Annotated in this window: 56 protein-coding genes and 2 pseudogenes (1 of these 58 running past the window's edge); 37 read left to right on the forward strand and 21 right to left on the reverse strand. The window is 41.7% G+C overall.

The genetic code is table 11. The annotated features are described in order from the left end of the window. Positions 1 to 205 precede the first annotated feature (205 nt). Positions 206 to 346 (reverse strand): microviridin/marinostatin family tricyclic proteinase inhibitor, encoded by a 141-nt coding sequence (locus RMY00_RS31625; RefSeq protein ID WP_322651320.1) that lies wholly within the window; start codon positions 344 to 346, stop codon positions 206 to 208. 265 nt (positions 347 to 611) lie between these two features. Here RMY00_RS31625 and RMY00_RS31630 point away from each other — a divergent pair, with 265 nt between their 5' ends. Together RMY00_RS31630 and RMY00_RS31635 are read left to right on the forward strand one after the other, a co-directional pair. Next, positions 612 to 752, forward strand: a complete 141-nt coding sequence (locus tag RMY00_RS31630) for a hypothetical protein (RefSeq protein WP_322651321.1) — start codon at positions 612 to 614, stop codon at positions 750 to 752. A gap of 108 nt (positions 753 to 860) precedes the next feature. Beyond that, positions 861 to 1176 (forward strand): annotated as a pseudogene (locus tag RMY00_RS31635) (transposase); the annotation flags it as partial. 260 nt (positions 1177 to 1436) lie between these two features. Here RMY00_RS31635 and RMY00_RS31640 read toward each other — a convergent pair. Then, the gene (locus RMY00_RS31640) at positions 1437 to 4679 is read right to left on the reverse strand and encodes a WD40 repeat domain-containing protein (RefSeq protein WP_322651322.1); all 3243 of its coding nucleotides are present in this window, start codon (positions 4677 to 4679) and stop codon (positions 1437 to 1439) included. A 322-nt stretch (positions 4680 to 5001) separates the two neighbouring features. Between RMY00_RS31640 and RMY00_RS31645 the strand changes: the two genes are divergently transcribed. Further along, positions 5002 to 6885, forward strand: coding sequence for an ArsA family ATPase (locus RMY00_RS31645; protein ID WP_322651323.1), 1884 nt, complete (start codon positions 5002 to 5004; stop codon positions 6883 to 6885). 45 nt (positions 6886 to 6930) lie between these two features. Further along, positions 6931 to 7215 (forward strand): hypothetical protein, encoded by a 285-nt coding sequence (locus RMY00_RS31650; RefSeq protein ID WP_322651324.1) that lies wholly within the window; start codon positions 6931 to 6933, stop codon positions 7213 to 7215. Positions 7216 to 7238: 23 nt separating this feature from the next. On the opposite strand, the gene RMY00_RS31655 is transcribed toward RMY00_RS31650, so the two are convergent. Continuing rightward, a complete protein-coding gene (locus RMY00_RS31655) occupies positions 7239 to 7391 on the reverse strand; it encodes a hypothetical protein (protein WP_322651325.1) in 153 nt (50 codons plus the stop codon). 473 nt (positions 7392 to 7864) lie between these two features. Here RMY00_RS31655 and RMY00_RS31660 point away from each other — a divergent pair, with 473 nt between their 5' ends. Continuing rightward, positions 7865 to 8098 carry a hypothetical protein gene (locus tag RMY00_RS31660; RefSeq protein ID WP_322651326.1) on the forward strand — a complete coding sequence of 78 codons (234 nt, stop codon included), beginning with the start codon at positions 7865 to 7867 and terminating at the stop codon, positions 8096 to 8098. A gap of 412 nt (positions 8099 to 8510) precedes the next feature. On the opposite strand, the gene RMY00_RS31665 is transcribed toward RMY00_RS31660, so the two are convergent. Further along, positions 8511 to 8762: a gas vesicle protein GvpG gene (locus RMY00_RS31665; protein ID WP_322651327.1), complete on the reverse strand. Its 252-nt coding sequence runs from the start codon at positions 8760 to 8762 to the stop codon at positions 8511 to 8513. Positions 8763 to 8973: 211 nt separating this feature from the next. Here RMY00_RS31665 and gvpN point away from each other — a divergent pair, with 211 nt between their 5' ends. The 17 genes from gvpN to RMY00_RS31750 all read left to right on the forward strand — a co-directional run bounded on the left by gvpN (position 8974) and on the right by RMY00_RS31750 (position 32624). Further along, the gene (gvpN, locus tag RMY00_RS31670) at positions 8974 to 10146 is read left to right on the forward strand and encodes a gas vesicle protein GvpN (protein ID WP_322651328.1); all 1173 of its coding nucleotides are present in this window, start codon (positions 8974 to 8976) and stop codon (positions 10144 to 10146) included. Then, entirely contained in the window at positions 10143 to 10493 is a 351-nt protein-coding gene (locus RMY00_RS31675; protein ID WP_322651329.1) for a gas vesicle protein, read from the forward strand. The genes gvpN and RMY00_RS31675 overlap by 4 nt, the downstream gene beginning before the upstream one ends. Further along, positions 10480 to 10914, forward strand: a complete 435-nt coding sequence (locus RMY00_RS31680; RefSeq protein WP_322651330.1) for a gas vesicle protein K — start codon at positions 10480 to 10482, stop codon at positions 10912 to 10914. Before RMY00_RS31675 ends, RMY00_RS31680 begins: the two co-directional genes overlap by 14 nt. A 36-nt stretch (positions 10915 to 10950) precedes the next feature. Beyond that, on the forward strand, positions 10951 to 11700 hold the full coding sequence (locus RMY00_RS31685) for a GvpL/GvpF family gas vesicle protein (RefSeq protein WP_322651331.1): 750 nt from the start codon (positions 10951 to 10953) through the stop codon (positions 11698 to 11700). 352 nt (positions 11701 to 12052) lie between these two features. Beyond that, positions 12053 to 13876 (forward strand): AAA family ATPase, encoded by a 1824-nt coding sequence (locus RMY00_RS31690; RefSeq protein ID WP_322651332.1) that lies wholly within the window; start codon positions 12053 to 12055, stop codon positions 13874 to 13876. A 117-nt stretch (positions 13877 to 13993) separates the two neighbouring features. Next, a complete protein-coding gene (locus tag RMY00_RS31695) occupies positions 13994 to 14683 on the forward strand; it encodes a GvpL/GvpF family gas vesicle protein (RefSeq protein WP_322651333.1) in 690 nt (229 codons plus the stop codon). Positions 14684 to 14884: 201 nt separating this feature from the next. Continuing rightward, positions 14885 to 15106, forward strand: a complete 222-nt coding sequence (gene gvpA, locus RMY00_RS31700; RefSeq protein WP_163931998.1) for a gas vesicle structural protein GvpA — start codon at positions 14885 to 14887, stop codon at positions 15104 to 15106. A 75-nt stretch (positions 15107 to 15181) separates the two neighbouring features. Beyond that, positions 15182 to 15889: a gas vesicle protein GvpC gene (locus RMY00_RS31705; RefSeq protein ID WP_322651334.1), complete on the forward strand. Its 708-nt coding sequence runs from the start codon at positions 15182 to 15184 to the stop codon at positions 15887 to 15889. A gap of 224 nt (positions 15890 to 16113) precedes the next feature. Next, a complete protein-coding gene (locus tag RMY00_RS31710) occupies positions 16114 to 17445 on the forward strand; it encodes a response regulator (protein ID WP_322651335.1) in 1332 nt (443 codons plus the stop codon). A gap of 145 nt (positions 17446 to 17590) precedes the next feature. Then, positions 17591 to 17953, forward strand: a complete 363-nt coding sequence (locus RMY00_RS31715) for a response regulator transcription factor (protein WP_322651336.1) — start codon at positions 17591 to 17593, stop codon at positions 17951 to 17953. Between the two features lie 14 nt (positions 17954 to 17967). Continuing rightward, entirely contained in the window at positions 17968 to 18501 is a 534-nt protein-coding gene (locus tag RMY00_RS31720; protein ID WP_322651337.1) for a chemotaxis protein CheW, read from the forward strand. 176 nt (positions 18502 to 18677) lie between these two features. Next, the gene (locus RMY00_RS31725; RefSeq protein ID WP_322651338.1) at positions 18678 to 23924 is read left to right on the forward strand and encodes a GAF domain-containing protein; all 5247 of its coding nucleotides are present in this window, start codon (positions 18678 to 18680) and stop codon (positions 23922 to 23924) included. Positions 23925 to 24117: 193 nt separating this feature from the next. Continuing rightward, a complete protein-coding gene (locus RMY00_RS31730; protein WP_322651339.1) occupies positions 24118 to 27252 on the forward strand; it encodes a hybrid sensor histidine kinase/response regulator in 3135 nt (1044 codons plus the stop codon). Between the two features lie 71 nt (positions 27253 to 27323). After that, complete coding sequence (locus RMY00_RS31735) at positions 27324 to 27761, forward strand: four helix bundle protein (protein ID WP_322651340.1); 438 nt, start codon at positions 27324 to 27326, stop codon at positions 27759 to 27761. Positions 27762 to 27854: 93 nt separating this feature from the next. After that, positions 27855 to 28880: a chemotaxis protein CheW gene (locus RMY00_RS31740; RefSeq protein ID WP_322651341.1), complete on the forward strand. Its 1026-nt coding sequence runs from the start codon at positions 27855 to 27857 to the stop codon at positions 28878 to 28880. A 29-nt stretch (positions 28881 to 28909) separates the two neighbouring features. Further along, a complete protein-coding gene (locus RMY00_RS31745) occupies positions 28910 to 30181 on the forward strand; it encodes a GAF domain-containing protein (protein WP_322651342.1) in 1272 nt (423 codons plus the stop codon). A gap of 157 nt (positions 30182 to 30338) precedes the next feature. Further along, positions 30339 to 32624, forward strand: coding sequence for a chemotaxis protein CheW (locus tag RMY00_RS31750; RefSeq protein WP_322651343.1), 2286 nt, complete (start codon positions 30339 to 30341; stop codon positions 32622 to 32624). A gap of 431 nt (positions 32625 to 33055) precedes the next feature. Here the strand turns inward: RMY00_RS31750 and RMY00_RS31755 are convergent, their stop codons facing one another. The 10 genes from RMY00_RS31755 to RMY00_RS31795 form a co-directional block, all read right to left on the reverse strand. After that, positions 33056 to 33187: a hypothetical protein gene (locus RMY00_RS31755; RefSeq protein ID WP_322651344.1), complete on the reverse strand. Its 132-nt coding sequence runs from the start codon at positions 33185 to 33187 to the stop codon at positions 33056 to 33058. Between the two features lie 414 nt (positions 33188 to 33601). Beyond that, positions 33602 to 33859 (reverse strand): helix-turn-helix domain-containing protein, encoded by a 258-nt coding sequence (locus tag RMY00_RS36290; RefSeq protein WP_416212119.1) that lies wholly within the window; start codon positions 33857 to 33859, stop codon positions 33602 to 33604. Next, complete coding sequence (locus RMY00_RS31760; RefSeq protein WP_322651345.1) at positions 33760 to 33978, reverse strand: hypothetical protein; 219 nt, start codon at positions 33976 to 33978, stop codon at positions 33760 to 33762. Before RMY00_RS31760 ends, RMY00_RS36290 begins: the two co-directional genes overlap by 100 nt. 103 nt (positions 33979 to 34081) lie before the next feature. Next, positions 34082 to 34885, reverse strand: coding sequence for a DUF928 domain-containing protein (locus tag RMY00_RS31765; RefSeq protein WP_322651346.1), 804 nt, complete (start codon positions 34883 to 34885; stop codon positions 34082 to 34084). A 324-nt stretch (positions 34886 to 35209) separates the two neighbouring features. Continuing rightward, positions 35210 to 36739, reverse strand: coding sequence for a CHASE2 domain-containing protein (locus RMY00_RS31770; protein ID WP_322651347.1), 1530 nt, complete (start codon positions 36737 to 36739; stop codon positions 35210 to 35212). Positions 36740 to 36811: 72 nt separating this feature from the next. After that, positions 36812 to 37657 carry a PP2C family protein-serine/threonine phosphatase gene (locus RMY00_RS31775; protein ID WP_322651348.1) on the reverse strand — a complete coding sequence of 282 codons (846 nt, stop codon included), beginning with the start codon at positions 37655 to 37657 and terminating at the stop codon, positions 36812 to 36814. 38 nt (positions 37658 to 37695) lie between these two features. Beyond that, positions 37696 to 38130, reverse strand: coding sequence for an ATP-binding protein (locus tag RMY00_RS31780; protein ID WP_322651349.1), 435 nt, complete (start codon positions 38128 to 38130; stop codon positions 37696 to 37698). Positions 38131 to 38169: 39 nt separating this feature from the next. Continuing rightward, positions 38170 to 38511 (reverse strand): anti-sigma factor antagonist, encoded by a 342-nt coding sequence (locus tag RMY00_RS31785; RefSeq protein ID WP_322651350.1) that lies wholly within the window; start codon positions 38509 to 38511, stop codon positions 38170 to 38172. Positions 38512 to 38950: 439 nt separating this feature from the next. Next, positions 38951 to 40528, reverse strand: coding sequence for an AAA-like domain-containing protein (locus tag RMY00_RS31790; protein ID WP_322651351.1), 1578 nt, complete (start codon positions 40526 to 40528; stop codon positions 38951 to 38953). A gap of 114 nt (positions 40529 to 40642) precedes the next feature. Then, positions 40643 to 42115, reverse strand: coding sequence for an AAA-like domain-containing protein (locus RMY00_RS31795; RefSeq protein ID WP_322651352.1), 1473 nt, complete (start codon positions 42113 to 42115; stop codon positions 40643 to 40645). A 223-nt stretch (positions 42116 to 42338) separates the two neighbouring features. Here RMY00_RS31795 and RMY00_RS31800 point away from each other — a divergent pair. From RMY00_RS31800 to RMY00_RS31860, 13 genes and pseudogenes are all read left to right on the forward strand, one after another. Continuing rightward, positions 42339 to 42569 (forward strand): annotated as a pseudogene (locus tag RMY00_RS31800) (IS4 family transposase); the annotation flags it as partial. A 651-nt stretch (positions 42570 to 43220) separates the two neighbouring features. Then, entirely contained in the window at positions 43221 to 43556 is a 336-nt protein-coding gene (locus tag RMY00_RS31805) for a hypothetical protein (protein ID WP_322651353.1), read from the forward strand. Next, the gene (locus RMY00_RS31810; RefSeq protein ID WP_322651354.1) at positions 43557 to 43928 is read left to right on the forward strand and encodes a hypothetical protein; all 372 of its coding nucleotides are present in this window, start codon (positions 43557 to 43559) and stop codon (positions 43926 to 43928) included. Then, positions 43909 to 44709 carry a hypothetical protein gene (locus tag RMY00_RS31815; RefSeq protein ID WP_322651355.1) on the forward strand — a complete coding sequence of 267 codons (801 nt, stop codon included), beginning with the start codon at positions 43909 to 43911 and terminating at the stop codon, positions 44707 to 44709. The genes RMY00_RS31810 and RMY00_RS31815 overlap by 20 nt, the downstream gene beginning before the upstream one ends. A gap of 4 nt (positions 44710 to 44713) precedes the next feature. Continuing rightward, positions 44714 to 45286, forward strand: a complete 573-nt coding sequence (locus tag RMY00_RS31820; RefSeq protein ID WP_322651356.1) for a hypothetical protein — start codon at positions 44714 to 44716, stop codon at positions 45284 to 45286. Continuing rightward, positions 45287 to 47977, forward strand: a complete 2691-nt coding sequence (locus RMY00_RS31825; protein ID WP_322651357.1) for a hypothetical protein — start codon at positions 45287 to 45289, stop codon at positions 47975 to 47977. After that, positions 47977 to 48825: a hypothetical protein gene (locus RMY00_RS31830; protein WP_322651358.1), complete on the forward strand. Its 849-nt coding sequence runs from the start codon at positions 47977 to 47979 to the stop codon at positions 48823 to 48825. Before RMY00_RS31825 ends, RMY00_RS31830 begins: the two co-directional genes overlap by 1 nt. Before the next feature lie 140 nt (positions 48826 to 48965). Next, entirely contained in the window at positions 48966 to 49547 is a 582-nt protein-coding gene (locus RMY00_RS31835; protein ID WP_322651359.1) for a hypothetical protein, read from the forward strand. Further along, the gene (locus RMY00_RS31840) at positions 49547 to 49804 is read left to right on the forward strand and encodes a hypothetical protein (protein ID WP_322651360.1); all 258 of its coding nucleotides are present in this window, start codon (positions 49547 to 49549) and stop codon (positions 49802 to 49804) included. The genes RMY00_RS31835 and RMY00_RS31840 overlap by 1 nt, the downstream gene beginning before the upstream one ends. Before the next feature lie 16 nt (positions 49805 to 49820). Further along, positions 49821 to 50270 carry a hypothetical protein gene (locus tag RMY00_RS31845; protein WP_322651361.1) on the forward strand — a complete coding sequence of 150 codons (450 nt, stop codon included), beginning with the start codon at positions 49821 to 49823 and terminating at the stop codon, positions 50268 to 50270. After that, a complete protein-coding gene (locus RMY00_RS31850) occupies positions 50271 to 50930 on the forward strand; it encodes a hypothetical protein (RefSeq protein WP_322651362.1) in 660 nt (219 codons plus the stop codon). Then, complete coding sequence (locus RMY00_RS31855; RefSeq protein WP_322651363.1) at positions 50927 to 51208, forward strand: hypothetical protein; 282 nt, start codon at positions 50927 to 50929, stop codon at positions 51206 to 51208. Before RMY00_RS31850 ends, RMY00_RS31855 begins: the two co-directional genes overlap by 4 nt. A gap of 87 nt (positions 51209 to 51295) precedes the next feature. Further along, a complete protein-coding gene (locus RMY00_RS31860) occupies positions 51296 to 51646 on the forward strand; it encodes a hypothetical protein (protein WP_322651364.1) in 351 nt (116 codons plus the stop codon). 40 nt (positions 51647 to 51686) lie between these two features. Here the strand turns inward: RMY00_RS31860 and RMY00_RS31865 are convergent, their stop codons facing one another. From RMY00_RS31865 to RMY00_RS31890, 6 genes are all read right to left on the reverse strand, one after another. Beyond that, positions 51687 to 54815 (reverse strand): VapE domain-containing protein, encoded by a 3129-nt coding sequence (locus tag RMY00_RS31865; RefSeq protein WP_322651365.1) that lies wholly within the window; start codon positions 54813 to 54815, stop codon positions 51687 to 51689. 166 nt (positions 54816 to 54981) lie between these two features. After that, a complete protein-coding gene (locus RMY00_RS31870; RefSeq protein WP_322651366.1) occupies positions 54982 to 55254 on the reverse strand; it encodes a hypothetical protein in 273 nt (90 codons plus the stop codon). 21 nt (positions 55255 to 55275) lie between these two features. Then, on the reverse strand, positions 55276 to 55644 hold the full coding sequence (locus RMY00_RS31875) for a hypothetical protein (RefSeq protein WP_322651367.1): 369 nt from the start codon (positions 55642 to 55644) through the stop codon (positions 55276 to 55278). Between the two features lie 10 nt (positions 55645 to 55654). After that, positions 55655 to 55903 (reverse strand): hypothetical protein, encoded by a 249-nt coding sequence (locus RMY00_RS31880; protein WP_322651368.1) that lies wholly within the window; start codon positions 55901 to 55903, stop codon positions 55655 to 55657. Then, on the reverse strand, positions 55890 to 56213 hold the full coding sequence (locus tag RMY00_RS31885; RefSeq protein ID WP_322651369.1) for a hypothetical protein: 324 nt from the start codon (positions 56211 to 56213) through the stop codon (positions 55890 to 55892). Before RMY00_RS31885 ends, RMY00_RS31880 begins: the two co-directional genes overlap by 14 nt. Beyond that, positions 56210 to 56374 (reverse strand): hypothetical protein, encoded by a 165-nt coding sequence (locus RMY00_RS31890; protein ID WP_322651370.1) that lies wholly within the window; start codon positions 56372 to 56374, stop codon positions 56210 to 56212. Before RMY00_RS31890 ends, RMY00_RS31885 begins: the two co-directional genes overlap by 4 nt. An 85-nt stretch (positions 56375 to 56459) precedes the next feature. On the opposite strand from RMY00_RS31890, the gene RMY00_RS31895 reads away from it, so the two are divergent. Continuing rightward, complete coding sequence (locus tag RMY00_RS31895; RefSeq protein ID WP_322651371.1) at positions 56460 to 56756, forward strand: KGK domain-containing protein; 297 nt, start codon at positions 56460 to 56462, stop codon at positions 56754 to 56756. A gap of 116 nt (positions 56757 to 56872) precedes the next feature. Here RMY00_RS31895 and RMY00_RS31900 read toward each other — a convergent pair whose 3' ends face one another. Continuing rightward, the gene (locus RMY00_RS31900; protein WP_322651372.1) at positions 56873 to 57265 is read right to left on the reverse strand and encodes a hypothetical protein; all 393 of its coding nucleotides are present in this window, start codon (positions 57263 to 57265) and stop codon (positions 56873 to 56875) included. Between the two features lie 328 nt (positions 57266 to 57593). On the opposite strand from RMY00_RS31900, the gene RMY00_RS31905 reads away from it, so the two are divergent. Then, positions 57594 to 57671: the beginning of a hypothetical protein gene (locus RMY00_RS31905; RefSeq protein WP_322651373.1), read on the forward strand. 153 nt of this gene lie beyond the right edge of the window; only the first 78 of its 231 coding nucleotides appear in the window; it begins with the start codon at positions 57594 to 57596; its stop codon lies off the right edge, out of view.

The following is a 57671-nucleotide window of genomic DNA, read 5'->3' on the forward strand; positions in this document are numbered from 1 at the left end:
TTTTTCTCCTCTAGCCTCAATTTCTTTGATGACTAGAGGAATACTTTCGTTGTCTATCGCCTACGGCGGGTGCTCTGCGCCATCGCGTTTGTATGAGTATTTTTCAGTTATTTGATAACTGCTACTCTGTTAAATGTATGATGGTGGATCCAATTACAAGATATTTTCCCGATTAGAAAAATACTTTCAGATGTATAAGACTAAGTTATTTATCTTCTAAATCTGAAGGAAACTTGTAAGTCCAAGGAACATCTGTTCCTTCACCTTCAGTAGCTTGCTCTGACAAGAAACGCGCAAAAAATGGTAACGCTCCAACATCCACTGTTTTGACTGTGTTCTTATGCATAAGAGTTTTCCTTAAAGGAAATTATTTTTCCAACTACAGATATATCAGTAATTAAATATATTTTCAAGATTAGTTAAGACAGTTAAGAAGTAATCATTCTAAGAATTTAGGAAAGTTAAGAAATTTAGGTAAATTAAGCAAATATATAAGATAAGTTTATTAATTCTTTATCAAGATTAAGTAATCAATATCAAAATGTCGCAATTTTATTTGATTAAATTATCCTGTTAGTTCCTATATTTTCCAGTCTTTTCAACTTGCCCCGTTGGCACATGATACGATCATCGCCATTGTTGAGTCGGCTGGTGAATTAGCTGGTTTGCCTTACCCTATTAATGCTCAGATGCTGCGGCATAGAACAGATTATCCGAAGGCGAATCAAGGCGATGAAGTTTGTAGATGCTGAGTTATCATTGTCTACTCTTAGAGCTGATTCGTAAACAAAAGCTTAAGATACCATTCGCTTGACCATCAAACGAATCAATGAGCCATAAATCATTGCTTCACTTAACTATTCAAATATTTACACTTGGGAATGCTCTCAGAAATACGGAATAAATCGCTACCAGAGATAGCGAAAATATCAGGATTAAAAGACGGTCAATCACTACATCATTTTTACCAGAGATGCACTGTGGGATGTCAAAAAGTTAAAAGAAATCAGGCTGTAGCTAACAAAAATATTGATTGGAGAAAGAGAAATAATTTTATGTATTGACGAAACAGGAGACAAGAAAAAGGGAAAAACAACAGATTATGTAACTCGTCAATATATTGGAAATTTAGGCAAGACAGAGAATGGAATAGTATCAGTAAATGCTTATGGGATAGCAAACATCCTTACTGGGAATCCGGCACTACATGGAAGAGTGCCTTAAATAACCTAAGATTGATTATTCAACCATATATTTTTTACTGTTTGATTCAACCTTGGCTCACAGTCTTTAACATTCCTGGCATGAAACGTTGCTTTTTGAAATTAATTGGTTTCATGAATGAATTTCGTGCTTCTCCAATCAGTTTCCCCATCGCCACCTGAATTTCTGACTATTTTTTCTCTCCCTGAAGTAACAAAAGAGGGATTAACCTCTCACTGATGTTGGTTCTCTGTAGGTACTAATTGCCAAGCAAGGTGATGTTTCCAGTGCGATGTGAAATTAAGTTTAACTGCTTGCTTAAAGTCCTCTAAAGCTACTGAAAAAGCTTTCTCTTTTAGCTCTACTTGGTTGTTCAACTGTTTAGGGCATTGTGGATTCCATACATATTTTTGACAAGTTTGGTGGGCAATTTCTATATCAATGCCATTTTCAGGATTTTGAAAGACGGGATGATAATGTAACCTGTTGCAACAAACTTGCAACCATTCTTGCCATCTACACTGCCACAAGCGAACTGTTCCATCAAGACTAGCGCTGGCAATCAGTTTACCATCAGTGCTAAAAGCTGCAGAATTTACCCAATACTCATGCCCCCGCCAAGGTTTACCAATGGGGTTGCCGTTGCTATCCCACAAGCGGATTGTAGAATCATTGCTGGCACTGACAATCCACTTACCATCAGGGCTAAAGGCGACAGAATTAACTTCTTTTTCATGTCCGCGCCAAGGTTTACCAATGGGGTTGCCGTTGCTATCCCACAAGCGGATTGTAGAATCATTGCTGGCACTGACAATCCACTTACCATCAGGGCTAAAGGCGACAGAATTAACTTCTTTTTCATGTCCGCGCCAAGGTTTACCAATGGGGTTGCCGTTGCTATCCCACAAGCGGATTGTAGAATCATTGCTGGCACTGACGACCCATTTACCATCAGGGCTAAAGGCAACAGAATTAACTTCTTTTTCATGTCCGCGCCAAGGTTGACCAATGGGGTTGCCGTTGTTATCCCACAAGCGGATTGTAAAATCATTGCTGGCACTGACAACCCACTTACCATCAAGGCTAAAGGCAACAGAATTAACTTCTTTTTCATGTCCGCGCCAAGGTTGACCAGTGGGATTGCCGTTGTTATCCCACAAGCGGATTGTAGAATCATTACTGGCACTGACAATCCACTTACCATCAGGGCTAAAGGCAACAGAATTAACTTCTTTTTCATGTCCGCGCCAAGGTTGACCAATAGGGTTGCCGTTGCTATCCCACAAGCGGATTGTAGAATCATTGCTGGCACTGACAACCCACTTACCATCAGGGCTAAAGGCAACAGAATTGACCCAATTTTCATATTTGCGCTGCGATCGCCCGATGACCCGATCTTGTAGTATTTGATGTAGCTCCCACAAACGCACAGTTTTATCGCCACCACTAATAATAAACTTGCCATCGGGGCTAAAGGCTAGGGAATTAACCTGTCCCTCATGTCCCCGCCAAGGTTGAGTGATGGGGTTGCCATTGATATTCCACAAGCGTATTGTCCGATCGCAGCTACCACTAATAATAAACTTACCATCAGGGCTAAACGCTACAGAATTTACATGTCCTTCATGCCCGTGCCAAGGTTGACCGATGGGATTACCTTGGATGTCCCACAACCGCACTGTAGAATCACTGCTACCACTGACAATAAACTTGCGATCGGGGCTAAAGGCGGCACAAATAATTTTTGCCTCATTTTTGTGCCAGGGTTGAGTGATGGTGTTACCTTGTAAATCCCACAAACACACCGTTCCGTCAAAACCAACAATGATAATAGAATCGTCTTTTGGGCTAAAAGCGACGGAAATAACTCCTTCCTTGTGTCCGCGCCAAGGTTGAGCGATGGTGTTACCTTGTAAATCCCACAAACATACCGTTCCGTCAAAACCAACACTGACAATAGAATCGCTATTTGGGCTAAAAGCGACGGAAATAACTCCTTCCTCATGTCCCAGCCACGGTTGAGTAATGAGATTACCTTGTAGATCCCATAAACACAAAATTCCGTCAATACTGCCACTAACAATAAACTTGCCATCAGGGTTAAAAGCTATACAATTAACCTCTTGCTCGTGTCCACACAAAAATTGAGCAGTAGGATTGCCAATGATATTCCACAAGCATACGGTAGAATCGCTACTGCCACTGGCAATAAACTTGCCATCAGGACTAAAGGCTACACAATTAACCTCTTGCTCGTGTCCGCGCAAGCTATTCGTCTCTGTTGGTGTGTTCATTGCTTCCTTTAAGCTTCCCAAAACAGAAGCTAGAAGCTGGTTTGGGTATTTCTCTAGATTCTCACCCATTGTTTGAATTGCCAGCACTAAACCCTCTAGCGGTTGGACAGGAAGTAAATTCAAGACCCTGGCAGATTGCTCGCGCAGTTTTAATTCAGTCAGTGCAAGGTTTAACTTTTGAATCTCTTGTTCCTTTTCTCTCAAATGGCAATCGTGCCGTCCAACACTAGCATTAATAAATCGATTAGCTTGTTCGCTTAAAGAACCAAAAGTTTGCTCTTTTAGTTCTTTATAAGTGTTTGTCTTCAGAACCCTGTTTGCAATATTTTCTCTTTTCCACAGCATATCTAAGGTGTATGCCAGAAGTGGTAAATAATCATTTTGTTGGTGAAAATCATGAATAATTTGCTCAACTAATCCTTGTTCAAAGATAACGCCATGTCTAGCAGCAGGTTCAGCGATCGCTAACTTTAATTCTGCATCGCTCATTCTAGTGAGTATACGACTATAACGATCATGGATATTTGCAAGTTGGGGATACTCACTAAATTTATCCAAAAAATCAGACCGCATTGTTAAAATAATTTTGACAGAGTTATCTTGCTGCTCGAACAGTTGAAAGAGACTAGCAACAAATTTATCGCGTTCTGGTTTTTGAGCTTTTGTAAACAGTTCTTCGAATTGGTCAATAAAAATCAGAACGCACTGATAATCTTGTTTTAATAAAGTAACAATTTTAATTAAGGTATTTTCTCTTATTTCTCGAACAATATTTGTTATTGATGATTTTTTCCCATAAGTAGCAGCAAGACATTGATAAAGAGATTTAAAAGGATTTTCATCTGGGTGAAAACTTATATTAATTAACGAATTTTTATGAGATCCTAAATAAGGAATTAAACCTGCTCGAGTTAATGATGATTTGCCACTGTGTGATGCTCCTAAAAGTAGCAGAACATTATCTTTTTTTAAGCGAGCGCCCAGATTAGCAATCCACTTATCCCGACCAAAAAATTTGTCTTTATCTTTAATTTCAAAAGTTTTTAATCCTAAGTAGGGAGAGTCTGTTTTGAGTGGACGGCAATGAATGTCCTCAAAATTACTATCAGAAAAAAAGTCGTATTCAGAAATACATTGGACATTACACCCAATATTTATATCGCATTCAGAACTGTTAACCATCTTATCTCCTTACCTTTGGACATCTCTGGCTAAATCTTTACTCAGTTATAGTTCCTTGGCTAATCTTTGTAAGTAACTCAACAAAATTCATTACCGAAGAAAGGCAGTGGTTCGACTTCTCTGCGAGACGCTACGCGTAGCTTGCTTCCCCGTAGGGGTACGCTCACCAACCAGGTAGGAGGCAGGAGGAAGAAAATACAATTCTTGCTCTCTGCCAAAAGGGTCTAAAGTCCCTAAATTCGGTTTTAAATAGGTTTATTCAGCAAAATTACTTAAGTAATTTTTACAAATATGTAGTAACTTTATCCTAAAACGCCGGATAATGACAAACGGGATGGAACTTTTTGATAACCTACACCTTGCTATGTTTAGCGGCAAAGGTGGAGTCGGAAAAACGACAATCTCCTGCACCTTTGCATGTCGTTGGGCGCAGAAATTTGCCAATGAGCAAATTCTTTTAATCTCAACCGATCCAGCTCACTCTCTTGGAGATGTCTTACAAGTTAGCGTTGATAATATTCCTCGTCCCATAGCAGAACTACCCAATCTACTAGTAAGGGCGTTGGATGCAAAGCGTCTGCTACAAGAGTTTAAAGAACGTTATGGTCAGGTGTTAGAACTGTTAGTGGAGCGGGGTAGTTTTGTTGAAGGAGAAGATTTGCTTCCAGTTTGGGATTTAAATTGGCCTGGACTGGACGAGTTGATGGGCTTGTTAGAAATCCAACGCCTTTTTCAGGAGCAGCAGGTAAATCGAGTAGTAGTAGATATGGCTCCTAGCGGTCATACTCTCAACTTGTTTGGATTGATGGACTTTTTAGACACTTTTCTCCACTCTCTGGAACTGTTTCAAGAAAAGCATCAGTATATTAGCAAGACCTTTGCTAGAAGTTACACACCCGATCGCGCTGACGATTTTTTGCATACCCTGAAAGCTGAACTGTCGCAAGGTCGTCGTCTGCTTCAAGATCCTAAGCATACAGCTTGTTTGTTAATTGCGATCGCCGAACCAATGAGTTGGTTGGAGTCAAAACGATTCCTAGAAGCCTTACAAACCATGCAGGTTCCTTGGGGAGGATTGTTTGTCAACCAAGTCCTTGCCAGTGCAACTGACCCAGATCGTTACCAAGAACAACAACCACTGATCGGTCAGTATACGGATCTTGCTAACGGAAAGCCGATTTTTATCGTGCCACAGCAAGATAAGGAGCCTTTAGGAATTTTAGCTCTCAGCCATCTTATCGACCAAATCCATGTTCCTCAGCTTGAACCGCTATTTCCTATCGATCTACTCCCAGTTCAATGGCCGGAAACAATTCCTCCTAGCTTTGGAGATTTTCTCACCCAAGGCCGTCGCCTGTTACTAATTGGCGGTAAAGGTGGAGTAGGCAAGACCACAGTAGCAGCTGCCATTGGTTGGGCTATGGCTCAACAACATCCCGATCGCAAAATTCGCATGGTTTCAATCGATCCAGCCCACTCCTTGGGTGATGCCTTTGGTCTAAGTTTAGGACACGAACCATATCAAATAACTGCTAATCTTCGAGGTCAGGAAGTAGATAGCGATCGCATTGTCGATCAATTCAGAGCCGATTACCTGTGGGAACTGGCCGAAATGATGAGTGGCGAAACCCAAACAAGCGAAACTATTAAAATGGCTTATGCTCCTGTTGCTTGGCGCAAAATAGTCGGTCAAGCTTTACCAGGGATTGATGAAATGCTTTCCCTGTTAACGGTAATGGAATTGCTAGAGCAACAAGAAGAAGACTTGATTATTTTAGATACTGCCCCTACAGGTCATCTTCTGCGTTTTCTAGAAATGCCAACTGCACTAGCAGACTGGCTAGCTTGGATTTTCAAACTCTGGATTAAGTATCAGAATGTCCTTGGTCGTACAGAGTTTATGGGGCGTTTACGAACTTTGCGACAGCGCGTAGTTAAAGCCCAAAAAGTGCTAAAAGACCCACAACAAACAGAGTTCATTGGGGTTACGCTTAACCAAGCTAGTGTACTTGCCGAACAACAACGCTTGTTCAAATCTCTGCAAGAAATAGGTGTGAGCCAGAATTACCTTGTTCTCAACCGCTTTACTTCTACAGCAACCATTAATTGCAATTTTCCAGGTTTGACAATGGTTCGCTTACCAATGCTTCCTCGCTCAGTTCAGCCTTCAGAACGCATCCAAGCAGCAGCCGGCTGTTTATTTTAACGGCTAATTAGACTAAATACTTTCATACCCAAAGATAAATTTATTATGCACCGCACTCCAAAACGTGGACAAATTCAAGCCAAACTTAGCTCAATGCCTCCTCAACGTTCTCAAGCAAGAGTTTACTTAAATGCTTACAAAATGATGTTGGAAAAAGAGCGTTTAGAGCAGGAACTAAAGAAACTCGAAGCACGCCAATCTCAGATTCAGCAGCGTCTTGCTATTTTAAATGGTCAAATCATTGCTGAAGAGGACATTACCCATCAGCAAGCAAATACTGATTTGGAGGACAATAAACCAAAATTCAACACCATAACATTGGAATACTAAGTAATTCTTCACAAGAAAATCTGTTAGCAGGGTACAGCATTCACGAATTCGGCAAGCGCTGAAGAGATTACACCGAACAAAGTTTGATAGCGGTCATTGTCCAAACCATGACTGAAGATTAGCTGCATCTCTTGTTGAGTAAGAACCTTAGCACGTCCATGCCGATTGATTTTCATTGCTAGACTTTAGACTTAGACCCTGTAACCCATAGCCTACAACGATTTGACCTTGATTAATCAGAATGCTTGAGGAACTAAAAACTACGTTAAGCACTTAGTAAAAGACCATCATAGAAACACACCCTCGTGTTACGATGATTCGTCGTTTTAAAAATATAAAAATATACTCAGCGTGCAAAGAGACCCGGATGAGATTAGGGCAGATTTAAATAAACTAATTGAAGAAAGTCAATCTATTTTCCCCAAACTAGCTTCTAGGTTGGATGAGGTAAGACGCTGGATAGCAAATAAAAAGTCTGGACTTCTAAAAAGAAAACCTCATGTTTTGCAGTTCCTTTAATTAATATAGACAAGTAAAGTGTAATGTCTACTCAAAAAGGTCTTGAAAAACAAAGGGTTGACAGAGCTAGAGAGCTAGAGATGCTCTTCAACGAGCTAGGGCTTTGAGACACTCTAGAAGAGTCCACGGCGTGGATGGAATTCGCCAATTTGTTAAAGATGTAGATGGAGACTGGCTAGACAACTGGACGGATACAACCATTACACAAAATGACTATCCTAAGAGAACAGTTCTTGTTCTAAAATTCAGCCGCTACGTTTCTACACTTCCTTTTCTATTTGTCCTACCATTAGGTCAAAAGCGGAAAGCTTGCCCAAAATCTAAGGTGAGGTCAAGGTTTCGAGATGATAAAGTTCTGCGCTAACAAATTTAGGTAATAGCAGAAAATAAATCAAGTTGTCTTTATCTAGAGCGGTAAAACTTGCTAGAGTAGATTTTTAATGATTGAAACAGGCGTAAATAGGTAAACCAAAATTTTCAATAATAACGAATTTACTAGGTTTAAGTTTTTGCTCTAGCTAGTTTTGCCACGCTAGGTCTTTATAGCTCATGTGTAAGTAACTTACAAAATTGAATAACCATTAAAAAGAGAGGGTATTACCTCTCTTTTTGATTTATTTATATTTAATTTTACACTGCTAGCCTTTTATTAAGTGCTTGCTTAGTCCACTGGCTACCGCATGATGTGGTATAGCCTTGAGCATAACTTGTCCAGGCTGCTCGCAGGCAGTATATTTTGGCGGTTCTATTTATAGCCGGCTTTTAGAGAATTGGTATTACTCTTGTGTCCGATCGCGTTCCTGCTGTTCTGCTTCCAGAATCGCTAATAAAAGAGCTTCTTCCTGAATTTCAAACTCTTCTTCAGAAAGTTCTCCCATATCAAAAGCAAGTTGGAGTGTAAGAAGCTGCTTGCTGAGATTTTCTTTATCATCAATTTCAGTATTGGCCTGTTCTAAAATTTTTTCCCCAAGCCACGTTACTCCCATTAATGGGCCAGTAATCGGTAATAGTAAGAAGCGCAGAACCATATTAATTTACACTTATGTAGATTTGTTAAGGCTGTCTCACAAGACCGTAATCTTGCTGATGACATTATATAAAACATTACTTAGTCTTATGTTGATGCCAAAATGCGTTGGATTTGAGTCCAGTTAAGGCTTCTTGACATCTGTATTTTATATTCCCGATGTGCAAAAAATTACTTTTACATAAAATTATTACTTACGAGGTACTTAGAGCTTGACAACAGTATTAAATGCATCTCCCCAGCGATTTGTCAATACACCTGCTGTTCAACGGGTCGCTCAACGCGCTTTGCGCTATCTACAGTCAGGTTTTTCAATACACTTACGTGGTGCAGCCGGAGTCGGAAAAACTACTCTGGCAATGCATCTAGCTGATTTGCTCAACCAGCCTATCATCCTCTTATTTGGAGATGATGAGTTTAAAACCTCAGACTTAATTGGTAATCAATTAGGTTATACCCGCAAAAAGGTTGTTGATAATTTCATCCACAGCGTTGTGAAAGTTGAGGATGAACTTCGACAACACTGGGTTGATGCACGATTAACCCTAGCTTGTAAAGAAGGATTTACGCTGGTTTACGACGAATTCAATCGATCGCAGCCGGAGGTAAATAACGTTTTACTCTCCGTACTTGAGGAGAGGTTGTTAGTATTACCAACAAACCAACATCGAGCCGAGTATATCCGGGTTCATCCTCAGTTTCGGGCAATCTTAACATCAAATCCTCAAGAGTATTGTGGAGTTCATGCAACTCAGGATGCTTTGATGGATCGTGTTATTACCATTGATATGCCTCCACCTGATGAACTAACTCAGCAGGAAATTGTAGTTCATAAAACAGGCATAGATTCCGAGAAAGCAGAAGTAATTGTTCGTGTAGTACGGATGTTTTGGAGTCGATCTGGCTCTGGACAGGGCGGTGGATTGCGTTCCTGTCTGATGATTGCCAAAATCTGCAACGAACACGAAATTTCTGTAAACCCTGGAGATCCTAACTTCCAAGATATTTGTGCCGATATCCTGCTTTCTCGCACGAATCAACCTCTCATGGAAGCAACTCGGTTACTGGAAGAGGTTTTAAGTGAATTGTGTCATAGTACAAATACTCAATCTCAGCCGTCAGAGATAATACCAAACAACCAAGATCAGATTGTATTGGAACAACGAGTACCTTACGAGCATGAAGTCTACAACTACCTGTGTAATTCTCCAGGAAGGCGTTTCTCTGAATTGGCAGTAGAACTAGGGATCGATCGCAGTCAAATTGTGGCTGTACTCAAGTCTCTCAGGGAGCAGGGAGTATTAGTACAAATGCAGGGCAATGCCGAGCCAGCGAACATCTCACAGACAGTTGCTTTTGATTCTGGTCATTTAATAAAAAAATGAGTACTAATACTAACCGAGGAGTGATCACCACATCAACTCAAGGTTCTACCTTGGCAGATATTCTAGAACGGGTTCTGGATAAAGGCATTGTTATCGCAGGAGATATTTCTATTTCCGTAGGCTCTACAGAACTGCTCAACATTCGGATTCGTTTGTTGATTTCTTCTGTTGATAAAGCCAAAGAGATTGGAATTAACTGGTGGGAGAGTGATCCCTATCTTAATAGTCAAACTCGCACCTTATTAGCAACTAATCAACAACTTCAAGAGCGTCTTGCTAGTCTAGAAACAGAACTGCAATCGCTCAAAGCACTCAATCCTATTAATCATCAGAATGCAGGCGATTAGTAAATCAAAAGGTTCCGATTCTGGTTTAGCACCATTGTTACTGACGGTTGTTGAACTGATACGCCAACTCATGGAAGCTCAGGTGATTCGGCGAATGGATGCTGGTACCCTCAACGACTCTGAGCTAGAACGAGCTGCCGAAAGCCTTCAACAGCTTGAACAACAGGTTGTTCAGCTTTGCGAGATATTTGATATTGACCCAGCCGAGCTAAATATTAACTTGGGTGAAATGGGAAATTTACTTCCCCAATCTGGAGGATATTACCCCGGTGAAACCTCTAGTCAACCCTCTATTTTAGAACTCCTCGATCGCCTATTAAATACGGGTGTTGTGGTTGAAGGTGACTTGGACTTAGGACTGGCTCAGTTAAGCTTAGTTCATGCCAAATTAAGACTAGTACTCACCTCTAAACCCCTGTAACTTTTTTATCTACATTCTTCTTGGTAAGACATTTTTATGAGTTATGGCTTTTACATTTATGGAATTTTGACCTTGCCTGCTCCACAAAATTTCAATTTAGAGGGCTTAGATCGGCAACCTGTACAAATTAAAATTTTGGATGATTTTGCAGTCATATACTCGGAAGCACAGCAAGAACGTTATTTGGCCAGCCGTCGTAACCTGCTAAGTCATGAAAAAGTCCTTGAGGAGATCATGCAAGGAGGCGATCGCTATTTACTGCCAGTGCAATTTGGACTTTTGGTTTCAAGCTGGGAAACGGTTTCACAGCAATTAATTCGTCCTCATCAAGAAGAATTGACGCAATTGCTTGCAAAGTTATCGGGTTGCCGAGAAGTTAGTGTCAAAGTTTTTTGGGATACCGAGGCAGAAATTCAAGGATTATTGGCAGAACACCCAAATCTGAAAACCGAAAGGGATAAACTAGTCGGTCAACCCCTGAGTATGGAGCGGGTAATCCAAATAGGGCAAGCCATCGAACAGGGAATGAGCGATCGCAAGCAAGGCATCATAGATATATTTCAAAGCACGCTCAACTCCATTGCGATCGAAGTAGTAGAAAATACTCCCCAAATGGACACAATGATTTACAATTCAGCCTACCTAATTCCTTGGGAAGCGGAATCACAATTTAGCGAACACGTTGAAGCACTCGATCGTCAATTTGAAGACCGTTTGCGAATTCGTTACAACAATTTCACTGCCCCGTATAACTTTGCTCGTCTTCGATTAACCACTTCCAACTAAATAGCAATAAAAATTGAAAATCAAAAATTATTTAAATTTTTAATTTTTTGGGAAATTAAATTTTTCTCTGCCTTTTATTTAAGAGGATGTTTGAAAAGTCCTCTTGTCGATAGCAAAACGTTCTAGATCCCCCCAAATCTTCCTTGTAAAGCTACGGTGTACGCACAAGTTATGGAATCACTACCAGTCATTGAATTACCCCTCCCTAACCCTCCCCTTGTAAAGGGGAGGGAACTAGATTTTCCGGTTTTCCCCCTTTACAAGGGGGGATTAAGAGGGGGAATTAAGGGAGGATCTAAAAGTACCCAAAATCACAGTGAAATACTTTTCAAACAACCTCTAAGTAAAATCAATGGACGACATATTTAAAGGATTTGAACACTTATTAGAAATTGCCAAAGCTTTAGAAGAAAAAGTAGAGAAAGGCGAGTTAAAAACTTCTATTCAAATTCGCTCTCATAATCTCAGTAGTATTCCCCGACAAGGTAATATTCCCAGAACAAATAATTCCAGCCGAGTCAGATCCAATTCCACCGTTGGCACTACACCAATGGATGATACTGATGTCACTCCCCCATCAGATAAGACGAACTCAAAAACTTCTTGGCAAGATGTCGGCGGCTTGGCTGATGTTCTCCAAGAAATCAGAGAGTTAGTTGAAATTCCACTTAAGCGTCCAGATTTATTGGTGAAATTAGGGTTAGAGCCTCCGAGTGGGGTTTTGCTAGTTGGCCCGCCCGGTACTGGAAAAACTTTAACAGCCCGCGTTTTGGCAGAAGAGTTAGAGTTAAACTACATTGCCATCAATGGCCCAGAGGTGATGAGCAAGTATTACGGCGAAGCAGAAGCTCGTTTGCGAAGTATTTTTGAGAAAGCAACTCGTTCTGCTCCCTGCTTGATATTTATTGATGAAATTGACAGCCTTGCTCCAGATCGCAGCCAAGTTGAAGGTGAAGTTGAAAAAAGACTAGTGGCGCAGTTGCTTGGGTTAATGGATGGGTTTGCCAAAACCGAGGGCGTAATTCTATTAGCGGCAACAAATCGTCCCGATTATCTCGATCCGGCGCTTCGTCGTCCGGGACGCTTCGATCGCGAAGTTCAGTTTCGGGTTCCCGATCGCAATGGACGATTGGAAATTCTGACGATTCTGACAAGTGCCATGCCCTTGGAGACTTCAATTAATTTAGGAGCGATCGCCGATTTGGCTCTTGGTTTTGTTGGTGCCGATATCAAAGCTCTTTGTCAAAAAGCAGCCTATATCGCCCTTCGTCGTCAAGTCCCCTCGCTCAACAGTCCCGTTCCTGAGAACATGATTATCATGCAGCAGGATTTTCTCGAAGCAATTAAGGAGATAAAACCCTCAGTTCTCAGGGATGTAGCAGTTGAAGTACCTAGTGTAAGTTGGGATGATATTGGTGGTTTGGATGATGTGAAACAAAAACTTCAAGAATCTGTTGAAGGCGCACTCCTTTATCCCGAACTATACGAGCAAACCAAAGCCAAGCCTCCCCGTGGGATTCTGTTGTGGGGGCCACCTGGAACGGGAAAAACATTACTGGCAAAAGCGATCGCTTCCCAGGCTAGAGCCAACTTTATTGCTGTGAATGGCCCGGAATTACTCAGCCGATGGGTAGGAGCAGCAGAACAGGCAGTCCGAGAACTCTTTCGCAAAGCTCGGCAAGCAGCTCCTTGCGTTGTGTTTATAGATGAAATTGATACCTTAGCACCAGCACGGGGACGATTCACTGGTGATTCTGGAGTTAGCGATCGCGTTGTCGGTCAACTGCTCACCGAACTGGATGGGTTGCATGAATGCCCGAAAGTACTTTTAGTAGGAGCAACCAATCGTCCAGAAACACTTGATCCTGCCTTGCTCAGAGCCGGAAGATTGGACTTACAAATCAAAATCGCTCTACCAGATCGAGCCAGCCGATTAGCGATTTTACAAGTTCACAATCTAGATCGTCCCTTGGTTTGTGTCGATTTAGAAACTTGGGCGACAGTTACCGAGGGGTGGAATGGAGCAGACTTGGCTTTGTTGAGCAATCAAGCTGCTTTAAGCGCCATTCGTCGATACCGCGCTCAGGGATTGACTGACTCCAGCTTGATTCAGATTACAAATGATGATTTCCAAGTTACATACCAAATGCTTGCTAATCAGCATCAATCTGAATAGTGATTCATCGCATTGAAGGCTTATAGATCCCCGACTTCTTAAAGAAGTCGGGGATCTGAACACCCCTAATCCATCAATACGATAGACCAATAGTCTGTTAATTAATATCCTTAATTTATGTCAATATACGCTTATGCTCTTCTAGCCCCCACCACATCACCACTTGTTCTACCCTTTGGGATGGAAAGGAATATTGAACTAGTTTACTCTTCTAGTTTAGGTGCGATCGTAGAGCCGGAAATCTCAATGGAGGGAATACAGGTAACGGATGAGCGTTTACTTCAAGCTGTATTAAACCACGATCGCGTGATTCGAGAACTTTTTCAACAAACTCCCCTTCTTCCCCTACGCTTTGGGAGGGGTTTTACCTCTATAGAAAAACTGCTGAATCATCTAGAAAAGCACCAAGAGCAATATCTAGAAGCTCTAACTCAGCTAGCAGACAAAGTTGAGTACACTGTAAAAATGATACCCTGCTCTTTACTTGACGATTCTGACAATATTGATGCTAAGGGAAAAGCCTATTTATTAGCTAAAAAACAACGCTACCAAACACAGCAAGCATTTCAAGCACAACAATGCGAACAGTTGGAACTCTTGAACCAGTTAATTCTCAAAACATATACAAATGTTATCTGTGAAACTCGACAGTCAGATGTGCGGCAAATCCACTTTTTGGCACAGCGTAACGATTCAACGGTCAGTACGCAGCAGTTTTCCCTCTGGCAGGTACAATGCTCGCACTGGCAATTGGCACTCAGCGAACCTCTGCCACCCTATCATTTTCTAAAAAATACTTTCATATAAATTCATAAAAAATAATATTTATAACTTTCCCAGAAAAAATAAAGACGATCTAATTTTTTCTTTAATTTTTTTATTTTCTTATATTTATCTTATATTTTTGGGAACACTAAACCCAGGAAGAATAAAACACATTGTGTAAGTTTTACCTACTGCTCAATCAGAGCAGGATGAAATCAATAATTAGAGTGAGAGCAAAATAAAATGGCTGTTGAAAAAGTTAACTCATCTTCAAGTCTGGCTGAAGTTATTGACCGCATTTTGGACAAAGGAATTGTAGTTGATGCTTGGGTACGTGTTTCTTTAGTTGGTATTGAACTGCTATCAATAGAAGCTCGGATTGTTATTGCTTCAGTTGAAACTTACTTAAGATATGCCGAAGCAGTTGGTTTAACATCTCAGGCTGCTGTTCCATCTGCTGCTTAACACCACATTAGAAAAAGGGAGTCTTTACGGCTCCTATTTAATATTTCTAGTTAACAAAATAGGAGATTTCAGCTGATGGCTCTCAAGAATTTATGGGAACAAGAGCGATCGCAGCGATTGCAAATAACTGCTGAACGCCGTCAACAAGTCAACCAATGGAAACAGCTAACTCAACAAGAATTGCAGCTGCAAGCAGATTTGCTTCATCAAGAATTAAGCAGTTTTGTTACTAGCCTTGACAAAAACAGAAAGTTACAACAGCAGCAATTTCAGCAAGAGATTCTAGAGCGGCAATTGGAAATATTGCAAATAAAAACAGATGTCTCGCAACGCCAGCAAGAATACCGCCAACAGCGTTCAGCAAAGGCTCAGGCATTATTCCAAAACTTGCAAAATTTCCGGTCAATCTTACATAACAGTGTTTGGGGCGATTACAGTCCCGAACAACCAGTTCCCCCGACTCCTGCTAAAGAAGAGAAATCAGTTGTAACAGTTCCCAAATGGTCAATCTCTCGTTCTGCAATTAAAGCCACTGGTTTTCGTCCTTCCGCCAACACGATGACTAAGAAAGTGCCTGCCTTGAATGCAGATACTGCTAAATCTAAAGTGCAGCAATACATTCAGCAAGCTGAAGGAGCTACTCTGATAGAAATTGAAGAGGTGATAGGCTTAAGCCGGGTACAAACGATAGATATTCTACGCTCCTTGATCAAGCAAGGGCTACTAGAACAACGCGATCGCCAATACTTTATTCGGCAACAAGCAATTTCTAGACAGACTTAATTCAAGCTCATTTATTGTATTTGCAGACTAGGAGAATGCGATCGCTTGTGTCTGTCGCCTTAAGCAGCAGAGTACAAAATCGATAAGCATTAAAGCTAGGATAGCTCAATCAAGGTTTTGAACTGTGCTATTGGCAATCGCGCGATGAAGTTAGTAAGCTGGATTGTTTGAGCAATTTTAATGTAAATGCAAAACTCTAGATATATAAGGAGGTGCGATCCATTGTGAATCAATTGATCAACCAACTTCAAACTAAATTATTTACAGGCAGGCTGAATCTTGAAGCAAGAGATGGGCCGACTTGGACGCTATATTTTCGTTTAGGAAGATTAATTTGGCAGGCTGGCGGTTCTAATGCCGATGAGCGATGGCGACGACACTTGTTGCGGTACTGTTCTAATGTGGATGTGACACAGTTGGAGCAGCTTGTTTCTGCCCAAGAAAATTATCGCAAGTATTCCATTCTTGCTAAGTTGCGAGAACAAAAATTAATCGAACAACAACAACTTGTGAGCCTGATTGCAAGCTCAATAGCTGAAGTCCTGTTTGATATAATGCAGTACGTTGAAGCCAAAAGAAATGGTGACAATCCAGCAGGGCAGTTGTCACATACTACCGTTGTTGGTGAAGTTCCTGGGGTTCTCCTAGCTGTAATACCAACAGAGGAAGTTTTGAAACGGGCTACACAAGCTTGGCAAGAATGGCGAGATGCAGGACTGGCAAGCTACTCGCCCAATTTATTTCCGATAATTCAACAAATTGAGGTACTCCAAGGACAAGCATCCTCTAAACAGATTATTGCTCTAGTTGATGGAACAAAAACTTTACGAGGTCTAGGGCAAAAAAGCGGTCGGGATGTTTTAGCTTTGACTCGGTTATTGATGCCATTGGTAAAAACAGGAGCGATCGCTTTTTCACCTACCCCAAGGCTCAGGCAGATTGGTATTAGTCAGGAAACTGGCAACCCATTCAGTGCAGTTAATCATTCCAATTCTTCACTAAAGACAGAAGAGGACACTGTTTTACAAGTTGCTCCCAATTTTAATAAAGTTGCCCCACCAGTGACTGACAAAGAAATTGTCAGTCCATCCAGTGCAGTTAATAACTCTAATTATTTACTGAAGACAGAACAGAAGACTATTTTACAAGTTGCCCCCCCAGCGACTAGTAAAGCAATTATTGATGTCTCAAGACCTTTAGTAGCCTGTGTGGATGATAGTCCGATGATCTGTCGCAGTTTGGAGGAAATTCTTACCCATCAAGGTTATCGCTTTGTGGGCATTCAAGAGTCCTTGACGGCAGTTTTAAACCTAATTAAAAGCAAGCCTGACTTTATTTTTTTGGATCTATTGATGCCAAAAGTAAATGGTTATGAAATTTGTTCTCAAATCCGTAAAACTCCAAGTCTTAAAGATGTACCGGTTGTCATCTTAACGGGGAAAGATGGAATAGTAGATCGGATGCGAGCAAAATTAGTAGGAGCAACTGACTTTTTGGGTAAACCTGTAGAAGCAGACAAAGTACTCAATGTGCTTCACAAATATTTAAGTGTTTAGGTTTAAGTGGTAGTTATGACAGTGGCTCCCCTACATCCATTTTCAAAACAGATTTTGCATTGGAAATTGCTTTCTATATCTCGGTTGGTGTTAATTTATTTGTCACCATTATTTTTCAAATTCTGGATTAAATAGTTAGGAAAAAATGAAAAAAGTTCTTTTAGTTGAAGATAGCCTTACAGAATCCGAAAAGATGACACGTTACCTAGAGCAAGGAGGATATTCAGTTTATGAAGTTCGCAGTGGTGAAGAGGCTCAACTCAGGTTGAAACAACAAAAACCTGACTTGATCTTACTAGATTTGATTTTGCCGGGCCAAAGTGGATTTGAGTTCTGCCGCAAGTTGAAAGCCGATCCGACAACAAAAGCAATCCCGGTAGTAATTTGCTCAACTAAAAACACAGATGTTGATAGAACTTGGGGCAATATGAGTGGTGCCGATGGCTATTTAGTTAAACCTGTAGATGAAAATACCTTGCTCCAGACTGTTAATAAATTTATTCGCTAAAGGAAACTAGGGCAATGGTACAGGGTAATGATAGCTTTAGAGAGCTACCCATAAATAGCCAATTTCGACTTGAAAACTCTCCTCAAGGAAACAACCAGAGGTTTTTAAGATTTCCGTTGAATGGAAAGGTAAATGGGTTACTCCCATTAGCTGATTTGCGAGGAGTAATTCAAGTTGCGCTGACCGAGATTTTGCCAGTACCGCAGGTAGCAGAATTCTTGTTAGGCATAATGAATTGGCGTGGAGAAGCGATCTGGATTCTTGATTTAGCAGGTTTGTTGGGAGCAACACACTGGTGTCGGCGAGAAAGTGTGCGTAACTCTGGCATGGCGATGCTTGTTCAAGTCCAGAATCAAACCGTCGGGCTGTTGGTAGAGCAAGTCAATACCATTGAAGTTCATGATCCCCAAGAGCGGTTAGCGATTTCGACATCAATGTTACCTGCCCAACTAGGCTCGTTCTTGCAGGGTTACTTTGTGGATTCTCAAGGTAGCCCTTTGATGTTACTTGACACCCATGTTGTGATTCAAGCTCTCCAGCCTCTTTAACACTAGACCTGCCTTGAAAATAGTTTTGCACTCTTGGGGGAAAGGGTAAAGGTAAAAGGGCAAGGGTTTTTTCTTATCCCTTTACCCTTTCCCCCTTACCCTTTTCCCGACTTCTGCAAGAAGTTTACTCTGCATTCTACTTATTAACTCCGACAACCTTCACAGCAAGAAAGATTATGGTAACGCAACAAAATCTTACACCCAGCCAACCTCGTTCAAATTCCACCAACGGTTATAAGGAAACCGATAACGGGCATACCGTTGATGTACCAGCAAAACAGCAAATCACCTCTGCTCTAGAAGAATTGCGAACTGAACTGGATCAAGCTGATTGGGTGGAAACAGGGCCATTGCGAGAGAGAATCCGCAAGTTAAAAGAACTGCTAAGTGTGTTGCCATATCAAACCGGAGGAGATGGATTAGAGGTAGAGCAAGTACAGGCGATCGCTAGCAAAATCCGCCAATTTTCCGATCTAGATACCTTGCTCGCTACTGCTGTGATAGAGGTACAAAGCGCACTGCAATCTGATCGCGTGGTGCTGTATAAGTTTACAAATCCGACGCTGGGGATAGTTGCTGCGGAGGCGATGAGGGATGGGTTTACCCCAATGCTGAAGGAAAAACTACCCGCCGTCACTTTTGGGTTAGGTTCTGCCAAGCTTTACCAACAAGAAAAATTAGTCGCGATCGCGGATACTTACACTACTGGTTTGTCCCCTTACCAAAAGCAGCTCGTGGATCGGTTTCAGGTAAGAGCTTGTGTGAGTTTGCCGATCTTAGTAAAAGATGAGATTTGGGGTTTGTTGGTAGTGCAGCAATGCACTGCTGCTCGCCAGTGGCAAAATGCTGAAATTCGGTTACTAAAATTAATCGAGCAGGAATTAGAAGCGCAACTGCAAGTTGCCGTGATTCAGGCTACGTTGCAACAAGAAGTAGAAAAAGACCAAATCCTTGTCGGTGTAGCGAATAAAATTCTCCAGTCCAAAGATTTGGATACCATCTTTCGCGTTGCCACACAAGAAGTGCGACAGTCATTAAAATGCGATCGCGTCGCAATTTATCGTTTCCAGCCAGATTGGAGTGGGGAATTTGTCGCTGAATCTGCTGGATCTGAGTGGGTTTCTCTATTAGAAGAACAGCGAAACAACCCGGCAATTGTCAATAACGTTAACTATTGCAGTGTTAGGAACTTTGCAGACGAAGGAGGATTGGCCGGCACAACAGGGCGATCGCACAATGTAGATAGCTACATTCAGCACACCCAAGGCAAAAATTTCCATCGCGGACAGATTTATCGAGTCACTAATGATATCTACAGTGCTGGTTTTTCTGACTGCTATATCAAGATTTTAGAAACCTATCAAGCCAAAGGATACATTATTGTTGCCATCTTCCAGGGAGAAAAGTTGTGGGGCTTGCTCGCTGCCTATCAAAATTCTCAGGCTCGTCAGTGGAAAGATAGTGAAGTTCGACTAATGGTGCAGGTTGCATCTCTGTCTAGTATTGCTATTCAACAGGTGCAATATCAGCAACAACTTTATAATCGCTCTGAGGAGTCAGCCAAACTTGTTGAACGAGAACGTACTGTTTTCGGCATCATTGAAAAGATTGGGCAAGCAACGGATCTTCGCACCCTTTTCCGCATTACAACTCAAGAGTTGCGGCGATTTTTAAAATGCGATCGCGTTGTCGTTTATCAATTTCATCCAGACTGGAGTGGAGAAGTGATCGCTGAATCTATGGCTGCTGGTTGGTCGTCACTGGTGGAGATGCAGGAACAAGACGGCATTATTAAAACAGGTCTGATATCTTCAGAACGTTGCCATGTTAAGGATTATGGCTCCCCTGTTAAACCCGATGCCGATACCTATCTCAAGGAAACGCAGGGTGGAATGTATGCCAAAGGAACGCGCTTTCGTAAAGTCAACGATATTTCTGCTGCTGGTTTTTCACCTTGCTATTTAGAAGCATTAGAGAAGTTCCAAGCCAAAGCATACATCATCGTTCCCATCTTCCGCGCTGGTAATCTTTGGGGTTTGTTAGCAGCCTATCAGAATTCTGATGTTCGGAAATGGACTGAGGAAGAGACCGGTGCTTTGTTGCAGATCAGCGAACCATTGAGCATTGCCCTCCAGCAAGCTGAATATATCGAACAGCTACGATTAAAAAATATCGAAATGACACAAGTAGCTGAAGTAGAAAACGCCATTGCGCGAATGGCGGATAGAATGCGTAATTCCCAACAGCCAGAAACGATTTACCGCACTACCTTGGCAGAATTGCGGCAGTTGTTCAAATGCGATCGCCTAGCAATATATCGCTTCAACTCTGACTGGAGCGGTGAATTTATTGCTGAATCTGTAGGAAGTGACTGGGTGCCTTTGGTTGGTTCCGATATCAAGACCGTATGGGAAGACGAACACCTACAGCAAACCGAAGGCGGGCGCTATCGCAACAATGAAACTTTTGCCGTCAATAATATTTATACTGTTGGCCATGCCCAGTGCCACATCGACCTGTTAGAGCAGTTCCAGGCTAAAGCCTACACCATCGCCCCTATTTTTGCTGGAAACAAACTTTGGGGTTTATTAGGAGCTTACCAAAATAGCGGCCCGCGCCAGTGGAATTCCGAAGAGGTGCGATTGCTGACCAAATTGGGCATTCAGTTGGGGTTAAGCGTGCAGCAAGCCGAGTACATCGGAGAACTGAAAACGAAGAATGCAGAATTGGCGCGGGCAGCAGAAGAAGAACAGGTGCTGACAGGGATGGTGGAAAAAATTCGCCAAGCTCAAGAGGCAGATACAATTTTCCTAAATGTGCTGCCAAGTTTACGCAAACAATTACAGTGCGATCGCCTAGCAGTATTTTGCTTTCATCCCGACTGGAGTGTGGAATTTATTGCTGAATCCGTAAAAGATCAATGGCTGTCTTTGGCTAGTTCCGACATCAAAACGATGTGGATGGACGATCACTTACAAGAAACTCAGGGCGGACGCTATCGCAATCATGAAACCTTTGTTGTCAATGATATTTACACTGTCGGTCACGTTCAGTGCTACCTAGAGATATTAGAAAAAATCCAGGCCAAAGCTTACGCGATCGCTCCGATCTTTATTGGAAACAAACTCTGGGGCTTTTTAGGAGCATACCAAAATACTGGCCCTCGCGAGTGGAAATCCAAGGATGTGCAACTGTTGCGAAAAGTAGCAGTGCAAATGGGTATAGGCTTGCAACAGGTTAAGTATATCGAACAGCTCAAGAAGAAGAATGCAGAGTTAGCCAGAGCCGCGGAAGGGCAACGAGCATTGACACGGCTTTCAGAAAAAATCCGCCAAGTTCAAGAGCTAGATACGATTTTCCGCAATGCCCTACCAGAATTGCGATCGCATTTGGAATGCGATCGGCTAGCCGTGTATCGCTTCAATCCAGATTGGGGTGGGGAGTTTATTGCCGAATCCGTAAGTCGCGAATGGGTTGCTTTGGTTGGCCCGGATATCAGGACTGTATGGGAAGACGAACACCTACAACAAACTCAAGGTGGACGTTATCGCAACAACGAGACGTTTGTGATAAATGACATTTACACTGCTGGTCATGCCCAGTGCCACTTGAAAATTCTAGAGCAATTCCAGATTAGAGCCTATATCATCACCCCGATTATTGCCGGAAACAAGCTCTGGGGTTTGTTAGGAGCATACCAAAATAGCGGGCCGCGGCAATGGCAAGATAATGAAGTCAACTTGGTAACGAAAATCGGCACGCAGTTTGGAGTTGCCGTTCAGCAATCGCAATACTTACAACAAACCTTAACCAAGAATGAGGAACTGATCAAACTGGCAGAACGGGAAGTAGCAAACGCCCGATTTTCTTATCGCCTGCCAAGTCGGTTAACAGAGATGGCCCAAAGTCATAGTAATGTTCTGGAATTTGTCCAGTTTGCCACCCACGAACTTCGTCAACTGCTCAAAGTAGATCGAGTTGGAGTTTACCGTTTTGAGCCTGATTGGTCTGGAGAATTTGTAGTTGAGTCTGTGACTGGAGATTGGCCTAAGCTTGTGGGCACTAGCCTGGCCAGAGTTAGAGATACCTATCTCCAGTACAACCAAGGAGGGCGTTATGTCCGCAAGGAAAGTTTGCGGGTTGACAATATATATAGTGTCGGTCATGACGAATGTCACATCCAATTGTTAGAGATGTGGGGAACTAAAGCCTACATGATTTCTCCGATTTTTCAAGAAAATCGGCTCTGGGGGTTGATGGGAGTTTATCAAAATAGCGCACCGCGCCAGTGGGAGCAATCCGAGGAGGATGTTCTCAACCAAGCCAGTGTCCAGATTGGTCTTGCCCTCAATCTTGCAGATTACCTAACACAGGTGCGTAGCCAAGAGCAGCAACTAGCAGAAGCAGCAGAGCGTGAACGCACCGCCCGCGAAAAACTCCAACAAGGAGCAATGCGCGTTCTCATGGCTTTGGAACCATCCTTCAGAGGCGATCTCACTGTTCGAGCGCCCCTATCTGAAGATGAAATTGGCACGATCGCCGATGGTTACAATACTACAATCCAAAGTTTGCGAGATTTAGTGCGACAAGTGCAGATTGCTGCTGGCAAGGTGAGTGAAAATTCCAGCAATAACACTACCTCAGTAGTAAAACTATCTGACCAAGCTCAACAGCAGGCAGAACGGCTGGAAAACGCTTTGGAACAATTACAAATGATGGTAACTTCCACCCAGGTAGTCGCTGCTGATGCTCAAAAAGTTGGACAGGCGGTGCAAAGAGCTAATAACACCGTCCAAGCTGGTGATTCCCTGATGGAAAGAACCGTAGATGGCATTTTGGAGATTCGGGAAACCGTGTCGGAAACAGCGAAGAAGATTAAACGCCTCGGTGAAGCTTCTCAGAAAATCTCGAAAGTAGTGAGTCTGATTGAAAATTTTGCCACTCAAACTAATTTGCTGGCTCTCAATGCTGCGATCGAGGCTACCCGTGCTGGAGAGTATGGCAAAGGCTTTGCGGTGGTTGCAGATGAAGTTCGTTCCTTGGCTTATCAGTCGGCTAGTGCCACCACAGAAATTGAGCGACTCGTGCAAGAAATTCAAACTGGCACCAACGAAGTTACTGAAGCAATGGAAGTGGGGATTACCCAAGTTGTCCAAGGCTCGAACTTGATCGATGAGACTCGTCATTCCCTGAGTGCGATCGTGGTAGCTACCAACGAAATTGGTGGACTGGTACAAGGAATTACCCAAGCAGTTTCCCATCAAAGTCAGCAATCTCAGATGTTGACAGAGGCGATGATGGATGTTTCGGCGATCGCCCGCAAGACTTCAGAAAGTGCCATCCACATTTCCGAGTCTTTTGAGGAACTACGGATGACTTCACAACAACTGGAAACCAGCGTTAGCCAGTTTAAAGTTGACTAAGTAGGTCGTGGTGAATATTTATTCTCAGGATAAGGCATGGGGCAGAGGGGCAGAGGGGCAGAGGGGCGGAGGGGCGGAGGGGCGGAGGGGAAAAAATTTGTACAAAAACTCTCCCCTGCTCCCCTGCCTCCCCTGCTCCCCCTGCTCCCCCTGCCTGCCTTAACAGATAAATCTCCTTGACACCAAGCGTATTATGAACCCCGATCCCAGTAATCAAGAGCAGGCTTTTCTTGCGGAAGCGGCAGAGTTATTGCAAACCATTGAGCAGAATCTGATCGGTCTACTTGATGAAAAAACAATAGAAAAAGTTCATGCCTTAATGCGAAGCGCCCATACTATCAAAGGGAGTGCTGCCAGTGTTGGGCAAGAAACTATTCAGACAATTGCCCATCATTTGGAAGATGTATTCCAAGCGTTATACGCCCCAGAACTGGAAATCGATCCAGAATTGGGTGCTTTGCTTCTAGATGCTTATGAGTGCCTGCGAACTCCATTGAGTGCTGCTTTAATGGGCTTATCCTGCAATGAGGCAGAAATACTTGATCGCACTGCCTCAATTTTCGCCCAACTCCAACACAAACTAGGCGACTTTTTTGGTCGTGAGGCTCCGCTTCCCAGTTCGGAAGAACTTGGCTTTGATGTGGTAGAGTCAATCTTTTCCGGGAGTGTACTCCAGGATTTGCAACAGTTGGAAACTGACATTCAAACCCAAGATCCGCAACAAATTCAAACAACACTCAACTCCCAAGCAGAATTTTTTGTCGAACTAGCAGCATCTTATGGCTTATCTGGATTGGAAGAAATTGCCCAGGCGACCCTAAACGCGCTCAAAGCACATCCAGATAAAGTATTGCAAATCGCTCAGGTGGCTTTAGAAAATTTTAAAGCGGCTCAAGTAGCAGTACTGGCAGGCGATCGCACTCAAGGGGGAGAAATATCTCCACAATTGCGAGAATGGGCAGAAATAACTACTCCTGTCCAAGAACCGCAAGAGCAGCCAGTTGCGATCGCTGCTCAAGCAACACAAACGACTACAACTGAGAATCAGCCATCTCCCCTCCTCAGTGCTAGCGAAGCGGAATCAATTTGGTCGTTTTTCCCGAAGCGGACTGATAACTCGCTACCGAAAACACCGGAGGTACTGGCACCTATTTCTCAGGATTCGGTAGTAGCCCCCTCTGCCATAGAGCGGATTCTACAGTCAATCTGGATCGGAGATCCCCAGACATCCTGCCGATACTCAGACTCAGATCGGCCGGCCTCTCCACCACCACCAAGCCTCCAGGCTCAATCATCGGCATCACTTCCCAGTATCCGAGTCGCGATAGAACAGCTCGATCGCCTCAGCCATACAATTGGGGAATTGCTAATCAGCGAAAACCAACAAAACCTGCAATCTAACCACATCCACAAAGCAGCTCAAGACACTTTACTACAGTTTTTGTACTGTCAACAACAACTTAGTAAAGTTTTTACTTGGTCGGATCGACATCTGCTGCTTCCCGAACGCAAGCAGCGACATATACATGCCTCTCCACGCTCAGTTCCAACTACCGAGGCACAATCCAATTTTGATGCTTTAGAAATGGATAACTATAGCGAGTTGCACATTCTCCTGCAAAATCTTACAGAAGACATGGTGCAATTAGGAGAACGGATTGAGGCTGTTAATGGCTTAGTTCAGCAATCTCGCTTCAGTCTTGGCAAGCGCAAACAACTGCTTTCAGGAGCGCAGGAGGATTTGCTGCAAGCCAGAATGGTTCCACTGGGAACAGTGTTGAATCGATTACCCCGGCTGTTGCAACAGATGGTAGCAACTTATCATAAGCCTGTTGAACTCAAGCTTGGCGGTACGAAGGTACTGGTGGATAAAGCCATTTCTGAGCAGTTGTACGACCCCTTGCTGCACATGATTCGCAATGCCTTCGATCACGGCATTGAACCGGTAGAAACCCGCCGCCAGCAGGGTAAACCAGAAACCGGAACAATTACAATTCAAGCCTATCATCAAGGCAACCGCACTACTATTGAGGTACGGGATGATGGTCGAGGCTTTAACTGGGAATCCATTCGTCAGCGAGCTATAGAAAAACACCTACTGGCTTCCGAACAAGCCGCCTACGCCTCAGAAGACCAACTGGCAGAGTTATTGTTTGAACCAGGCTTTTCTACCGCCAAGGAGATTGGTGAGTTATCTGGCCGTGGTATCGGCTTAGATGTCGTTCGCACTCAATTGCAAGCTTTACAAGGTTCGATTGTGGTGCGATCGCTTTCAGGGCAGGGAACCACCTTCATCTTGCAATTGCCTCTGAGCTTGACAACAGCACGCTTGCTCGTTTGTCAATCTCAAGGTATTACTTATGGCTTGTTATCTGAAGGAATTAGCCAGGTTTTATTACCGCAGCCAGACCAGATTCAAGTCCAGCAATCTTTACACGGGCAAGGCAGCCAAAAATTCTGGCAGTGGGGAGAAGGGCAAAATCAGCAATTAGTTCCCATCCGCTCGCTTGCCAATTTGCTGGATTACAAATATCCTTTATTCACCCAAGACCACAATTTAAATCTAAGTCCTTTTCCAGTCAAACAACGGAACACCGTTGAACCTCTGCTGCTGTTGGAAACAGAGCATCAATACCTGTGTTTGCAAGTCGATCAGATTTTAGTCGAGCAGGAATTAGTAATTAAATCCCTCGGCAGAGTCCTGACTTTACCTAGTTACATCCAAGGCTACAGCGTATTGGGAAATGGTAGTCTTACCCTAATTGTTGACCCGGTGGAGTTAGTTCGGCAAACCTGGGAGACTGATCTTATGCCAACTTCCCCGGCATCAAGTCTTGCAACTAAACTATTGCCTGCGCCTGAGCTTGTTCTTGCTCTAGAGGGGCAGCAATCCCAGCTAACGATAACGCAACCGCAGCAACAGCCGATGGAAGTCAATACAGCCGTTGCTCAACCTAACCGACTAATGGTGTTAGTGGTGGAAGATTCGGTTGTACAAAGGCAAAGTTTGGTGCAGACGCTCCAAAAAGCCGATTATCAAGTGTTGCAAGCAGGCGATGGCCGAGAGGCGATCGCACAAATGCTGCAACACGGTGATGTCGATCTAGTGATTTGTGACATTGAAATGCCGCGTATGAATGGATTTGAGTTTTTAGAACACCGTCGCCAAGACGAGCGTTTGTCTGAGATTCCTGTAGTGATGCTGACTACCCGTAGCGGCCAGAAGCACCGCCAATTAGCTTTAGCTCTAGGGGCGAAAGCTTACCTGACCAAACCTTATTCAGAACAGAACTTTCTAGCCACGATCGCTGAACTGGTTCATACCTGAGATAAGGCAGGAAGCAGAGGGGCAGGGGAGCAGAGGAGCAGAGGAGCAGGGGAGCAGGGGAGTAGATGGAGATGGAAAAAGAACCAATTAAAAATCATAAAGACTTGAAAGTTTATCAAATGGCATTCGATGCAGCTATGAAAATCTTTGAATTCTCTAAAAAGTTTCCTGTCGAGGAGCGGTATTCATTAACTTATCAGATTCGTAGATCAGACGCTCGAAGACTCGCTAACGCTTCGCTATCCCGTTCTGTTTGTGCAAATCTAGCTGAAGCTTGGAGAAAACGTCGATATGAAGCAGCTTTTGTGGCTAAACTCAATGACTGTGTTCGCGAAGCGTGTCGTAGACAAGCAGAGGCAGTAGAAACACAAACATGGATTGAATTTGCTGTTAAGTGCAATTATTTGGATGTTGAATTAGGCAGAGAATTATATGGAATCTACAATCGGATCTTAGGTGGTTTGGTAAATATGATTACTGATCCCTCACCTTGGCTAATGAAGCGTTAATATCTTTCTCCCCTGCTCCCCTGCTCCCCTGCCTGCTCTCCTGCTCCTCTGCCCCTCTGCCCCCTAACCACAGTTTTCAACACCTACCGACTTATGCTTAACACTCCCTTTCCGTTTAAGCGATTATCTGGCGTTGTGAGCGAGCGCGACTCATTACGAGTCGTTGTTTTTGCGATCGCAGACTATTTATTTGCCCTGCCAGTTGGTGCAGTTCTCAAGGTGATGGCTTGTCCCCCTATTAGCAGTACGGTTGAAAATGGTATCGGGATGGTTGATTTGGGAGCGCAAACGATCACAATTGTGGACTTGCGCCAGAAGTTCATTCAGCAAGTACCACGACAACAGGCGGATCAAGTTCTCTCTGTGGTTGAGACTTCAGGGCGCTTCTTACTTCTGACTCAAACACGGACTGGGGAAATTTGTGGTATTCCTGTGGACAAGCCCCCCGCCTTAATTGATATTCCTTTGTCAGCTGTGCGTCCGGTGCCTTGGTCTTATCGGCAAGTGGCGGAGTTAAGCTGTGTTAGCCACATGGCTGTTTTGTCTGTAGCACCAAACGAGGAACCACTCAAAGTACTTCTTTTTGGTATGAGCCAGATATTGGCTGATAAGTTGGGGTTGCCCGGAACAACCCCAACCTTGGCTCCTGGGCTGATATCAGGCGAACAACGGCAAAGATTTCTCCGTTTTTCCTTGGGGAATCAAGGAAGTGGATTGCTACCATTTGACTCAATAATGGAAATTTTTCATCTCGCTAGCCAAGAAATTTCCCCAGCCCCGGCCTTACCAAGTTGGATTTTAGGTTTCTATAATTGGCAAGGACAGATGCTGCGGCTGGTTGACTTGGAACATTTGCTTGGTTATGCGCCGCTTTTAAAGCGGCAGTCACCACCAGAAAAGCCAATGGTTCTGGTTCTCGAACTGCAAAATCAGGTAATCGGGTTTTTGGTGGCTCATGTCTACGATGTAGAGTGGCAGGATTTACAGCAAGCACAATCGGCACCAACCGACTTTTCCCCAAACAAACTGCTAAATTTAGTTCGAGGTATTCTGCCAGGTGATCGCTGGATTTTAGACACCAGAGCGATCGCCCAGACATTGCAATGGCAAACCCACTGATTTAACTTGATGCTGCCAAGGAGTTTTCCGTGACGATCGCAACTTTAGACCCTAATTCCGAAACCCAGCCTGTTGAAAATGAAATCCAGATAGAAGAAATTGTGGCTAATGTGGCTGAAATCAAAGCAGTCTTTCAATCTGCTAAGGGGCCAAAGGTCGCTCAATTGCAGCAGAAGGTAAGTCAAATCGAAGCTTTTATCCAAGCTTTGGCTAAGGATTCGCCCAGTGACAATGATGAAAATGTTCGAGGGGCTTTTCAACTCCAGCGAGAACAACTTGCGGCGATTGATCGGCAAATGCAACAAGCAAAAAGTCAAACTGCACTTTTGGAGGTTACAGTCACTGCCCTTCGAGATGTTTTCAATGCCGATCGCGTCCTGATTTATCGTTTTGAGGAAGATAATCGCTCTCGAGCGATCGCTGAAGCTATACAAGCGGGTTGGTCATCCCTGCTCAACCAATCCCTACCGATAAATTTGTTGGTTACTAAACCCGATGTTAGTGACGGACAAAACTCGCAGGGCAACCTCACTGAAATATTAGAATTAACTCCCCGCCAACAGCAATTTTGGCAACGCTTTCAGGTGCAAGCTAGCCTGTGCTTACCCTTGATTGTCAAACAACAGCCTTGGGGTTTGTTAGTTATTCATCATTGCCTTCAACCCCGACAATGGCAGGAAGCAGAGCGTAGTTTGCTGCAACAAGTAGGAATGATGTTGACAATTAACTTGCGCTGGGCTGAAATAGTAGCTCCACCTGCTCAACAACTGTCACCACCTCCCCAAAAGGCTGAATCCTGCGATCGCTCTGAATTACTAGTGCCATTTCAGCAAGTGAGCCAGGCTGTACAAGAAGGAGCAAGAATCGCCGAGCTTGCCAACGAGTATTTAATATCTATTCAAGATACTGTTGCTTTTACTAATAAACAGCTGCAATACCTTGGTGAATTTTGCGAGCAAGCTTCTGGCTTTATTCGCCTTGTGGAAGGCTTAAGTACCAAAATTCAGGTTTTGTCTCTGAATACAGCCATCGAAGCCACAAAAGCTAGCGACCAGGAACGAAGTTTGCTAGCTGCTGCTGAACAGGTAGAAATTCTCGCTCGTCAAGCCCGCGACAGCACCTTAAATATAGAGGAATGGTTCCAAGAACTCCAGGTGACAGCAGCAGACGTTGCTTCTGCTATCGAACCGTGCGATCGCCAAATCAATGCGGGACTGGAGTCAATCGCGCAAATCCAGGAGCAATTTAGAGCGATCGCCAACATTGCTGCTTGTATCCTCAAACCAATGTCGAAGCCATAAGACCTCTTGCAAAAAGCACTTTTGCAAGAGGTGGGAAAAGGGTAAAGGTTAAAGGGGAAAGGTAAAATACAGAACCTTTCCGCTTTCCCCTTTTCCCGACTTCTGCAAGAAGTTTATAGAATTGTCACAAATCCCATAGAAACTGAGAGTTGTTTTCATGAGTACCGATTTTGTCCCCCAACCGCAGAACGACGATCGCTTTCTAGAAGAAGCGATCGATCTGTTACTGTTCTTGGAGCAGGAGTTGCCTAACTATACAAAAGACAGTAACCCTGGTACAGCTTTGGCTCTCATGGAAGCTGCTCGCTCTCTGCATTCGATTGCCATAGCAGCCGAGTTAGATGCCATTGCCATAGTTTCGGCTGCACTAGAAGAGATTTTTCAGCTTCTGCATCAGTATCGGGCAACTGTCAACGCCCCAATCGCTTCCCTGTTGTCAGAAGGATTAGATTGTCTACAGATGCTATTGATGGCATTTTTAACAGCCTCGCAAATTGACGAAGTAGAAATTCTGGAGCGGATGTCTGCCATTGTTGCTCTTCTACAAGCAGAGTTTGGCGATCGCCAACAAAGCGTTATCACCCAGGAAACAAACCTTGAGACATCGATAGAGCAACCACATGAATGTGAAAAAGCAGGGGAGCAGGGAGTAGAGAGCAGGGGAGCAGGGGAGCAGGGGAGCAGGGGAGCAAAGGAGAGTTCAAATACCAAGTTCTTTCCCCTCCGCCCCTCCACCCCTCTGCCCCTCTGCCCCTCCGCCCCTCTGCCCCCTGCCTCTTGTGAGACTAGCCCCCAGTCTGACAGCCTTGTTCACGTAGATACAGAGCAGCTTCCCATCAAGGTAGGGGAATTAGCGAACCTAGAGGAAGAAGATTTTCATGCTTGGTTAGGGGATTTTTCCCTGCCTACTGAAACTTCTGTTCCATCCCTAGTTAAATCTGTTCGCCATCAACATCAACTCTCTTTGCAAGAATCGATTTCTACCATTCTTGCAACAAGTATTCCAACCGCCACACCCATCAATATTGAGCATCTCGAACAACTAAACGCGTTAGTTGCAACATTATTAACTACATATAATCAGCAAGCTTGTCAAGAAGAACAACAGCAACATACGATCGGGCGGTTGCTCCGACAAGTTAAACGATTACAACACCTGCTGGATAATCTACAGGAATGGTCAGGACGTTTAGTAGCAATTTCAGATACCCTTTCTCCTCTAGCTGCTTCTCGCTCTCAGCAATTATACAGTACTCTACAATCTGTTTTGGCTGAAGCGTCTCAGGTAGCATCAACTGTTGATTCGCTGAATAACAATCATCATCAACTCAAACAAGAACTCATACAGCAGGAAAAGTTGCTTAAGCATTCTTCCAATTTAGTCAAAACAGTTACAACTATTCCTTTAAAAGTAGCTTTAGAATCCTTACATCGGCTTTGGTCTCAGTTACAAGCTCTACAAGATAAGTCTGCTAGACTACATTTACAAATTAGCGATATCCAAGTCGATCGGGCATTTAGCGATCGCCTTCATGCTCTCTTGTTGCATATAAGTTGCTATTTACTAGAGCAAAGTATTGAGTCTTGCCAAACACGCCAACACCTTGGTAAAAATAGCAACGGTATTATTGAAATTCAAGTTTACCAGCACGGAAATCAACTGATTATTGATGGCTGTGATGATGGTGCAGGACTTAACTTATCTCAAATTTATCAACAAGCTTTAGCCCAAGGATTCGCTCTGACAAAACCAGGGGATATCTTACAAGAAATGGTAATTGAACCAGAGGTTTCATCTGTTTTATGCGATCGTGCTGCTTTAGAGTTAGGAGTAGAATTAACTGAAGTTTGCAAGCAATTAACAGCTATTCAGGGAAGAATAGTATTGAAGTCTAAAGTTGGACATGGTACAGCCTTCTCACTCCAAATTCCCCTCAATCAAAAAATTGCTCAACTTATCCTCTGTCAAGCTAACTCCAGAGTCTATGCATTTATTGCCGATTCTGTAGAGCAGATTTATCTATCCCAGTCCGAACAAATTATCCACACTCAAGCGGGACGCATGTTATTATTGCAGTCTTCTGGCAAATCCAGTGGCTTCCTTGGTTATGCTCATGAGCATCTAACAACAGAAATGCTCGTCCCTATCCATTTATTGACTGATGTGCTGATTTGTCCTAATCATCTCCCCACCTCAGTTACTACTTACAGCACAAATACACTAAATGCTTTCAAGCAGGATAAGCCTTTATTAGTATTTCGTTACTTAGACAAACGATGTGCTTTAGAAGTAGATTGCATCATTGGCAAACAATCCTCTGCGATCCATCCTCTGGGGGAAGCAATCCCAGTTGCTGCTTATATCCAAGGAACTAGCATTCTTGCCAATGGGCAACTTAGCGTGGTTTTAGATGGTCACCTTCTCGCAAAATCTCTAACTTGAACTCAATACCTGCCGAAACGTTTGTTGCACATGAATTACAGCAGTTTTAACATAGACTCCCAATAAAAGCGCTCCAGTTCATAGCACATCTGACTTTTCCCGTTAAGTCTCTTTTGCAAGCTGCCAACCCTCACAGAGGCCGTGTAACTTTAACCAACCTCGCCACGGTACCTGGATGCCAATGGGTGTTTTGTTTCAATGTTCAAGGTAGCCGCCGTAATCACTTCGCGTCGTAAACGAACAAGTTCCAAGCGCACATCTGCAAGTGTTCTACAGATGGGTGTACCAATTTCTATCTGCGATCGCTAGTACCGCAGGGCGGAAGTCAAAAGTCAAAAGTCAAAAGTCAAAATGAATACAGGGTAATAGTTTCGTTGATTTGGAATGGGTGGTTTATTTATGCCGTGCTGTACTAGGCTTCTGGCTGTACCTCAACGCCAAGAGCTTTCTGGGCTTTTGGCAGAATGTGTTCCACACGCTCTCCTCAGTTCCCGCGTCGTCGGATTGATAATTTGATATTCCTCTTCGACATCAATAGTAAATTCTTCAGCTTGAGATGACATAGTTGGTGTTTCCTTTACTTGTTAAGGAATCTTATTGCCACGAACGGCAACAGTAGGATTAATCGGTCAAGGATTAGCAAACTTTTAATAGCTAAATGCCTAAATGTTTGCTAATAAGTCTCAAAGAAAAGATGGCTTAATTCAATGAGAGAAACATCACTCTGAGGTTGTGGATTGCATTACTCCAAAAGAATATTTGAAAACTGGCATGGTCAGAATCCATCCTGAATTCTGTATGACTGGTGTTTGAATAAATGGGTTTAATACCCCCACTACATTGAAAATTTAGCGGTCTATAATTAGTGGCGGGTCTGAATCCCCCATTTTCTTGTTCTGATTCCTGTACATGGATAGTTGGGCGTTTAGCCCATTCTGGCTTCTGGGTTCTTCTAAAAATTTATAAATGGATGCTAACTAATTTTGATTGTACCTGTTTTTTTTTGGACGTTCTACAGGTCTTTCAGTGACATCTACTACCAATACTTTCCATTCATACGCTTGTTGATGTAGCTCTCGTTTTCCAGGCAGTCGGAATGCTCCCGACTTAATCAAAATATTTTCTACCTTCCGTACTATCCGGCATACCGTGGATTCATGTATACCCCAACTTTTAGATATATGAAAGTAAGTTCTGTACTCCCCGGAGGCGGAGCGTCTCCGGCTCCCCGCCAATATTCAAGTGCAATTAATAAATGGTCTTCTACACTTAACTTTGGCTGACCCCCAATATCCCAGTTCTCGTCAGTTGGGGCTTTAGAACTTCTACCATTTTCCCAAACGTAGCAATGCAATATGTACTCCACATAACCGTTTAAACTCGTGTGGTGGCAGGTATTTCATCTGCTCGTAGCTCATTACTCTTTCTTTTTTGACCTGTATTTTTTCATGCTTACATTATTCGTGCAAGAGGTCTATTGAAGTTTCAACTAACGGCTCTTTCGCAATACTATTAAGTCCAACTGACTCTAATAGCTCTTTCCAATCAGCTACTAAAGTTAAATCTTGAGGATTAGAATAACGCAATTGGGCTAATGTTGTCAGCGTTTCGTACCAAATGCCAGCTTCTGCATATAAGGAGGGGCGATCGCGTGATGTTGCTTTTTCTAACTGACTAACCAAAGTAGAACTTGGTTCGATTCTTTGTACCCAACCTTCTACAAAAAGGTCTTCAGAACGGTCTTCAGAATCACAAATGATGGAAAATGACCATTTATAATTTTTGCCAATTTCTAAAGGTTGTAAGGTTTTATTAGTAGGGAGGCTGAAGCTAACAATACCAGAACTTGCTGGAAGTGGAAATCTCGTTTTATAAACTACAGCACTATTGTTTTTCTCCCGTAACTCGAATTCCGCTAATTGCGTAGAAACTGAAGGAATATATACAAAGAAAGTTGGATATTTTTCTACAGTTAAGCCAAGGTTATTTGCTGGTAGTAATGCCTTTAGTGTCTTTCGATTTTGGCTACACATCATAGTGCCACGCGATGCCCCTCCTTTGCGATTGTCAGGCGCTCCAACTTTAGGAGGCTTGAAATTGATTTTTCTCTCAAATATTTTTTTGTTACCAGCCAAGTTTTGGCTAAGTAAAAGGTGTGATGACTGAGCCGTTAAGGTTTGAGGGAAAGCAGCAATAATAGATATTTCTAGCAATGTAGCTAAAGAAAGTGGTGCAAGTTTTATAGAAAAAGTAGTTTTCATATTTACTCTGATTTGATGTTGGGTTTTTAGCTGAAAAAAGCCTGAATATAATACAATACGCTTGGGTGAAGAATTTCTTTCTTCTCTCTGCGTCCTTGGCGTTCTTGGCGGTTCGTTAAAAAAATTCACTTTCAGTAAGAGTTTTAGCCTTAACTGAACCGTGTTGAAATATAATAGGAATTACGCGCAACGCAAGACATAGATAAATAAGAGTTGTACTAGAAATTTTGGTATTTATTTTGTATACAAATATAACCGTCGTATAAACCCTATGTTCGGAAGTTTTATACGTTATATATAATTTTTTAGGCATGATATTATAGATTATTCGTCTATTTTATTTGCCCGGGTTTTTATTTTTTTTACCTTATCATGCATCTGTTGCAAATATTCTGGATCGGAACTTACAGAGGTTTGAGGGTTTTTCTTAGTCTCATTAACCAGAGGTTTTTTACTCCTAAGTTCCTTCGCCTTTTTTCGTAAGTCTTGAAAATATTCCGTCTGTGTAATTTGGGCTACTTGGCGCTCTTTTTTTGAATGGTCAATTTCGATGTTTAATTTGAAAGGATTTTTAAGGCGATCATAAATTGCCTTTGTGTATCCTGACTTATTAAATCGGTCTACAATCACCACACTTCCAGCAGTTCCTATGAATGTAAATACAGGTGGTATTAGGGGTATCCAAGCTCCTTGGTAAAAGAAACCGAAGCATATCACACATAAGCCTGCTAATGCAGCTACAATAGTCAGTCCAAAGCGTATAGGGTGGCGAATATGCCAAGCCACTATTCCTCCGAAAAGCGACCATATCCCTATCCATAGAGTTTCGCCCCAGTCTGACCAGTACCAAAATAAAGGACGATGATCTAAGACAGCACTCAGGATTTGACTTACTGCCTGTGCGTGAATCACAATCCCTAACATTTCTTGGTCTTTTTGCTGTCCCGCACTGTAGGGTGTGTAGAAACTGTCCTTGATACTCTCTGCGGTAGTGCCAATCAGGACGATACGGTTCTTAATCCAGTTAGGATTAACCTTGCCTGTTAATACTTCTGTAAGGGTTACTTGTTGAGCAACGTGGCGAGGAGAACGATAGTTAAGCATAACTTGATACCCCCGTACATTAGTATTTTGGTAGCTGCCAGAATTAGGTTTGAGGCGTTTAAATATTGTTGAACCTAGCTTTAACTCGTTGGATGAAGTAAGCTTCGGCTCGATTTTTTCTACTTTTAGGTAATTTAGTGCTAGCTGGAGACTGAAAGAAAAGAGATCGGCGGTGGAATCTTGGCATAGATGCGGATTTCCATTAGATTTATTGACTGGAGGTGGATTCATAAATAGTAGATTGCGACGCAAGATCCCACCGGAATCTACTAGCAAATCTGAAAATCCAATCCGGTTTTTTGGGACATTAGGAGGAGGTGCAATTCCTGGATTATTGGAAGAATCATTAACTTTGCAAACAGTAATAATCCGATCGCTCTGCTTAAAGCGTTTGGTTAACTCTTTATTACCAGGTAATATGGGAAAATCTCGATAAATATCTAAACCAATAACTCGCGGTTGCTGTTGCTCTAGTTTATTTAAGACCTGTTCTAACGTGCGATCGCTTAATGGCCATTTCTTTTCCAGTTGGATATCTTCTTCAGTTACTGCAACTATCAGCAGACGGCGATCAACACCTTCGTCAGGACGCAATCTAACTAACTGGTCGAAAGCCCAGAGTTCCTGTGCTTGCAATAAACCAAGTTGCCGCATCCCAATTACCAAAGTTGTGGCGATCGCACCACTAAAAATCACCCTGGCACTTGGGATTAATAATTTTGTGTACACCCCTTGTAAACGAGGCAACACAGAATTAATTCTCTGAGAAAACTTAGAAATCACACATTTTTTATCCTTGCGAAGGCATCGCTAGACTCGAAATTAAACACGATGCAGAGCTAGCATGGTAATATCATCAAACTGATCTGCATCACCAATGTGAGCATACACACTTGCTTCGATCCGATCAAGTGCAGCAGTAGCTGATAAAGCAGGCTGCTGAAGTAAAGATAGTAGTTTTTCTTCGCCGAAAAACTCACGTTTTGGGTTGCGGGCATCAGTAACACCGTCAGAGTAAGCTACTAAGATGTCATCAGGTTCTAACTGAATTTGATCAATACCAAACTCCCTATTGGGCATCATGCCAACAGCCGGGCCAGTAGCCTTAAGCCTAGCCTTAATGCCATTTGCTCCGAAAATGATTGGAGGTTCGTGTCCACCATTAACATAGTGCAATAAGCCTGTGCCTGGGTTCAACACGCCAAAGAAAAGCGTGGCAAACATATTTATCCGACTGTGATTATTGGCAATGTAATTATTTGTCAGACTAACTGCATTTTTGAGGACTGTTGTGCCGATTCTAGGAGCTTGTGCCCGTTGTCGTCCCTCTTTAATTGATTTACTGCCCTTATCGGTAAGAGCATCCAACCAGCTTAGAGTATAATTCTGTTGGGCAAAAGCCCGGATCAAACTTCTGAAAAGAGACATAAACAACGCAGCACCCACCCCTTTATCGCAAACATCCGCAATTACAATCCCAATTCGGTGATTAGCAAGGGGAAAAGCATCATAGAAGTCTCCACCTACGACGCGGGCTGGATGAAAGCAGGCAGCTATTTCCCACCCTGGTATCTGTGGCAGAGCTTCTGGCAAGAAGTCGGCTTGAATCATGCGAGCGATTTGTAAGTCTCGCTCGTAAAAAAGCAGAAGCTCATGCTCTGTTTTCATTTATAGATAAGCCTCGCTGGTACAATTGTTAAGCAATTTTACTGTGCCGATGGAATGCGATACATAATGAAGATATTGCGATTTTTGCCGTTGATACGTTCATAGATAAACTTATCGACCTCATGAAGTGCAAGATATATCCCTAGACCACCGATTGAACGCTCCTCTAAGGGCATATTTAACTCATCTTTATCTGGAAGTTTAGTCTCACAAGGGTTGTAAGCTAAACCTGTGTCCTCAATAGAAATTGTCAAAGCTTGCTCATCAATATCTGCTTGCAAATGCAATACTCCCGTGTAACCCGCTTGGTCGTAGCCATAGGAAATAATGTTAGTAGCTATTTCGTCTACTGCTAGGCGACAGCGATAGGCAGCTTTTTTATCTAAACCAGCAGATGCAGTAGCTGCCAGCACATATTCAGCTATTTTTGAAAGTGAATCCAGAGTTGCAGGCACTTTTAAAGAAGGTTGCATATCAATCGCCTTGTAAAAAACTAATTAATATGCTTTCCTCTAAGCGCTTTCAAGTTCAATAGTCTTATCCTCATCTACTAAAATTACACTTTGATCGAATCCAGTTTTTTTCAATGTGCTAATTACCATTTCCTGAGCGCCAACGACATAAATATCAACATTTACACCCATCTTTTGTTTAGCGAAGATTAGCACCCGTAGACCTGCGCTAGACATATATTCTAGGTTTTGCATTAGTAAAACTAGGTACTTTACGCCAAAGGATGCTGCTTTGTCTACTTCTGTTTTGAAAATCGGTGCAGTCATTGCATCTAGTTCGCCAGATAATTTAATCTTGGCGATATCATTATTTATTTGCAGAGTCGCATTGAAAGTCATCATATTTATTCCTGAACGAGATTATTTATTAACTGGAACCTATGTGTATTTCAATACTTGTCGGTTAAGGAAAAAAAGGGAAAGAAAAAACCTTTAACCTTTTCCCCAAACTCAATCCGAGTTAAAAATGTTTAACCGAGCAGTATTGATGTGTATTTGGCTTTATTTCAACCTTGAGTAATTTGGTTTAATCATGATTTTAAATTAAGCTTTTTATGAAATAAATGCAGCATGATAAAGTCCTAAATAGTTATGAATTTTTCCGAACAATTCAAGGTTGTTGTACTATTTAGTCAGAAAAAGTCATAGCCTAGTTGTAATGGCATTTTTCAATTCGCCTAAATTATTCATTGCTACTCATATCATGTCCGGCTGATTAGTTATAATTTCCGCATCTGTGCAAAAACCTGAAAACCCTTTCTCCCCCTGCCCCCTTGCAGCCTTAATAATAAGTCTTTAACCGAACACGATAGGATCTCTGTGAGCAGTCCTTGCCATACTCGGAGAAAGTTACTATCCCCAATCCTAAAGCGAGTATTAATACCCAAACGAATGCGCCCACAAAAAATAATCTTTGAAATCTGGCAGCTTTTTGCTCTTGAATTAATCGAGCTTTAACTTCTTTAGCACGCTCTGCCTCTAACCAGGTCTCAACTTCTCGTCGATCGCATTCTTGGCTAGCCGCTAAAAAATGATAATCCAAATCGCTCAAGCTTTTGCCCTGTGACCAAGCTAGAGCTTCAAGCAAAGCTGACCCGCGCAATAGCCGTGAATAGTCATGATGCTCTGAGGCTACCCAGGCATCTAATGCTTGGGAGTAGGGTCGCAGTTTGGCTAATTGTTTTTCTACCCAAGTTTGGTTGAAAACCTCTTGATAAATGCGATTTTTGACTATTAGTTGCCCTTGCTGTTTGGTCACTAACCCTGACAATAGCAGCTGGATTTGCTCTTCTCCATCATTAGAGGATATTTGAATACCCTGTAAAATTTGCTGATAAAGTCCTAACAATGCTCCAGTATGTTGCTCATTTCTGAGTAAGCGATCGCGGATTGTCTTTAAATGCTCCGGTTCATCATTGGCTTCCCAATTATCCAGGATGTGCGTTTGCACTAACTTTTCTAAAATTAACGATGGAAATTGGTAATAAAAATTTATCAGATGATAATTAATAATCGGTAAATGATCATCTAACTTGTAGCGATCGCCAGTTTCCAAGCTTCTATGCTCCTCCACTCCTTTGCTATCTCTTTCCTGCACCACTATCTGACACAACTTTTGAGTGAGAAACGGCTGACCATTCGTCCAAGCCAAAATCTCTTTAAGAACAGCCATAGGATTAGCTACTTTACCCTCTAAACCTGCTGCTAATGGTTCAACTTCTGTCAACATAAAGCCATGCAGATCAATAGATTTACCTATATTAAATGGGGTACAATTTTGGTCAGCAATCAAATCCGAGGGCGTTGCTACTCCGAACAGTGCCCAGGTTAAGCGGTTATATTCTGGATTTTCGGCTCGCTGGTTGTAGCAAGACCGAATAAGAGTAAAAAAATCGATGACTGGAAAATTTAGTCCCAGAACGCTATCAATTTCATCGACAAAAATAAAGATTTTTTCACTTTTGAGGTGGATTAACAAAATATCTTCGACAAATTGACTCAATCTCTGCAATGCAGATAAATCTTCTCGCTCTGACCACCAGGCTTTTAAATTTACTTTTTCCCATAAATTAAAACCTCTTAATAAGTCAACTACTATGCCCTTATACCATTGAGAAGGAGTAATATTGCTGCTGCCGATGCGGGTCATATCAATAGAAGCACAACTGAAACCTGCTTGTTCTAATCGATGCTTCGTTCGTAACCGCAAGCTCGACTTGCCCATCTGTCGAGAACTAAATACATAACAAAACTCACCGGAAATCAAAGTATTATAAAATTCAATGTCAGCTTGTCGTTCTACATAGGTGAGAGCATTTGTTTTGAGACTGCCGCCAACTTGATATTCATACATATTCATCTAAAACCTCCAGAAGACACCTACTGAAACTTAGGTGACTTAACACTTAATCAGGTATCTGGGCTTTAAAACCCCCATAGTATGCCAAGCATAATGTAGTGGGTAGTTTATAACTTAATTTAATTGCTCACGAAAATATAATCGATACAATTCACATCTAGGTATCGCCCGATTTCCCTCAAGTTTTACCAAACCCATACTTTCTAATTTATAGGCAGCGATCGCTTCTAAGGGCACACCTTCAACAGATGTAACTACTGATTTGAGTGATGCTGCTAGTTCCGGATGTCCTTGGAGGTTTGCTAAATGATGCCGTAAATGGTTGCTATAAATTCCGGCAATTGTCGGAGCTTCTTCTAGTAGCTGTTCTAGGGTTAGCTCTTGAGATACCAAATTATAAAAAGCGATGCGAGCAAGATAGGGATGACCACCAATCATAGCGAGTAGAGGAGCCAAATTTTTCACTCCTGCCTCGTCTTTAGCCCAATCGAGTCGATGACGCAGTGCCAAATCCTGCATCTGCTCTAAACTAAATTCTGATAAATTAATCGCTAGCCCAACATTGAAAGGAGATTGATTGATATCTAAGGGGATATAAGCTTCAGTGGCATGAACTACCACTAGCCGAAGTTTTCGCCAGATTTCTAGTTCGGAAGCGTCCTCATACCAAGAGCGCAACAGTGGTAGAAAGTCGCTACAAATTTCTGGATACTCGAAAATTCGATTCACTTCATCTAAAGCCAAGACTACCGGAGAATCGATTTGCTGTAGCACATATCCTTGTAAATATAAGGTGGAGCTTACTTTGCTGCCAATATCTTCATCCCAATAATCATCTAACCTTGGCTCTAAGTTTAACTGCCGACTGACATTGGCACAAAACCACCGGAGGAATTTTCCTAAGCTAGTGAAAACTTGACTATCTGCTCTCTGCAAACTGATTAGCACAGTTTGTACCCCAGTCTGTCTTGCATAAGCCAGAATTCTGTGCATCAGGGAGGTTTTCCCCATTTGGCTAGGGGATTTGATTCGGATCAGGCTTCCGGGTTTATTTATTTCGGCATAGGTGCGTTTTTCTATAGGAGGACGTTCAACATAAAAATAGGAATTGAGTGGTACTGAACCACTAGGAATTTCTAAAAAATCGGAATTGAGGATTAGAGATTTTTTTGGCTCTAGCTCCCTGGTTTCTAAAGAAAAGCTTGATATACCTCTATTTTCAGAAATAATTTCAGGTTCCCTTCTTTCTTTGCTTAATTGCTGATAATTTCTCATTACTGCCTGTGCATTCTGAGATTTTATTTGAAAAACGCTACTTTGTGATTCTGCTGAGTCGGTGCGACGCGATCGCCTTCTTAAAACTGACTTAAAATTACTTTTTGTGACCTCCTCATCTAAAGTCTGTGATAGTAACTTCCATAACTTAGAACCTACATCTTTTATGTAATTAGCGTCATAACCAGACGTCTCTGCTATCTCTGAATAAGTTTCCCCTTCCCAAGCTTTCAGAAATACTAACTCTTGAACCTCATTTAAGCTTTTTTTAAGGAATGTATCTAAAATTACTAGTCCTTCTTTAGCATTCATCTGTAAAAAAAGTAATAAAGTTTATTTTAGATATGACTTTAACGGACTTTTTCATACTTTCTTTATTTATTTACCTAAAATTAATATAAAGATATGTCGAGATAAAAGTAGGTTATCCTAAATCAACAGCAGATATCAAGTTGTTCCGTAAAAAAGTGTTGAATATTAAGAAAAAGTCAATAGTAATAGCCTAAAATATGCTAAATTTTGGGCGAAGGATTAAATGATCAGTAAGTTGTTATGGATGCTAAGTCATCAAGTAAAACTTTTCAGTTATCTAAATTTAGCTAGTGGAAGTCTAGAAGATAACTTCATTAACTTTGGACATGAGCATGATTATAAATTTGGCTCAAAAATGATGCCTAATTTACCAACCGATGCAGTTGGTGTAATAAATAGAAGCTTTGCAGGATTAAAATTTATTCAAGAGCTAGTGCGAGGAAATAAATATTTCTAACACTTTGCCCTGCTGGCAACCAGACTTCCATGATTACAACGAAATTGCTACTACATAAGCTAAGTTATATTTTTCCAGTTTTCTAATAAATTGGCTACTTTCACTCTTACGGGTTCTACACAAGTCTTCTGCACGATTCCCGCGATTCAGCAAGCAAAAGCAGCTTTTAATGTCTCATTTTGGTATATTCGCCAAGTAAAAGGATTTTTAACTGTCTGCTACTCATTTCGTAATCAAAACGATAGCCTAAGAGAATCCAGCAACTTACACATTGCATCATGCTACCTAAACCCAAAAAGCACTGGACACCTTCAAATTGGGCAAGTTGGAAGCCATTTGGCATTGGCGAACAGTATCCCAATAACTACTGGGAAGTCTAATAATCATCTATGCAATAAGGGTTTCTAAGATTCAGACACGATTTACTACTCATTTGCTACTCATCTGGGCATTTATACTCCAGATTTTGAGAGTGTTTCGTAAGCGTTCGCACTGCTAAAATGCTACTTGTTTTCGTAGCGATCGCAGACTTCACAGACCAAGGAGCTAAAATCTCAAGTGACAAAACTTAATTTTTGTCTCTCGACAATTGGCAAGTTTTCAATAATTCTCCTAAATTTGAATAGTTTCTAAATTTAATCTAATAGTATGGCTGAACCAAGTTTGACGGCTGTTTTTGGGAGCAATGCAACTCAGGATGCGACCACACTAACAATTAGTAAAGCTGATTTAGCCGTAACAGGGCTAACGCCGTCAGCAAATAATACGGCTGAATCTTTGTTAATAGCGATAATGCTTAAATTTAAGCTGGTATTAACAGACGAGGCAAGAGATACAAACATTGATCAAAGCGTGGCTGTTGTTGCTGGCTTTAGTCCTAGCATAACAACACGCAATGATAATGTTTACTTGAGGAATACGATTTCTGTTGAGATTGACCGAATCTTAACCGGGGCGGAAACTATTGATCCTGACAATTACTAAATGGAACAATTAAGCCTTGCTCAATTATTTGGAAAAGGCGCAGTTCAAGATGCGACTAAGTTAGTAATAAAAAAAGAAGATTTAGCCCTAACAGGGCTAACACCCACAGCAAACAATCGCGCCCAGCAATTGATAGTTGCTCTTGCTTTGCAAGTTTTAACCGTATTTCAGGGTAGTTTTATTGATGAAAACGGGAATTTAATTGTTGATGAGTTTAACAATCCCATTAGCTACAGTAACCGAGATAATTATGAGCTTTTAGAGGGGTTTAGCTGGGGTGTTTATCTTGTTAATGGACAGACTGACAAGGTTCGCTATGGAATAATAATTCATTATTACGAGAGGTTGCCCGATGGCGAATACGATGATTAAGGATTTCGCAACAGAAAGAACCTCAGCCGATGCAGGGGATTACTTCATTGCTCAAGACCCTATAACGGGAACAACTTATAAAATAAAAAAACAGAATCTAATAGCTGCGAGTAGCAATAACAATTCACAGCTATTACAGTCTAAAAGTGTTCTAATAGCTAACTACCAAACAGACTTTAATGATTTAAAAGCGCATCCCTGTACTGTAGTTGGTTCACCCTCAATTAGCGCAGATAAAAGCCCGTTTCCTGGAGGTAGCAGTCTTTATCTACCAGGAAATAGTTATCTAAACTATCAGCCCAATTCAGATTTTAATCTGTCTGCTGATTATATAATTGAGTTTTACGTGTGGCTATCTTCAGTTTATGCTAACAACAATACTTATGCGGGAATCGTTAATATTCAAAACGAGAACGTTACCATTACAGTCGGCTTGTATCGGAGTGGGTATAACAATAATGGAATTACAAAACAGTTGTATTTTCAAACTTATTCAAGCAGTCAAGGTTTCGATGCATCCTGTTATAGTTTAACGTCCTTTTCCTTTGACACATGGAACCATGTATCGGCGATAAAGTTAGGGAATGTAATGTATTTTTCTATAAATGAAAAATTTCAACTTCCCGCTATACTTTCAACTCTTCCTAGATTTCTTTCTTCTCCAAGTACTATCAGTGTAGGGCTGTTCCCAGGTGTCCCACCAATCATAAATTCGTATATTGCAGGGCTGAGAATTAAAAGCAGTTTTGTAAAAGCGCCGACATTGCCATTTACTGATTAATAAAATGTACTGCAATTCAACTCATAAAAAGGCAATAGTTGATTATATTTCTGGTGATGGCAAGAAGAAACAACAGATTATAGAAAGTAGCTTTCCTCTAACAATTACCATTGACAGCAACCGCAAAGCATTACTTAAAAGTTCCGGGAATGCTCCGATAAATTACACGGCTCCTAGCGCAATTACTAGTATTACTTGTACAGGGAGTTTTAGACAGATAGGCAGTAGACCTGATACAGAACTACCCTGTACTTATATTTTGGGTGTTAGCCAGATTGAAGGCAATAGATGGACAGCCGAATATGATTCCGTATACGGCGACAATACTGGGAACATGGAGTTTACTATTAATTACGCTGTAGCTGAGTGCATTATTAGAATAAGAAATAAAGAAGGAAAGCTACTTTTTAAAGACTCTGGACAATGCCCTATAACTTTTACAGTTAAGTGTGCTAAAGACAAATGCCCTCCCGGTTATGTACAGTGTGATACTCCAAAATATCCAGGTTTCTGTTGTATTCCCTGTAAAGAAACGGGAACCAAATTAAAAAATATTGCCTCAACAGTTAAATATTAAATGGCAGAAATTTGCAAGGATATTGATTCAGGTATCAGCGATTTGATAGCAGCCGTCAATCGCTTAAATAATAACGTTGATAATCTAAATCGTAAAATCCAAGAGTTAGAAAGAAAGCAAAAAGAATGCTGTGATAAAAAACCTGCGCCTCCACCAACAGACTTAAGGGCGCTTTCAAGGTATGCAAATGGTCAACCAGGAAAGCTATTACTAGAAGCTAAAAGGGTCAAGCGTGTAACTTCTCAATTTATGTCAAAGAGTGGTGCTAGAGAAGCCGCTAAAAGGATGAGGGCATTAAAAAAAGTAGTTAGCACTACCAAAAAAGCAAGTGATTTAACAGAAAAGATACAAGCTGCACTTTTTAAAAACGTCCCTGGTAGTGAGGCTTTAGATAAAGCCTCCCGTGTTGGTGGTATCTTGGGCATCCTTGCAGCAATTGGGGCGGTTGCAATCCTTAAATTAAATGAGTTTGTCAGTAGTAGAACTTTTGACAATTTAGACGCTATTAACAACGATTTAACAAAGACTAACCAGCTAGCAGTACAAGCAGGATTAAAGCTAAAAACGCTCGATGCTAAAGTGCAGAAATTCGAGAAAGAGTTAGACACTAATGCTAAAGACTATTATCGCCTCAACAAGCAACAGGAGACTTTTGGCAAGGACTTATTAGAGAGTAAAAAAAAAGCAAACGATTCTCTTTATGAAACGCGAGAGGGGCGAAAAATACTTGAGGGCAAGATAAGCGAGGTTAAGAAACAAGCAAACGATTCTCTTTATGAAACGCGAGAAGGAAGGAAAATACTTGAGGGCAAGATAAGCGACCAAAAAACAAGTTTTGAAAGTAAAATTCAACAGCTTAATAATCAAATTTCAAAGTTTACCAGTGGAGTATCAGACGGATTTCAAAAGTCTGTTAATGCCACAATTTCAAAAATACAATCTGATTTAGCATCAACGCGAGCCAAAGTAGATGCAATTCGCCCACAAACACCAACAGATACAGCAGCAATCAACGCTAATGCTGTGGCAGCTGCAAGGGCAATTATTAATCCGTTGCAATCTCAGGTAGGGCAATTAGCTGGTGTAGTTGGTAGTGTTCAGGGGCAAGTAGCACAAATCCCAGTGTTAGTTAATTCAATTGGGAATTTGGCACAAAATCTTAATTCTGTAAATGCTAAAGCTGATGCGGCAATGAATGAGGCGCGTAATAAAGGCGTACCGAATTTAGCCCCATTGCAACAGCAGTTAGATGATAAATTTAATCGGTTTGTCGCAGATAATAATAAAGCTTTAGGAATTGTTGGAATTAATCAATCAAATCTTGCAAAAGAATTTGATAGCAAGTTGGCTGATTTTAATCGTTTAAGTAATCTCACATCTGAGCAAAGATTTAATCAATTCAAAGCAGAAAATGAAAAAGCATTAGGAATTGTCAAACTCGACCAATCAAATTTAGCAAAAGAATTTGATGCAAAATTTAATGACTTTCAGCGCCAAAGCAATCTAACGGCTGACCAAAGATTTGAAGAATTTCAGCGACAAAATAAAGCTGATCTGGGATTAATTAAATCAAGTCTTACAACAACACAATCAGATATTAAGCAAATCGATACAAAGGTAAGGGAACAAGCAAAGGTGAATGATTTAGCTTTACCAAAATTAGATCAAATAGTAGGAATGCTCGGATTAATCCCAGCCCGTGCAGCTGCTGCAATCCGCCCAGATATTCCAACTATCCCTCAAATAGAAACGGCGGCGGCAACTGGAACATGCAGAACCACTCAACCAGGCGGCTGCATGAACAAAGCATTAAAAGACAATGCAGCCGATATAACCAACAATAACAACACTAATGCAGCCAACATTTTAGATGCAGTCAACACTGGAGCTAACGCTGCATTGCTCCAGGGGCAAGAAACTATCTTACGAAGATTAGGCGATCAACTTCCCGGTGGCATTGGTGGCAAGTTATCAAGATTCGCTGATTGGATGCACCTTGATAGAGTGCTAAATATTTTAATTTTTGCTGCAACCATTCATAATGCTTTGATGCTCTCAAATGATATCGGACAGACTTTAATCGGAGCGATTAATAATGTTCTTCAATTGATAGGCTTAAAAAAGGAAGATGGAAGTGCTTTTGATATTGGCTCTGTAATCAGTGGCTCTATTGAAAATTTAATCAAGGAAGCGATTGGAGCCGACAACTATGTTGAACTAAAAGAAGCTTGGGCAAAAGCTAATCGGATTTATCAAGCGACTACTAATGTTCTCAATAGCTTTTTGAACTTGTCTCAGACTATTCTACAAGCTTCGGAATTAATAGCAGCTTATACAGGTAAAATTGGAAATGCTTTAAAAAAAGGTGGAGTAATTCTAGAAGATGCCTATGGCTGGATGAATCCCCAACCTAAGTTTAATCGGGTTACTAGTTTTCTCGAAAACCTTCAAAACGGTGCAAGCACCATCCAAATGGTCACACAAGCGCCATTGGATATAGTTAATGCTACAACAGATTTAACAACAGCATCAACAGAATTTGTCAAAGCAGTAAAAGAAGATGATAAAGAAAAGAATAAGGGTATACCCACTCCAGAACCTGACGAATTAAAAGCTAAAGAACAAGAGAGTAAGACTGATTCTCAACCATTTAGCTTTGATTTTGCTGACTTATTTGACGGAGAAGATTAATGGTAAACTTACCAGATGGTTTTAATCCGTTTGAACACTTACAGCAAACTTATAAAACTGAGTTCAATCGGCGGGTAGATAGATATTTTAGAGATGTAGATGGTAATGGTGACTTGTCATCACCAAGAGCATCATTAAAATTAGCGTGCAGGATTGATGACAATGATAACGACGCAATGATGAACATGCGTCATAATCTATTTTTTAATGTGATTGGCTACAGCAGAAAGAATTTAGCTGTTGTTTATGGCTCAAAATTTGATACTGCTCCCCCGGTTGCTGGGCATCCACAACTATTTTTTGTTTTCTCTCAGGATGAATCAGCATCACCAATTGAAGAATCACCAATACAGCATGAAAAATCTGTAAGATTGATGAAATTCTCTTGTGCTTCTGGAAACGTAAAACCAGCTATTACCAAAGCAGAGATGACAGAAATTGCTAATGAGATTAAAACTAATTTTTTATCAAGTAGTAGAGGAATAACTTACACCTGTGGAAATAAATCAGTAAGTTACACTGACCCTGATAACGGGTTTCCCAGAGGAAATTACATCTTAGTTAACAGCAAACCTGATGCAGTGGAAATTTACGAGAAAATTTGCAACGTAATTGATATACCATTTCATTCTGACAGGGTTTTACTGAATGACCCGGATAAAGCCAGCACAACTACGGCAACGGCTGGCAAAGTTACGATTTTGGGTAAACAGGTACAAAACCGCAGGTATAGACCTGTAGCCGTCCTTAGATTTAGAAGTGCTTACATATCTTTAGGTAATCTAGTTCCACCAGTATTTTTGATAGACACAACCCTTAGAAATCAGTCTTTAATCAAATATCCTTGATTTTAAAGACAGATTTCAAAATAACTGCTGCAAACAATAAAGATAAAAAAACATAAAAACCTAATAGGTTTAGGCACAGAATTCTAAGGATTTTAAAGGACTAGAATTTTTGGGTATCTGTAGTAAATATTACTAGTATTATGGGATTTAGAGACTTACAACGCTACCCACTGCAAAAAGCTCGGTATGACAAATATAAAGCGTGGTTAGATTCGACTCCTCTAGAGCGTCAGCAAAAGTTTGCGGCCGTTACTGATGAAACTAAGCGGGCCAGGGCAGAAACAGAACCAGGCTATGTTTCTCCGTTTGGTACAGCTGGCAATACTAAAATTTATCTTCCCGCACGATTAATCAAAGATGGACAAACCGGGCCAGGTAGTGCAGTCGCTGGGATATTGCGTACATTACTGGCACCCTATACCACTACTCTGACTGAATTTGGTGCATTAACCACGCCACTTGAGATTGATGCAAAAAAATACAAGTTTGCAAGACTCACACTTACTAATGTTGAGCCTGGAACTGCAAAAAAAGCTAGTCGGATTACTGGCGTAGAGTACAAAAAACCAGATGTAGATTCTGTGACGGGTGTATTTGGTCAATCAACTGGTGGGCAACCTTACGATGGTGCTGTACTGGGAATCAAGGGTATACCAGCTTTCGCCACTTTTGTTGATGGAAATAACGGTAAAAACCGATATAGATTCACTCCAGAGGGTTAATGAGCAAGATAGCAGAACGGACTGGGATCATTTGGACTCCAGATGATCCGTTAGACCTATTATCTGTTGATGTTGATGGTAACTGTTCTGAATCAGAATTTCAGGGAATGCTTGCCATTAATCAAGCGGGTAGAGATTGGTTAACTGGGAAAATTGAAATTGTTGAATATCTCGACAAACTGGAGTTTTATGGTATTCCTGAGCCGTTTGAAATTTTAGATGAATTTGCTGATCATGTTGATTTTGTGATCAGATAATTTTTGATTGCCTGCAATGACTAGAAATCTGGATTTATCTACTGCATCTAACTGGCAATTGATGTATTCAGTATCTATCCCTGCTGTAGTACTAGCAACCATTAGCAATAAGAGCTATTACGCCAAGATTACACCAATTCGTCCTAACGTAATTTTAGATAAACCAGTATTAGGAATTGGTGTAAATACAACAATTCCTTCTGGTAAACAATGGATATATGCTGGAAGACTTTCCCGCTTTGCAAGCTCATCATTGGGAGAAATCTACATTGAAGATCCAAAACCATTGTTTTTAGGTCGGTTTAATCTAGCAGTTTCTGATAATTTATCAAACAATTATCAGGTACAGATTAATGTTCCTTCATGGTTTATTTCTTGTAATTTAGCTATCTACCAATATGAGGGAGATAGCCGTACAATTCTTGAACAAAAAATTGATGATATTTCTAACTATGGCGCTGGATAAATGAGTTGGGTTTCATTAGGTACTTTTAAGTTAATCAATAGTTGGCTGATAGTACCTTCTGTTGGCGAGATTTTTCGAGTTAGGCATTCTTTAAGTACTCAATATGATGGCAAGTATTTAAAAGCTGTTATCGCTAAAGCTTTTGATAGTACTCCAATTAGCATTTATAATCCTCAGCGCCTTAGCTATAGACAAAATGAATCTGAAGTATTTTATTTCCCGAAAGATGTTATTGCGGATGGGCTAGGATTTATTCGCCTAGATAATACAGATGTTGAATGGTCAATCAATATAGAGGTTTATCAAGTTATGTTTTTTTATTCTAATAATAAAAGCCCATTTACTAATGCTCAACCCGATGCTGATATCAGCGTCAGCAGCACTCAAAAATCTACAATTATCCCGGAAAAAACTGACGGTAGTAGACGTTCTTATCTAATTACTAACACAGGCGCTTCTACGGTATACTTTAAGTTTGCCCCAATCGGAGCAAATCTTACTGATGCTAGCGTAACTGTTTCTGCGATTAATTATGATTTTACTTTAGCTGCTAATGAGAAATTTCTTGATACCAATTTTAGTCAAAATGCTGTTGTTGGGATTTGCTCTGGTACTTTATCTACAGCCAAAGTTAAAGCGACTGAATATATGTATTTATGAAACTTCCTAATGACCCATTAGTAATTATCACTTTTATTCTTGCACTAGGAGGTCATGTAACCTGGGGAATAGTTTTTTTCGCAAATTCTATTAAACGAAAATATGCGGCGGAACGTGATTTTAACCATTTAAAAAATAATCAAAAACAAATAACAGACAATATTGCTTTTGGATTTAGGGAGATTGATGAGCGTTTTGATCGAACTGACCGAGATTTACTAGAAATTAAAGCTTACTTGATTGGTAAGGGTATCATTGGAAAAGAGCATGAGCGATAATTAGAATAATTAGAAGAATTAGAGAAAACCCTGATTCGATATCAAGGTTTTCGATGCATATTAGATTGAGTCTACCAAAACTCAATTATGCAAGTCTTTATTTTAACTGCTTGGCTAGCCTTAATGATAGGTATGCTAGCTTTAGCTATAAAATCAATCCAAACAAATAAGCAAGCAGGGCAAACTAGGCTAGAAAAGTTACGGAATGTATACCAAAAATTACAAAGACATAAAACTCATTCGCAGGTTACACGCCTAGCCCATGTTAGCCCTGGTTACGCTGGATTATGGCATCAGCTTTTAATTAGAGTCAATTTCGATATAGCATCTGCTGAAAAGTTAATTAAACAATTACGCCAAAAGTACCCCGGCAAACCAGACCGATGGTATATAGGTAAAGCAATTTGGGACATAGAAAAAGAGCGTAACCGTCACTAGTCAAAATCTCCATTTCGTCACTTGTGGGCTGTACACCTTATTAATCAAGCTTTCTAAGTTGATCTGGCTGAAAAGTTCCAATAGGCTTAGAAAATCCATTTTTTAGCTTTGGTTGACTGACCAAAACTCCGTTAGAGTCAACGATATCTACAACAAACTGCCCTTTGAGCTTACGATCGCTCATAATTTCCACTAAATCACCTCGTTTAAATTGACTTTTGGCGATCGCCTCATTCTGCCAGAGGGTAATTCTCTCACGAGCGATCGCTTCGGCCCCGGCGTTTCCTTCTGCTGGTTTTTCTTCCCTGTGGATGGTGTAGTCAGCGAATTTATAGGCAAGGCGATACTGAACCCTGTTATCAGTCCTAGCTTTCAACGGCGTTATATCTACAGTTGAACAACCTAGTGGCCCGTCAACTGATATTTGGAATGCTGGGGGTAGCGCGGCGGCGATCTGCTCATTGACCCATTCCTTAGCAATGCGCTGCGCTAGCGCCTCAAAATCTTTCTTCCCTGTTACAGCTTCAATTGGGACATCTTCGACAGCCGCTTTTGTACCATTGGTCCAGTGCCAAGTCACTCGGCAAAGATACCCTGCTTTCATTTTCGCCTTATTAAGGATGGTAGCAGTCGGTTCAGCAGTACAAGTGATGTCACCGAACTGGCTAGGTATTGTAAAGCGAAGGGTTGTCGGGTCAATTAGCCAGAATTGGTAATCTATTTTCTGCGCTGTGGGGTGCTTGTCTTTTGATGGATTCTCTGTCGGCTCGGATATTTCCAAGGGAGCAAGTTCTCCAGATGTAGCATCCGAGACACTGCTAGGAAGTTGATCCCTTAAGCTTTTTAAAGTGTTTTTTAATGGATCAGCCTGTAACCCCTGATTCTCCGTTGATGAACTACTAATTTCACTACTTTTTGAACTGTTATTTTTTGCTAAATTTTGGGGTTTCCAATGGATCAATGGATCACCCTTGCTATTACTGGGTTCTGGCTGATCCATTGGAATAAATTTCAATGGATCGCAATGGATCTCCGGGATCACTTTTCTAAGTGTAGTATTTAATACATTTTCAGAAAGCTGATCCCTTACAAATGTTAAAGAGTCATTCAATGGATCGGCTAGAACCCGCTCGTAGAAAGGCTGATCCATTGATCCATTGGAGTCATCTTGAAAACTGTTCAATGGATCGGCTAGAACCCGCTCGTAGAAAGGCTGATCCATTGATCCATTGAAATCGTCTGTGTCAGACCAAATTTTATTTTCAATATTTTCTAGAATCCATCCACGCTTCCAGTGGTTATTAATTTTCTCCCGTCCTGATATCCAGCCCAATCGACGCATGACATTAGAAACTCGACGAGCTGTCAGAGGATCTCTTTTTGATAGATCAATATCCAAAAGCTTGTAAAGGTTTTGGGTTGAAACAAAGCTCTGTCCAGGAGTAATAAATTCTTCTATGACTTCTAACCACGGATCAACACTGTGGTAGTCTCGGTTAAGAATCTCCCGCCGTTCTTCTTCCTCATCTGTCAGCTTCCACTCAAACCCAGACTTATAGAGTGCGTTTGCTGCGGCCCAAATCTTGTCTCTATCCCTCATGACCTGTAGCAATGGAATTTTCTTGCCAACCGTGATAATCCAAAATCTTCTGTCTCCAGTTGGATCATTTAGTATCTCTTGCTCGTTAGTAGTGCCAACAAACACACAAGGGCGGTAGTAAGAAGTCATGTCGCGATCGTATGGAGCGCGAAAAACATCTTGTACCGATGTAATGAAATTTTTCAGAGTAGCAACATCTTTCTTTTTGTAAACGGTTTCAAACTCTGACCATTCATGACACCAGTAACGATGCATTTTCATTTTTTCGTCCTTGTCGCTGAAATCTCCCCCCAACTGGTCTGAGAACCAGTCATCGCTGAATAGGATTCTAAAAAATGTGGACTTGTATAAACCCTGCTTAGGTGAAGCCAGCATGAAAACACTATCGACTTTCTCACCAGGTTTTCTGGCACGAGCTACAGCTGACACCAGAAACTTCTTGAAGTAAACACTGTGCATTGGGTCGCTAGTAGAAAAGTAGTCCTGAGCTAATCCGTCTAAAAATGTTGGGTCAATTTCTGGAAACTTGGACTCTACTTCATTTAAGTAGTCCACCACAGGAGAGTAAGAATCAGCTCTTGCTATTGAGCGAACAACTGTATGAGCGTCTGTAGCAGTCATGTCAACGTCAAATTCCCGCGCAACAATTAACCGCACATCATCGGCTGGAAGTTCTGTTCCTTGTAGCTCAACCCTTTTTTTGAGGGTATTGTATTTAAGGGAATCTCCCCAGTATTGATTAATTAAATCAAAGTTTCGAGCGAGTCTTGATTTTTTGGGTTTGTTGGGAGATTCATCCGCCTGAGCATCTATTTCCTCTTTCCACTCTTCAAAAGTGAGTGACTCCTCTACCAATTTTTTGAAGGCTTCACCCCCGTGCAAGGCGATGAAATCGTCCATACCTTTAGCGTTGCCCTCTGGCAGCTTAACAACCATTACTTTGCTGCCTTTAGCTGATAACTCTTTGGCAAGCCCAACTAAAGCTTTCTGTACAGGTGGCTTTGTTAAAACGTCGTTGTCGAAGCATAGGTAGAATGTTCTTCCTAGTACTGCAAATATTTCCAGAAGTTGATGCAGTCTACCTTTTTTTCTACACGTAGAAACACCAGGAATACTAATCGTTGGTAGTCCGATTGATAACCCTGATCCTGCCTTTTTTGCCCCTTCAGTAACGATTATTCCCTTCAAGATGTCGTCTATAACTGATTTCCAGTAACCACGTATTCCTGTATCTAAAAATAGTGGAGACGCTTCAAATTCTTTCGCTCCTAAATATTTTTGAATACGTCCATCTTTTCCTATTGGTGGGGTATCTGGTTTTACCTGAACTCCTTGTAGTGTGTGTTCATCTGTTAATGGATCTACTCCACTAACACACCACGCGGGGACTAGTGCATCGGAGTGCTGCCAACGTTTTGTATTGTTCCTGTTAAGGATTTTATCTAATTCTCTAGAGTCTGTAATTGTCCTGACATTCAGATTTATAATTGTATCGGAAACTGAGCTATTAAGCCATTCTGTACGGTGACAACTAGCAATTTTATCAACATGAAGAGTAGATAAAATCATTGTTCTACTCTCATTGAGAATGCTACAATTATTATTAGATTGATTCATTTTCCACCTTTAATAATCCTGGTTAAGTGAGTCGATTAATGATGAGTAGCGGAACCCTAAACCGCTATTTTTTTTGCCTGTTAGTATCAAGCAAAATAACCGCAGTTAGCTTCTATCATTATCGTGCGTTCTTGATTTCCTCTGCAAATTCCTTGACTCCTGCAAGTAGTTCTAGGTTGTCGTTAAAGTGTGCTGGGAGTCCCCGTATCAATGCGGCAGCTAGAAATGTTGCCTCCACACGAGTTAATTGTGGGTCAATAGTTTGTACGAAGTCTACTAACTGATTTGTTTGAAAAGCAATAATTTCACTAACATGGTTTAGTTCTGGGGAGGCAAATAAAATCTGCTCTGGCAAGACTACGATCGCAGCCCTTATTTCTTCTCTATTCATATTCACCTAATTGTTTATTAGTCATTGGTCATTAGTGGGGAGTTGGGAGTTATCACTAACATCTTCAAATGTCAGATAAATTCTGCTGTCGTTTTGGTTGGGCGGACGATTCACGTAAGGGGGGGATTTTTCAATCAATCGCAAGCCGTTCTCTTCAGCATTTTCTAGGAATAATTCAGCAGCTTGTTCTACTTTGTTGGTTGCCGCCCAGACTCTAACTCTAATTAGCTGAGTTGCCTGTTTGGCTGGGGTGTCATCTCGCGCCCACTCTTTTTTCTGAGAATTCCAGTACCACCCAAGCCGATTTAGTTCCGTGTACAGTTCGTCCTGCGTTTTGTGCGGGAAAGTTAGTATTTGGCAGGCTTTAGAGTATTTCTGGGTTTGTTTCATTGGGCGCTGCTCACAATTCTCCCTCGCGTTCGGCGATCGCCTTGACATGATTGGCGGCGATCGCCAAAACTTGGGCTTTTTGTAAATAATCCAGCGAACTTATTCGGGAGAGGACGGTATCGGGGATGTCATAGCCACTATCTTTTGCTATTTCATAAACGTTGTCTTCCAGTCGTCTTATGCTTTCGGCTAGAAGACCGATTAGGTCTAGTAGGTAGGGTTCACAAAGGTCAATTAACAAGTCTTCACTCATGGTCATTAGTTATTAAGTTTTGGCAAGGGAACATGGAGCGGCGTACTGGAGATTCACGATCAGCTTTCTTAATTCGGTGAGGCTTCAGCCAAATCTGTTCATTTGGCTCACGGCTTAGTTTCTCCACAGTTAGAGATTTGAGATGCTTCCAAAATTTTTTGAGTTGGGCTTTATCCAGAGTGCTGTATTCCCTTGTTCCATAATTTTTTTCAAGATAATCTCTGTATTTGAGGGTACAGTCGGATTGTCTCTGTAACCTCTCGACTTCATCGCCGATTAAGTTGATCATCTCTATCCGCCAGGGGTTATTCGTCATTGGGCTTTGGGTATTGGGGAATGGGGATAAATGCGATCGCACTTACTCAGTAGGTATAGGTTTAATTCACTACACAGCCACAGGTTGCCAAAACGAGAGGTGAAATAAGTCAAATCATTGCTGATAAATGGCTTCACAGGTTGCTTTAAGTGCGATCGCATTAGTATCTACTCCGGGAATTCTAGGAAAAGCAGGGCTAAGTTGCAGCTTGTCCCTGCTTTGTTGTTAGTGAAAGAGAAAATCGAAATGAATAATGAAATCATCTTGAACGACGAAGATGTTGTATCTATGGCTCAGGAGGCTAACTTTGCCGAGGCTTCAACATCGACACTAGAGGAATTAATGGCGGCAATAAATGAAGCTCTGTGCAACTACAGCAGACAAGAAGCTGATACGGTTAAAAACTGGGTAACACAAGGGGTAGAGTGTAAGGTTCTGCAAGCTAAAGGCGGTGGTTGGCAGAAAGGGAAAGTTAAAATTTGCCTTGAATTTACTCCTAATATTTCGACCTCTCCCTTAGATGATTTGAGAAACAATTCATAATGTTTAGCCGATCGCAACTCAATCCCGAATAGTCACAGATGCGTCGCCTGCTGGTAGAGTAGTAGGCGACATATCCATGAATAAAGCCGTCCTGCCCACAAATAGGTAGAACGGCTTTATTCTTCTGATATTTCCTCAGTAGGCTCAGACACTAAGTTGTAAACTTCTTGTTCAAGCTCTTGAATCGCCTGAAGAAAAACAGCTTCTCTTTCTTTGCTTTCATCTAATCGCGTCTCTAAGCGTTGCTGATGTCCCCGCACGTATGAGAGGTATTCATCCTGGATGAACTTGAGACGCTTTAAGATTTTCCCAGTAGTAAGGTCTCTTTGTTCCCCTCTCCTAGTGGTATTTCCCCCCGGCCTATCTTGGCTACCAATTCTGATCTGCTCAGTCCCATTGATTTGGCCTTCACTAGAAACAAGTCCCAATCTTTCTCGCTGAGGTTCAGAGACACATTCTTCGCGTCTTCCGCTAACTTCCGTGGTCGAGCCATTTTGTTTTACTTTCACAACTGTAACCCTATTTTACATACCTCAAATTCAAATTCATACCGAAAACTATTGACTAGTTGTTTCCGGTATGTTTAATATATCATTAGTTTACGGTATGAAAAACTTTTTTTACCAACATTGCGCTCCCTCCTGCCTCACCCTTTGCAGGACACACCAGTAACTACGGAGCAAGCACCCGCGCTGCGGCGCGGAAACACCCTGTACCTGATGCCAAATTTACCCTTTACCTGGAGGCAACCCTAGACGAAAAAACACACTCAAGCACGTTTAATTATCTCCATCTGTCAGCAGTGGGGTCACTGCTGATGGTTCCTTAAACCTAACAATGAACAAATACGCTGATATCACCAAAGACTTGCAACTACTGGAGTCTACCTTACAGCGCGTTTTACAATCGCCGGTC

This window comes from Nostoc sp. ChiVER01 (assembly GCF_034531155.1).
Taxonomy (GTDB): domain Bacteria; phylum Cyanobacteriota; class Cyanobacteriia; order Cyanobacteriales; family Nostocaceae; genus Nostoc.

Coding starts and splice junctions, on each gene's coding strand:
- RMY00_RS31625 (WP_322651320.1), bottom strand. CDS start 346: ATGCATAAGAACACAGTCAAAACAGTGGATGTTGGAGCGTTACCATTT.
- RMY00_RS31640 (WP_322651322.1), bottom strand. CDS start 4,679: ATGGTTAACAGTTCTGAATGCGATATAAATATTGGGTGTAATGTCCAA.
- RMY00_RS31645 (WP_322651323.1), top strand. CDS start 5,002: ATGACAAACGGGATGGAACTTTTTGATAACCTACACCTTGCTATGTTT.
- RMY00_RS31650 (WP_322651324.1), top strand. CDS start 6,931: ATGCACCGCACTCCAAAACGTGGACAAATTCAAGCCAAACTTAGCTCA.
- RMY00_RS31655 (WP_322651325.1), bottom strand. CDS start 7,391: ATGAAAATCAATCGGCATGGACGTGCTAAGGTTCTTACTCAACAAGAG.
- RMY00_RS31665 (WP_322651327.1), bottom strand. CDS start 8,762: ATGGTTCTGCGCTTCTTACTATTACCGATTACTGGCCCATTAATGGGA.
- RMY00_RS31675 (WP_322651329.1), top strand. CDS start 10,143: ATGAGTACTAATACTAACCGAGGAGTGATCACCACATCAACTCAAGGT.
- RMY00_RS31680 (WP_322651330.1), top strand. CDS start 10,480: ATGCAGGCGATTAGTAAATCAAAAGGTTCCGATTCTGGTTTAGCACCA.
- RMY00_RS31685 (WP_322651331.1), top strand. CDS start 10,951: ATGAGTTATGGCTTTTACATTTATGGAATTTTGACCTTGCCTGCTCCA.
- RMY00_RS31690 (WP_322651332.1), top strand. CDS start 12,053: ATGGACGACATATTTAAAGGATTTGAACACTTATTAGAAATTGCCAAA.
- RMY00_RS31695 (WP_322651333.1), top strand. CDS start 13,994: ATGTCAATATACGCTTATGCTCTTCTAGCCCCCACCACATCACCACTT.
- gvpA (WP_163931998.1), top strand. CDS start 14,885: ATGGCTGTTGAAAAAGTTAACTCATCTTCAAGTCTGGCTGAAGTTATT.
- RMY00_RS31705 (WP_322651334.1), top strand. CDS start 15,182: ATGGCTCTCAAGAATTTATGGGAACAAGAGCGATCGCAGCGATTGCAA.
- RMY00_RS31715 (WP_322651336.1), top strand. CDS start 17,591: ATGAAAAAAGTTCTTTTAGTTGAAGATAGCCTTACAGAATCCGAAAAG.
- RMY00_RS31720 (WP_322651337.1), top strand. CDS start 17,968: ATGGTACAGGGTAATGATAGCTTTAGAGAGCTACCCATAAATAGCCAA.
- RMY00_RS31725 (WP_322651338.1), top strand. CDS start 18,678: ATGGTAACGCAACAAAATCTTACACCCAGCCAACCTCGTTCAAATTCC.
- RMY00_RS31730 (WP_322651339.1), top strand. CDS start 24,118: ATGAACCCCGATCCCAGTAATCAAGAGCAGGCTTTTCTTGCGGAAGCG.
- RMY00_RS31735 (WP_322651340.1), top strand. CDS start 27,324: ATGGAAAAAGAACCAATTAAAAATCATAAAGACTTGAAAGTTTATCAA.
- RMY00_RS31740 (WP_322651341.1), top strand. CDS start 27,855: ATGCTTAACACTCCCTTTCCGTTTAAGCGATTATCTGGCGTTGTGAGC.
- RMY00_RS31750 (WP_322651343.1), top strand. CDS start 30,339: ATGAGTACCGATTTTGTCCCCCAACCGCAGAACGACGATCGCTTTCTA.
- RMY00_RS31755 (WP_322651344.1), bottom strand. CDS start 33,187: ATGTCATCTCAAGCTGAAGAATTTACTATTGATGTCGAAGAGGAATAT.
- RMY00_RS31765 (WP_322651346.1), bottom strand. CDS start 34,885: ATGAAAACTACTTTTTCTATAAAACTTGCACCACTTTCTTTAGCTACA.
- RMY00_RS31775 (WP_322651348.1), bottom strand. CDS start 37,657: ATGAAAACAGAGCATGAGCTTCTGCTTTTTTACGAGCGAGACTTACAA.
- RMY00_RS31780 (WP_322651349.1), bottom strand. CDS start 38,130: ATGCAACCTTCTTTAAAAGTGCCTGCAACTCTGGATTCACTTTCAAAA.
- RMY00_RS31785 (WP_322651350.1), bottom strand. CDS start 38,511: ATGATGACTTTCAATGCGACTCTGCAAATAAATAATGATATCGCCAAG.
- RMY00_RS31790 (WP_322651351.1), bottom strand. CDS start 40,528: ATGAATATGTATGAATATCAAGTTGGCGGCAGTCTCAAAACAAATGCT.
- RMY00_RS31795 (WP_322651352.1), bottom strand. CDS start 42,115: ATGAATGCTAAAGAAGGACTAGTAATTTTAGATACATTCCTTAAAAAA.
- RMY00_RS31805 (WP_322651353.1), top strand. CDS start 43,221: ATGGCTGAACCAAGTTTGACGGCTGTTTTTGGGAGCAATGCAACTCAG.
- RMY00_RS31810 (WP_322651354.1), top strand. CDS start 43,557: ATGGAACAATTAAGCCTTGCTCAATTATTTGGAAAAGGCGCAGTTCAA.
- RMY00_RS31815 (WP_322651355.1), top strand. CDS start 43,909: ATGGCGAATACGATGATTAAGGATTTCGCAACAGAAAGAACCTCAGCC.
- RMY00_RS31820 (WP_322651356.1), top strand. CDS start 44,714: ATGTACTGCAATTCAACTCATAAAAAGGCAATAGTTGATTATATTTCT.
- RMY00_RS31825 (WP_322651357.1), top strand. CDS start 45,287: ATGGCAGAAATTTGCAAGGATATTGATTCAGGTATCAGCGATTTGATA.
- RMY00_RS31830 (WP_322651358.1), top strand. CDS start 47,977: ATGGTAAACTTACCAGATGGTTTTAATCCGTTTGAACACTTACAGCAA.
- RMY00_RS31835 (WP_322651359.1), top strand. CDS start 48,966: ATGGGATTTAGAGACTTACAACGCTACCCACTGCAAAAAGCTCGGTAT.
- RMY00_RS31840 (WP_322651360.1), top strand. CDS start 49,547: ATGAGCAAGATAGCAGAACGGACTGGGATCATTTGGACTCCAGATGAT.
- RMY00_RS31845 (WP_322651361.1), top strand. CDS start 49,821: ATGACTAGAAATCTGGATTTATCTACTGCATCTAACTGGCAATTGATG.
- RMY00_RS31850 (WP_322651362.1), top strand. CDS start 50,271: ATGAGTTGGGTTTCATTAGGTACTTTTAAGTTAATCAATAGTTGGCTG.
- RMY00_RS31855 (WP_322651363.1), top strand. CDS start 50,927: ATGAAACTTCCTAATGACCCATTAGTAATTATCACTTTTATTCTTGCA.
- RMY00_RS31860 (WP_322651364.1), top strand. CDS start 51,296: ATGCAAGTCTTTATTTTAACTGCTTGGCTAGCCTTAATGATAGGTATG.
- RMY00_RS31865 (WP_322651365.1), bottom strand. CDS start 54,815: ATGATTTTATCTACTCTTCATGTTGATAAAATTGCTAGTTGTCACCGT.
- RMY00_RS31870 (WP_322651366.1), bottom strand. CDS start 55,254: ATGAATAGAGAAGAAATAAGGGCTGCGATCGTAGTCTTGCCAGAGCAG.
- RMY00_RS31875 (WP_322651367.1), bottom strand. CDS start 55,644: ATGAAACAAACCCAGAAATACTCTAAAGCCTGCCAAATACTAACTTTC.
- RMY00_RS31880 (WP_322651368.1), bottom strand. CDS start 55,903: ATGACCATGAGTGAAGACTTGTTAATTGACCTTTGTGAACCCTACCTA.
- RMY00_RS31885 (WP_322651369.1), bottom strand. CDS start 56,213: ATGACGAATAACCCCTGGCGGATAGAGATGATCAACTTAATCGGCGAT.
- RMY00_RS31890 (WP_322651370.1), bottom strand. CDS start 56,374: ATGCGATCGCACTTAAAGCAACCTGTGAAGCCATTTATCAGCAATGAT.
- RMY00_RS31895 (WP_322651371.1), top strand. CDS start 56,460: ATGAATAATGAAATCATCTTGAACGACGAAGATGTTGTATCTATGGCT.